This is a genomic window from Brevibacillus brevis (assembly GCF_900637055.1).
Classification (GTDB): Bacteria; Bacillota; Bacilli; order Brevibacillales; family Brevibacillaceae; genus Brevibacillus; species Brevibacillus brevis.
In genome coordinates this window covers 27,501-84,444 of sequence record NZ_LR134338.1, presented here as the reverse complement: position 1 = coordinate 84,444, position 56,944 = coordinate 27,501, and the positions used below count along the sequence as shown (strand labels likewise).

61 protein-coding genes, 2 tRNA genes, 1 pseudogene and 1 other annotated feature (2 of these 65 only partly in view) are annotated in these 56,944 nt (G+C 45.5%); of the genes and pseudogenes, 32 read left to right on the top strand and 32 right to left on the bottom strand.

All coding sequences use genetic code 11. The annotated features are described in order from the left end of the window. From EL268_RS00520 to EL268_RS00485, 8 genes and pseudogenes are all read left to right on the top strand, one after another. Positions 1-503 carry the 3' portion of a cadmium resistance transporter gene (locus EL268_RS00520; RefSeq protein ID WP_026557616.1) on the top strand. The gene continues 136 nt to the left of window position 1, outside the view, so only the last 503 of its 639 coding nucleotides appear in the window; its start codon lies beyond the left edge, outside the window; the stop codon is at positions 501-503. Positions 504-584: 81 nt separating this feature from the next. After that, a pseudogene (gene lpdA / locus EL268_RS00515) lies at positions 585-1,772 on the top strand (dihydrolipoyl dehydrogenase); the annotation flags it as partial. Positions 1,773-1,848: 76 nt separating this feature from the next. Beyond that, on the top strand, positions 1,849-2,217 hold the full coding sequence (locus EL268_RS00510; RefSeq protein WP_026557614.1) for an ArsR/SmtB family transcription factor: 369 nt from the start codon (positions 1,849-1,851) through the stop codon (positions 2,215-2,217). A gap of 13 nt (positions 2,218-2,230) precedes the next feature. Further along, the gene (locus EL268_RS00505; protein WP_035422964.1) at positions 2,231-4,366 is read left to right on the top strand and encodes a heavy metal translocating P-type ATPase; all 2,136 of its coding nucleotides are present in this window, start codon (positions 2,231-2,233) and stop codon (positions 4,364-4,366) included. Between the two features lie 264 nt (positions 4,367-4,630). Then, positions 4,631-5,089, top strand: coding sequence for a signal peptidase II (gene lspA, locus EL268_RS00500; protein WP_026557612.1), 459 nt, complete (start codon positions 4,631-4,633; stop codon positions 5,087-5,089). Between the two features lie 50 nt (positions 5,090-5,139). Further along, positions 5,140-5,643 carry a thiol-disulfide oxidoreductase ResA gene (gene resA, locus EL268_RS00495; RefSeq protein WP_026557611.1) on the top strand — a complete coding sequence of 168 codons (504 nt, stop codon included), beginning with the start codon at positions 5,140-5,142 and terminating at the stop codon, positions 5,641-5,643. A gap of 50 nt (positions 5,644-5,693) precedes the next feature. Continuing rightward, the gene (locus EL268_RS00490) at positions 5,694-5,987 is read left to right on the top strand and encodes a hypothetical protein (RefSeq protein WP_026557610.1); all 294 of its coding nucleotides are present in this window, start codon (positions 5,694-5,696) and stop codon (positions 5,985-5,987) included. Positions 5,988-6,020: 33 nt separating this feature from the next. Further along, complete coding sequence (locus tag EL268_RS00485; RefSeq protein WP_106656999.1) at positions 6,021-6,731, top strand: cytochrome c biogenesis CcdA family protein; 711 nt, start codon at positions 6,021-6,023, stop codon at positions 6,729-6,731. 45 nt (positions 6,732-6,776) lie between these two features. On the opposite strand, the gene EL268_RS00480 is transcribed toward EL268_RS00485, so the two are convergent. Next, positions 6,777-7,472, bottom strand: coding sequence for a sulfite exporter TauE/SafE family protein (locus EL268_RS00480; protein ID WP_051353915.1), 696 nt, complete (start codon positions 7,470-7,472; stop codon positions 6,777-6,779). Positions 7,473-7,605: 133 nt separating this feature from the next. On the opposite strand from EL268_RS00480, the gene EL268_RS00475 reads away from it, so the two are divergent. The 4 genes from EL268_RS00475 (at position 7,606) to EL268_RS00460 (ending at position 11,180) form a co-directional block, all read left to right on the top strand. Beyond that, positions 7,606-8,274 (top strand): class I SAM-dependent methyltransferase, encoded by a 669-nt coding sequence (locus EL268_RS00475; protein ID WP_026557609.1) that lies wholly within the window; start codon positions 7,606-7,608, stop codon positions 8,272-8,274. A 63-nt stretch (positions 8,275-8,337) separates the two neighbouring features. Continuing rightward, positions 8,338-9,315, top strand: a complete 978-nt coding sequence (locus EL268_RS00470; protein WP_106656998.1) for a C39 family peptidase — start codon at positions 8,338-8,340, stop codon at positions 9,313-9,315. 225 nt (positions 9,316-9,540) lie between these two features. After that, the gene (locus tag EL268_RS00465; protein WP_026557608.1) at positions 9,541-10,299 is read left to right on the top strand and encodes a ZIP family metal transporter; all 759 of its coding nucleotides are present in this window, start codon (positions 9,541-9,543) and stop codon (positions 10,297-10,299) included. 452 nt (positions 10,300-10,751) lie between these two features. Beyond that, positions 10,752-11,180: a DUF4275 family protein gene (locus EL268_RS00460; protein ID WP_106656997.1), complete on the top strand. Its 429-nt coding sequence runs from the start codon at positions 10,752-10,754 to the stop codon at positions 11,178-11,180. An 81-nt stretch (positions 11,181-11,261) separates the two neighbouring features. On the opposite strand, the gene EL268_RS00455 is transcribed toward EL268_RS00460, so the two are convergent. After that, positions 11,262-12,575, bottom strand: a complete 1,314-nt coding sequence (locus tag EL268_RS00455) for a penicillin-binding transpeptidase domain-containing protein (protein WP_106656996.1) — start codon at positions 12,573-12,575, stop codon at positions 11,262-11,264. Beyond that, positions 12,559-13,089 (bottom strand): RNA polymerase sigma factor, encoded by a 531-nt coding sequence (locus EL268_RS00450; protein ID WP_106656995.1) that lies wholly within the window; start codon positions 13,087-13,089, stop codon positions 12,559-12,561. The genes EL268_RS00455 and EL268_RS00450 overlap by 17 nt, the downstream gene beginning before the upstream one ends. A gap of 147 nt (positions 13,090-13,236) precedes the next feature. Between EL268_RS00450 and EL268_RS00445 the strand changes: the two genes are divergently transcribed. Continuing rightward, positions 13,237-13,680, top strand: a complete 444-nt coding sequence (locus EL268_RS00445) for a GNAT family N-acetyltransferase (RefSeq protein WP_106656994.1) — start codon at positions 13,237-13,239, stop codon at positions 13,678-13,680. A gap of 89 nt (positions 13,681-13,769) precedes the next feature. Here the strand turns inward: EL268_RS00445 and EL268_RS00440 are convergent. Further along, positions 13,770-13,858: transfer RNA gene (locus EL268_RS00440), tRNA-Ser, on the bottom strand. A 159-nt stretch (positions 13,859-14,017) separates the two neighbouring features. Here EL268_RS00440 and EL268_RS00435 point away from each other — a divergent pair. After that, positions 14,018-14,737 carry a pseudouridine synthase gene (locus EL268_RS00435; protein ID WP_106656993.1) on the top strand — a complete coding sequence of 240 codons (720 nt, stop codon included), beginning with the start codon at positions 14,018-14,020 and terminating at the stop codon, positions 14,735-14,737. 40 nt (positions 14,738-14,777) lie between these two features. On the opposite strand, the gene tadA is transcribed toward EL268_RS00435, so the two are convergent. Further along, positions 14,778-15,260, bottom strand: coding sequence for a tRNA adenosine(34) deaminase TadA (gene tadA / locus EL268_RS00430; RefSeq protein WP_106656992.1), 483 nt, complete (start codon positions 15,258-15,260; stop codon positions 14,778-14,780). 186 nt (positions 15,261-15,446) lie between these two features. Here tadA and EL268_RS00425 point away from each other — a divergent pair, with 186 nt between their 5' ends. The 6 genes from EL268_RS00425 to nagE all read left to right on the top strand — a co-directional run bounded on the left by EL268_RS00425 (position 15,447) and on the right by nagE (position 21,427). Beyond that, the gene (locus EL268_RS00425; protein WP_012683824.1) at positions 15,447-15,944 is read left to right on the top strand and encodes a ribonuclease H-like YkuK family protein; all 498 of its coding nucleotides are present in this window, start codon (positions 15,447-15,449) and stop codon (positions 15,942-15,944) included. A gap of 369 nt (positions 15,945-16,313) precedes the next feature. Continuing rightward, on the top strand, positions 16,314-17,171 hold the full coding sequence (gene glcT, locus EL268_RS00420; protein ID WP_106656991.1) for a glucose PTS transporter transcription antiterminator GlcT: 858 nt from the start codon (positions 16,314-16,316) through the stop codon (positions 17,169-17,171). 129 nt (positions 17,172-17,300) lie between these two features. Further along, complete coding sequence (locus tag EL268_RS00415; RefSeq protein ID WP_106656990.1) at positions 17,301-17,795, top strand: PTS sugar transporter subunit IIA; 495 nt, start codon at positions 17,301-17,303, stop codon at positions 17,793-17,795. 29 nt (positions 17,796-17,824) lie between these two features. Next, positions 17,825-18,091 (top strand): HPr family phosphocarrier protein, encoded by a 267-nt coding sequence (locus tag EL268_RS00410; RefSeq protein WP_012683821.1) that lies wholly within the window; start codon positions 17,825-17,827, stop codon positions 18,089-18,091. Between the two features lie 31 nt (positions 18,092-18,122). Beyond that, positions 18,123-19,835 (top strand): phosphoenolpyruvate--protein phosphotransferase, encoded by a 1,713-nt coding sequence (gene ptsP / locus EL268_RS00405; protein ID WP_106656989.1) that lies wholly within the window; start codon positions 18,123-18,125, stop codon positions 19,833-19,835. 152 nt (positions 19,836-19,987) lie between these two features. Beyond that, positions 19,988-21,427 (top strand): N-acetylglucosamine-specific PTS transporter subunit IIBC, encoded by a 1,440-nt coding sequence (gene nagE, locus EL268_RS00400; protein ID WP_106656988.1) that lies wholly within the window; start codon positions 19,988-19,990, stop codon positions 21,425-21,427. 288 nt (positions 21,428-21,715) lie between these two features. Here nagE and EL268_RS00390 read toward each other — a convergent pair whose 3' ends face one another. Next, positions 21,716-21,928, bottom strand: a complete 213-nt coding sequence (locus EL268_RS00390; protein ID WP_106656987.1) for a helix-turn-helix domain-containing protein — start codon at positions 21,926-21,928, stop codon at positions 21,716-21,718. A 166-nt stretch (positions 21,929-22,094) separates the two neighbouring features. Between EL268_RS00390 and EL268_RS00385 the strand changes: the two genes are divergently transcribed. Beyond that, positions 22,095-22,451 (top strand): helix-turn-helix domain-containing protein, encoded by a 357-nt coding sequence (locus EL268_RS00385; protein ID WP_164724416.1) that lies wholly within the window; start codon positions 22,095-22,097, stop codon positions 22,449-22,451. Positions 22,452-22,546: 95 nt separating this feature from the next. On the opposite strand, the gene EL268_RS00380 is transcribed toward EL268_RS00385, so the two are convergent. After that, a complete protein-coding gene (locus EL268_RS00380; protein ID WP_106656985.1) occupies positions 22,547-22,894 on the bottom strand; it encodes a winged helix-turn-helix transcriptional regulator in 348 nt (115 codons plus the stop codon). A 197-nt stretch (positions 22,895-23,091) separates the two neighbouring features. Between EL268_RS00380 and EL268_RS00375 the strand changes: the two genes are divergently transcribed. Then, positions 23,092-23,502, top strand: coding sequence for a DoxX family protein (locus tag EL268_RS00375; protein ID WP_056496063.1), 411 nt, complete (start codon positions 23,092-23,094; stop codon positions 23,500-23,502). Between the two features lie 72 nt (positions 23,503-23,574). Here the strand turns inward: EL268_RS00375 and EL268_RS00370 are convergent, their stop codons facing one another. Continuing rightward, on the bottom strand, positions 23,575-24,183 hold the full coding sequence (locus tag EL268_RS00370; protein WP_164724415.1) for a hypothetical protein: 609 nt from the start codon (positions 24,181-24,183) through the stop codon (positions 23,575-23,577). Between the two features lie 94 nt (positions 24,184-24,277). Between EL268_RS00370 and EL268_RS32590 the strand changes: the two genes are divergently transcribed. Continuing rightward, positions 24,278-24,454 carry a hypothetical protein gene (locus EL268_RS32590; protein WP_007719793.1) on the top strand — a complete coding sequence of 59 codons (177 nt, stop codon included), beginning with the start codon at positions 24,278-24,280 and terminating at the stop codon, positions 24,452-24,454. Positions 24,455-24,526: 72 nt separating this feature from the next. On the opposite strand, the gene EL268_RS00365 is transcribed toward EL268_RS32590, so the two are convergent. Both EL268_RS00365 and EL268_RS00360 read right to left on the bottom strand, forming a co-directional pair. Further along, positions 24,527-25,708: a NupC/NupG family nucleoside CNT transporter gene (locus EL268_RS00365; protein ID WP_106657064.1), complete on the bottom strand. Its 1,182-nt coding sequence runs from the start codon at positions 25,706-25,708 to the stop codon at positions 24,527-24,529. A gap of 103 nt (positions 25,709-25,811) precedes the next feature. After that, positions 25,812-26,219, bottom strand: coding sequence for a RidA family protein (locus EL268_RS00360; RefSeq protein ID WP_106656984.1), 408 nt, complete (start codon positions 26,217-26,219; stop codon positions 25,812-25,814). 103 nt (positions 26,220-26,322) lie between these two features. Here EL268_RS00360 and EL268_RS00355 point away from each other — a divergent pair, with 103 nt between their 5' ends. Next, complete coding sequence (locus EL268_RS00355; protein WP_106656983.1) at positions 26,323-26,901, top strand: hypothetical protein; 579 nt, start codon at positions 26,323-26,325, stop codon at positions 26,899-26,901. Positions 26,902-26,962: 61 nt separating this feature from the next. Here EL268_RS00355 and EL268_RS00350 read toward each other — a convergent pair whose 3' ends face one another. After that, positions 26,963-28,615, bottom strand: coding sequence for a hypothetical protein (locus EL268_RS00350; RefSeq protein ID WP_232030203.1), 1,653 nt, complete (start codon positions 28,613-28,615; stop codon positions 26,963-26,965). 188 nt (positions 28,616-28,803) lie between these two features. Here EL268_RS00350 and EL268_RS00340 point away from each other — a divergent pair, with 188 nt between their 5' ends. Next, a complete protein-coding gene (locus tag EL268_RS00340; protein ID WP_232030201.1) occupies positions 28,804-29,154 on the top strand; it encodes a DUF7832 domain-containing protein in 351 nt (116 codons plus the stop codon). 12 nt (positions 29,155-29,166) lie between these two features. Next, the gene (locus EL268_RS33160; RefSeq protein ID WP_232030494.1) at positions 29,167-29,280 is read left to right on the top strand and encodes a hypothetical protein; all 114 of its coding nucleotides are present in this window, start codon (positions 29,167-29,169) and stop codon (positions 29,278-29,280) included. Here the strand turns inward: EL268_RS33160 and EL268_RS00335 are convergent. Continuing rightward, positions 29,257-29,529, bottom strand: a complete 273-nt coding sequence (locus tag EL268_RS00335; protein ID WP_307724153.1) for a transposase — start codon at positions 29,527-29,529, stop codon at positions 29,257-29,259. The genes EL268_RS33160 and EL268_RS00335 overlap by 24 nt on opposite strands. A 312-nt stretch (positions 29,530-29,841) precedes the next feature. Between EL268_RS00335 and EL268_RS00330 the strand changes: the two genes are divergently transcribed. The 3 genes from EL268_RS00330 to EL268_RS00325 all read left to right on the top strand — a co-directional run bounded on the left by EL268_RS00330 (position 29,842) and on the right by EL268_RS00325 (position 31,426). Next, a complete protein-coding gene (locus EL268_RS00330; protein ID WP_106656982.1) occupies positions 29,842-30,630 on the top strand; it encodes a geobacillin-26 family protein in 789 nt (262 codons plus the stop codon). Positions 30,631-30,714: 84 nt separating this feature from the next. Further along, entirely contained in the window at positions 30,715-30,855 is a 141-nt protein-coding gene (locus tag EL268_RS32585) for a hypothetical protein (protein WP_164724414.1), read from the top strand. Between the two features lie 349 nt (positions 30,856-31,204). After that, positions 31,205-31,426 (top strand): hypothetical protein, encoded by a 222-nt coding sequence (locus EL268_RS00325; protein WP_106656981.1) that lies wholly within the window; start codon positions 31,205-31,207, stop codon positions 31,424-31,426. A gap of 38 nt (positions 31,427-31,464) precedes the next feature. On the opposite strand, the gene EL268_RS00320 is transcribed toward EL268_RS00325, so the two are convergent. Together EL268_RS00320 and EL268_RS00315 are read right to left on the bottom strand one after the other, a co-directional pair. After that, positions 31,465-31,974, bottom strand: a complete 510-nt coding sequence (locus tag EL268_RS00320) for a hypothetical protein (RefSeq protein WP_106657061.1) — start codon at positions 31,972-31,974, stop codon at positions 31,465-31,467. 162 nt (positions 31,975-32,136) lie between these two features. After that, positions 32,137-33,326 (bottom strand): IS3 family transposase gene (locus tag EL268_RS00315; protein ID WP_126435325.1). Its coding sequence is split into 2 segments (ribosomal slippage): positions 32,137-33,038 and positions 33,038-33,326, totalling 1,191 coding nucleotides; the frame shifts between segments, so codons are not numbered across the junction. Between the two features lie 494 nt (positions 33,327-33,820). Between EL268_RS00315 and EL268_RS00310 the strand changes: the two genes are divergently transcribed. After that, complete coding sequence (locus EL268_RS00310; protein WP_106657672.1) at positions 33,821-35,098, top strand: hypothetical protein; 1,278 nt, start codon at positions 33,821-33,823, stop codon at positions 35,096-35,098. Between the two features lie 340 nt (positions 35,099-35,438). Here EL268_RS00310 and EL268_RS00305 read toward each other — a convergent pair. The 17 genes from EL268_RS00305 to EL268_RS00220 form a co-directional block, all read right to left on the bottom strand. Next, positions 35,439-35,515: transfer RNA gene (locus EL268_RS00305), tRNA-Arg, on the bottom strand. Positions 35,516-35,629: 114 nt separating this feature from the next. Continuing rightward, positions 35,630-37,285 (bottom strand): YcdB/YcdC domain-containing protein, encoded by a 1,656-nt coding sequence (locus EL268_RS00300; RefSeq protein ID WP_106657671.1) that lies wholly within the window; start codon positions 37,283-37,285, stop codon positions 35,630-35,632. Then, positions 37,272-37,808 (bottom strand): RNA polymerase sigma factor, encoded by a 537-nt coding sequence (locus tag EL268_RS00295; protein WP_106657670.1) that lies wholly within the window; start codon positions 37,806-37,808, stop codon positions 37,272-37,274. Before EL268_RS00295 ends, EL268_RS00300 begins: the two co-directional genes overlap by 14 nt. Positions 37,809-37,859: 51 nt before the next feature. Continuing rightward, on the bottom strand, positions 37,860-39,380 hold the full coding sequence (locus EL268_RS00290) for a YcdB/YcdC domain-containing protein (RefSeq protein ID WP_106657669.1): 1,521 nt from the start codon (positions 39,378-39,380) through the stop codon (positions 37,860-37,862). 175 nt (positions 39,381-39,555) lie between these two features. Next, positions 39,556-40,560, bottom strand: coding sequence for a histidinol phosphate phosphatase domain-containing protein (locus EL268_RS00285; RefSeq protein ID WP_106657668.1), 1,005 nt, complete (start codon positions 40,558-40,560; stop codon positions 39,556-39,558). Then, positions 40,557-41,354, bottom strand: a complete 798-nt coding sequence (locus EL268_RS00280) for a DeoR/GlpR family DNA-binding transcription regulator (RefSeq protein WP_106657667.1) — start codon at positions 41,352-41,354, stop codon at positions 40,557-40,559. Before EL268_RS00280 ends, EL268_RS00285 begins: the two co-directional genes overlap by 4 nt. Beyond that, the gene (locus tag EL268_RS00275; protein ID WP_106657666.1) at positions 41,338-42,357 is read right to left on the bottom strand and encodes an ABC transporter ATP-binding protein; all 1,020 of its coding nucleotides are present in this window, start codon (positions 42,355-42,357) and stop codon (positions 41,338-41,340) included. Before EL268_RS00275 ends, EL268_RS00280 begins: the two co-directional genes overlap by 17 nt. After that, complete coding sequence (locus tag EL268_RS00270; RefSeq protein ID WP_106657665.1) at positions 42,357-43,145, bottom strand: ABC transporter permease; 789 nt, start codon at positions 43,143-43,145, stop codon at positions 42,357-42,359. Before EL268_RS00270 ends, EL268_RS00275 begins: the two co-directional genes overlap by 1 nt. After that, positions 43,142-43,987 (bottom strand): ABC transporter permease, encoded by an 846-nt coding sequence (locus EL268_RS00265; protein ID WP_106657664.1) that lies wholly within the window; start codon positions 43,985-43,987, stop codon positions 43,142-43,144. The genes EL268_RS00270 and EL268_RS00265 overlap by 4 nt, the downstream gene beginning before the upstream one ends. A 60-nt stretch (positions 43,988-44,047) precedes the next feature. After that, positions 44,048-44,857, bottom strand: coding sequence for an alkaline phosphatase family protein (locus EL268_RS00260; protein ID WP_106657663.1), 810 nt, complete (start codon positions 44,855-44,857; stop codon positions 44,048-44,050). After that, on the bottom strand, positions 44,847-45,944 hold the full coding sequence (locus tag EL268_RS00255) for an ABC transporter substrate-binding protein (RefSeq protein ID WP_106657662.1): 1,098 nt from the start codon (positions 45,942-45,944) through the stop codon (positions 44,847-44,849). Before EL268_RS00255 ends, EL268_RS00260 begins: the two co-directional genes overlap by 11 nt. A 192-nt stretch (positions 45,945-46,136) precedes the next feature. Continuing rightward, positions 46,137-47,426 (bottom strand): isocitrate lyase, encoded by a 1,290-nt coding sequence (gene aceA / locus EL268_RS00250; protein ID WP_106657661.1) that lies wholly within the window; start codon positions 47,424-47,426, stop codon positions 46,137-46,139. A gap of 26 nt (positions 47,427-47,452) precedes the next feature. Next, a complete protein-coding gene (gene aceB, locus EL268_RS00245; RefSeq protein WP_106657660.1) occupies positions 47,453-49,060 on the bottom strand; it encodes a malate synthase A in 1,608 nt (535 codons plus the stop codon). A 416-nt stretch (positions 49,061-49,476) separates the two neighbouring features. Continuing rightward, entirely contained in the window at positions 49,477-50,760 is a 1,284-nt protein-coding gene (serS, locus tag EL268_RS00235; protein ID WP_106657659.1) for a serine--tRNA ligase, read from the bottom strand. A gap of 53 nt (positions 50,761-50,813) precedes the next feature. Next, positions 50,814-51,039, bottom strand: a binding site (T-box leader). Positions 51,040-51,165: 126 nt separating this feature from the next. Beyond that, positions 51,166-51,741 (bottom strand): pyridoxal 5'-phosphate synthase glutaminase subunit PdxT, encoded by a 576-nt coding sequence (pdxT, locus tag EL268_RS00230; protein WP_106657658.1) that lies wholly within the window; start codon positions 51,739-51,741, stop codon positions 51,166-51,168. 10 nt (positions 51,742-51,751) lie between these two features. Further along, on the bottom strand, positions 51,752-52,636 hold the full coding sequence (gene pdxS, locus EL268_RS00225; protein WP_012683798.1) for a pyridoxal 5'-phosphate synthase lyase subunit PdxS: 885 nt from the start codon (positions 52,634-52,636) through the stop codon (positions 51,752-51,754). Between the two features lie 106 nt (positions 52,637-52,742). Next, positions 52,743-54,038, bottom strand: a complete 1,296-nt coding sequence (locus tag EL268_RS00220; protein ID WP_106657657.1) for a D-alanyl-D-alanine carboxypeptidase family protein — start codon at positions 54,036-54,038, stop codon at positions 52,743-52,745. Between the two features lie 270 nt (positions 54,039-54,308). On the opposite strand from EL268_RS00220, the gene EL268_RS00215 reads away from it, so the two are divergent. After that, entirely contained in the window at positions 54,309-54,749 is a 441-nt protein-coding gene (locus EL268_RS00215; protein WP_106657656.1) for a hypothetical protein, read from the top strand. Positions 54,750-54,837: 88 nt separating this feature from the next. Here the strand turns inward: EL268_RS00215 and guaB are convergent, their stop codons facing one another. Then, positions 54,838-56,298 carry an IMP dehydrogenase gene (guaB, locus tag EL268_RS00210; protein ID WP_106657655.1) on the bottom strand — a complete coding sequence of 487 codons (1,461 nt, stop codon included), beginning with the start codon at positions 56,296-56,298 and terminating at the stop codon, positions 54,838-54,840. 166 nt (positions 56,299-56,464) lie between these two features. Here guaB and EL268_RS00205 point away from each other — a divergent pair, with 166 nt between their 5' ends. After that, positions 56,465-56,944 carry the 5' portion of a YaaC family protein gene (locus EL268_RS00205; RefSeq protein WP_106657654.1) on the top strand. Its footprint extends 534 nt past the window's final position, so the window shows 480 of its 1,014 coding nt (coding positions 1-480); its start codon is at positions 56,465-56,467; its stop codon lies beyond the right edge, outside the window.

Genomic DNA, 56,944 nt, shown 5'->3' with positions numbered 1-56,944 from the left:
GATTTGGGATTCTGGTCATACTGAGCTTACTTGGAGCCTTCGGCTTTACGTTTCTGCCACCGGAGTGGGCCGGCTTCCTCGGGCTGATACCCATTTTTCTCGGTATTCGCATGTTCCTGAAAAAAGAGGAAGAAGATGAGGCGGAAGAGGCGCTTGAGAAATTGGGCGATGTAAAGGCTGAGCCCTCGAACAATCGTTTGTTTGGACCACTAACCGGTAAAGTGGCTGCGATTACCTTTGCAAACGGGGGGGATAACCTTGGGATTTACATTCCTTATTTTACGAGCCAGGGTAATGCCTCCCTGTTATACATCGCGATAGTCTTCCTTGTCATGGTCGCGGTCTGGTGTTTCCTGGGTTATCGCCTCGCAAGTTTTCCGACCATCTTAAAGATGTTGCAGAAATACGGAAGTGTCATCGTGCCGCTGGTTTTTATCGCCTTAGGCGTTTCGATTATGCTGCACGGTGATTCATTTGAATATCTGATGAGGCTGTTTGGGTAACAATCACATTTGAAAACACGAACTGGAGGGAAACACAATGGTAGTAGGGGATGCAATTCATCACACCCAGTTGGCATCTCCGGATTAATAGCAAATAATGTGGAGATTGACTTCGCTCAGATTCAGCATTGGAAGCAGTCGGATGTTGTAAACCGGCTTAAGATGGGTATCCATTCGCTGATGAAGAAACATAAGATCACGGTGTTCAAAGGAGAAGCAGTATTTATCAATGAGCGCGAAGCACGTGTTTATAACGAACAGGAAACGCTTCGTTACCGGTTTGATCACTGTATTGTCGCCGTTGGCTCCCGGCCGATCGAACTAAAACCATTCCCTTACGGCGGTCGTATCTTGTCATCGACCGAGGCGCTCAGTTTGACGGAGATTCCCCAGCGTCTAATTGTGATCGGCGGAGGATACATTGGCATCGAGCTTGGGCAAATGTACGCCAAGTTTGGATCGCAGGTGACGGTACTGGAAGGAACGCCGACCATACTGCCGGGATTCGAGAAAGACATTACCCGTATTATCAGCAAACATTTGGATGCACTTGGTACGATCGTTTACACGGAAGCTATGGCTCAGTCAGCCGCGCAAACGGATAAAGACATTACCGTTACATTTACCGTTAATAACGAGCAAAAACAAGTAACCGCAGATTATGTTTTGGTCACGGTTGGCCGTCGTCCAAATACGGACGGGGAGCTCGGTCTCGACAGGATCGGGGTAAAAATTGGTGACCGGGGGCTGGTTGAAGTTGATCAACAAGGGCGAACATCCATACCTCACATTCACGCGATTGGCGATATTATACCCGGACCTGCACTTGCGCATAAGGCATCCTATGAAGGAAAAGTTGTTGCCGAAGCAATTGCTGGGTTGCCAAGCGCCTTCGACTATAAAGTGATACCGGCGGTCGTCTTTTCCGATCCCGAGATCGCTTCTGTGGGCCTCAGCGAATCCGAGGCCAAGGAGCAAGGATTTGAAGTGATGGTTGGCAAGTTCCCGTTCGCGGCCAATGCGCGAGCACTATCCTTAACGGCGCCCGAGGGCTTTGTCAAGCTTGTTGGTGATAAGAAAACAGGGCTCATCCTTGGCGGGCAAATCGTCGGCACAAACGCATCTGATCTGATTCCGGAGATCGCCCTGGCAATCGAAATGGGAGCAACCATGGAAGATTTGGCCCTTACGATCCATGCGCATCCGACACTTGGGGAACTGTCAGCGGAAGCTGCAGAGGTGGCACTTGGCCATCCCATTCATATTTAAGGATTTTTCTTTTGACAAACGATCCGACGAGGTCTATGATAATAATCAAATAAGTATTTGATCGAGGTGATCCCGTGTGGAACGTGGAGATACTTGCGATATCTTTTGTTTTGATGAGCAAAAGGTAAGTCGGGTTAAGGAAAAGCTAAACAAACATTATTTTCAGGACATGGCCCAAATCTTTAAGGTGCTTGCAGACCATACGCGCCTAAAAGTGGCTTATGCGCTGTGCGATGAGGATGAACTGTGCGTGTGCGATGTAGCCAATATTATCGGCTCAACCGTGGCGACAGTGTCCCATCATTTACGGCTGTTGCGGAATATGGGTATTGCGAAGTACCGCAAGGAAGGAAAGCTTGTTTTTTATTCACTGGAAGACGAGCAGATTAAACAAATGCTTAGGCTCGCCATTGAGCATCAGAAGGAGGTTGTCGGCATTGAGTAAAGTGGCAGAACCCATGGACAGCAAAAATGTCTACCGCGTTGAAGGATTCACCTGCGCGAATTGCGCAGGGAAGTTTGAGAATAATGTGAAGCAGATTCCTGGCGTTCGGGATGCAAAAGTGAACTTTGGCGCTTCAAAAATCACCGTGTACGGTGATGCAACGATTGAAGAACTGGAGAAAGCCGGCGCATTTGAAAATCTGAAGGTAACGCCGGAAAAACCCGTACGGGCAGCGACGGTAGAAGTCAAAAAGGAAGTCAAGGAGCCATTCTATAAAAAGTACAGCACGTTACTGAATGCGACGTTATTGCTCGTATTCGGTTATCTTTCCCAGTATGTCAATGGCGAAGAAAACCTGATCACTTCCTTATTATTTGCGGCCTCTATTGTAATGGGGGGATTTTCACTATTTAAAGTTGGTTTCCAAAACTTGCTTCGGTTTGAATTTGACATGAAAACCTTGATGACAGTGGCCATTATTGGAGCCGCGATTATCGGAGAATGGGCAGAAGGCGCGATCGTCGTTATTTTGTTTGCCATTAGTGAAGCCTTGGAACGCTTCTCTATGGATCGTGCGAGACAATCGATTCGCTCCTTAATGGACATCGCTCCAAAAGAAGCTCTTGTAAGACGTAATGGACAAGAGATGATGATCCATGTCGATGATATCGCCGTCGGGGACATTATGATCGTGAAACCCGGTCAAAAGATCGCTATGGACGGTGTGGTTGTAAGTGGATACTCCGCCGTGAATCAAGCTGCTATTACCGGTGAGTCCGTGCCGGTAGAAAAGACGGTCAATGACGATGTCTTTGCCGGCACGTTAAATGAAGAAGGATTGCTTGAAGTTAAGGTAACAAAACTTGTGGATGATACAACCATTGCGAAGATTATTCATCTGGTTGAGGAAGCACAGGGTGAACGTGCTCCTTCACAAGCGTTTGTTGATAAATTTGCGAAATACTACACACCCATCATCATGATAGTTGCCGCTTTAGTTGCGGTTATTCCTCCGCTTTTCTTTGATGGAAGTTGGGCGGCATGGATTTATCAAGGCTTATCTGTACTCGTTGTAGGTTGTCCTTGCGCACTTGTGATATCGACTCCCATTTCCATCGTGTCGGCGATCGGAAATGCGGCCAAAAACGGTGTCCTGATCAAAGGCGGCGTGTATCTCGAAGAAATGGGAGCCTTGAAGGCTATTGCATTTGATAAAACCGGCACGCTCACAAAAGGAGTCCCGGTTGTAACGGATTTCAAGGTGTTTAACAATGAGACAAATGAATCGGAATTGTTTTCCGTCATTACTGCATTAGAGTACCGCTCTCAACATCCTCTCGCGTCAGCGATCATGAGAAAGGCCGAAGAGGAAAACATTTCGTACTCTGATGTCAGCGTTGAAGATTTTTCTTCGATTACAGGCAAAGGCATTAAAGGGATTGTCAACGGAACGACGTTTTACATTGGCAATCCAAAACTCTTCAAGGAACTGCCGACAGTTCATTTCAGCAGCGAGCAAGAGCAGTTGGTTACAACCCTTCAAAACCAGGGCAAGACGGCAATGGTTGTCGGAACTGACAGTGCAATTCTCGCGGTGATCGCCGTAGCGGACGAAGTTCGCGAGTCAAGTAAGGACGTTATTCAAAAGCTGCACCATCTGGGTATCAAAAAAACCATTATGCTTACCGGCGATAACAAGGGTACGGCAACTGCCGTCGGCGGACATGTCGGCGTATCGGATGTTCAGGCGGAACTGCTGCCGCAGGAAAAATTGGACTTTATTAAACAATTGAGATCCGATTACGGAAACGTAGCCATGGTCGGGGATGGCGTGAATGATGCCCCTGCACTGGCCGCTTCTACGGTTGGCATCGCCATGGGCGGAGCCGGCACTGACACCGCGCTGGAAACGGCAGATGTGGCTTTGATGGGTGACGATTTAAGGAAACTGCCATTCGCGATAAAACTAAGCCGAAATGCATTGAGCATCATCAAACAAAACATCACCTTTGCGCTCGCGATTAAATTGATTGCTTTGCTGCTCGTTATTCCAGGTTGGCTGACGCTGTGGATTGCCATCCTTTCCGATATGGGCGCAACACTCCTGGTTGCATTAAACGGATTGAGACTCATGCGTGTGAAAGAATAAATACTCTGGCGAGTTAGGGGTATTACGCCCCTGACTCTTTCTTTGAAAAGATGTGTGTATCTGGTTCGTTACTATATCGTCGCGATTTTCGCTTTTGCCGTTAACCAATAGATCAAATGGAGTGTAGCGACTTATATGGATCTCGGTCAGGTGGTTCAACTAATACAAACGGTACCGAATCGGCTAACCGTGCGTTTGAAAGTGACCGAGGGGTATCAAAGGGATCAAGGTTTTTAACCTGTACCAATGACAATGAGGTGTGAAATGGTCTATTTTTGGATGATAATCGCGGTATGTATTGATCAAGCAGCAAAGTTTGTAGTTAAAAATTATATGGAGCTAGGGGAAACGATTCCACTTATTCAAGGCATATTCCATCTAACATCCCATCGGAACCCTGGAGCTGCATGGGGGATTATGGCTGGGCAAAGATGGCTTCTTATAACGATTGCTATCGTTGTAGTCGCAGCAGGTTCCATCTATGCAAAAAAGATCACAAATCGAATGCAGCAGTTCGGGCTGGGATTGTTTCTGGGAGGAGCACTCGGAAATGTTGTTGACCGGGTTTTTTACGGAGAAGTCGTCGATTTTTTTGATATCCGTTTTATTAACTACCCGATCTTTAACACCGCGGATACCGCAATCGTTATCGGTGGGGTGATACTCGCAGTGACAAGCTGGAAAGAAGACAAGTTGAAACGGACGACGAGAGAAATCGAATAATAATCAAATTCTGTGAGGTTGGAGGAGCTTATGTCGAGAGGAGTCCGTTTATTCGTTCGTTCTGGAATTATGCTTTTGTTATATTTGCGCTAGGGTTTGCGATATACTCGAGTGCCTTTAAAGAAGAGGGACCGGAAGTGGGGAAAGAAGCACCTAACTTCAGCCTAAAGCAACTGGATGATGACACATTTAAAAAGCTCTCCGATTACCGTGGGAAAGCAGTTGTTCTAAATTTTTGGGGATCCTGGTGTATACCCTGCAAAACGGAAATGCCAGCGTTAGAGAAACAATATGAACGATTCAAGGAAAAAGGATTGGTTGTCATTGGCATTAATATTGGAGAATCGCCGATCGTTGTTAAACCATTTGTGCAATCCGTCGGCGCAACATTTCCGATTTGGTTGGATAGCGAACGAATCGTAACCCAGTTATATCGAATTAGCCCAATTCCACACACCTACTTTATTGATAAAGATGGCATCATCCGTGACCAGTTTATCGGAGAAATGACCGAGACAATCATGTTGAACAAAATTCAGAAGATTTTACCTTAAATACCAAGTTTATGTTGTAAACATGCGTTAGTTAAAGGGGGGAGAAGATCATGGATGTAAGATTATTTCATGTAACACTTGCTTTCGTTTTCTTTCTCTTACAATTATTTTCCCCGGAATCCGTGCAAGCTGATGCAATATCTGTACAAAGCAATCCGATGATAAACGGGACAATAGAGGGAGAAAGCCATATGTCCCCTGAAACAAAAAAGAATCAGGTGTCCTCCGAAAAGCCTAATCTTTCTCCATATCTCCTAGCATTTTTTGTTGCATTCCTTGTATTATTGCCAGTCATTAAATTGATATTTACAATCATAAAACACCTTACGAAAAAGAATGAATAAACAGTCGAAGTAATAATTATCGGAGGGTTCCAAGTGGATTCAAATGTTTCGTTGTTGCTTGCGTTTGGGGCGGGCTTACTGTCATTTATTTCCCCATGCTGTCTACCATTGTATCCATCTTTTTTATCGTACATCACAGGTATTACGGCTGAGGAGGTAAAAAAGGGGCCGCTGGTATTCAGACGTCAAGCTATGTTCCATACCCTGTTTTTTATCACAGGGTTCTCCATTGTATTTGTTGCGCTTGGTTTATCTACCTCGTTACTAGGAAGTCTGTTTTCGGACTATCAGGAATTAGTAAGACAAATTGGCGGCATTCTTTTAGTCTTGTTGGGTCTGATCATGGTGGGCTTTTTTAAAACGGAAATGCTGATGAAAAGTTGGAAGATTGAAGTAAAGAATCGGCCGTTGGGTTATTTTGGTTCCGTTATCGTTGGGGTAACCTATGCCGCAGGTTGGACACCGTGTGTGGGTCCTATCTTATCCTCGATCATTGTACTGGGGGTAACAAATCCAACAAACGCAATATACTATACCCTTGCTTATACACTCGGATTTGCCATTCCTTTTTTCTTGATGACGTTCTTCATCAGTAAAATAAATGCAATTGCAAAGTACTCAGAACGGTTTATGAAGATCGGAGGAGCCTTCATGATCTTATTTGGGATCCTGTTGTACACGAACAAAATGACGGATATCACAGTCTTTTTGATACGACTGTATGGGGGTTTTACAGGATTCTAAGGAGCGATCCTCTTTCAATTCGATTTCGATATTTCCAAATCCAATCTATATCCAATAGGTTACAATTTCACGAATCCCTAACAAGATTAAAATGACACCGGCAACACGGTGTATGATTGACCCCCATCGCTTGGAATGCCGATTGGCGGAGGGATGATTATGTAAACGGATCAATAACCATATTGAAATGAAAAGGGGAACTGCGGTCCCCAAGGCAAAAACAACGGGGAGTATGACGCCAAGGGAACTGGCAAACATAAGTGGAACTAATAAACCGAAAAATAACCAAAACATGGTTGGACAAAATCCTAAAGCCATAACTACTCCAACCGCAAAGGCCGCTTCACCACTATCTTGCCTGCTGGAGAGAGGATGGAGCATTCGAGTTACAAAGCCACGCCCTTTGAAAGGGAAGTGTATAACTCTGAGCAGAAATAGACCCACTAAGATAAATAATGGACCAAGTAATTTGTTAACCCAATCAAATAAGGGAGAAATTGTATCAGAGATGCTGTGACCAAAAGTTAAGATGCAAAAACCTAACACCCAGTAAGCTATTATTTTTCCAAAGACAAAAAAAAGGAACTCCCTTTTTGGTAGGTTTTCAATAGTGGCCCCCTTTTTTCCAATCAACAAAAAAGCTGCCGTGTTGTTCGAAAGTTGACAAGGTTCCATTGCCCCGATTATTCCAAGAATAATTGCACTTAGGACAGGAAAACTAGCTCCCCATTCGATGGACATAATAATCCCCCTTTAAAGGGTAGAATGACTAAAGTATTTATATGACTGGCTGTCCAAATATATGCTTTGATTTAAAGCAATCCGCTCACCAAAGTTGTCCCTGACGTAAAAACAAATTGAGAGGGGTTTTCGTATGAAAAAAGGGGAAGATAGGCGAAATGATTTTATCCCTGCTCTACGATTTCATTGGCTTACATCGATTTATGATCCGATTCTTCGCTGGACAATGCGGGAATCTTCCTTTAAAAACCGACTCATCCAACAAATTCAACTCAGATCTGGACAACGTGTACTTGATCTTGGATGTGGAACCGGTACGCTAACTCTACTCATAAAACAAGCGAATCCGAACACGGAAGTGTTCGGATTGGATGCTGATCCAAAAGTTCTCGAAATTGCCAGGGGAAAAAACGCCAGTGTGGGAATGGACATCATTTTTGATCAAGGAATGTCTTTTGAGCTACCGTATCCGGATCATTCATTTGATCGAGTTGTTTCATGCCTAATGTTTCACCATTTATCCCACGAAAGTAAAAAAGCAACACTAGATGAGATTTACCGTGTTTTAAAGCCAGATGGTGAACTTCATCTAGCGGATTGGGGAAAGCCTCACAATCAACTCATGCGTATAGCCTTCTTGTCCATTCAAATCCTTGATGGATTTACTACCACCAAAGATAACGTAGAGGGTTTATTGCCAAAACTTATCAAGCATTCAGGATTTAACGTCGTTAAAGAAACTTCTAGATTCATGACGATTTATGGAACCTTGTCCCTTTATCATGCCAAGAAGATCAAATAAGGACGTACAGGCAACGCATATATGAGATAACTACTCTTTCGAAAAAAGTAATCAGGTGATCCCATGGGCCTCGGTAGTAAATGGAAGAGGATAAGATACATCTTAGCGGTAATCACTTTATTTGAATTAAGTTTCTTCGGAATGTTTTATGCAAGAAAACAACATATCACCATCGATCAGCTTGTTGAGGTTATCAAGGGTTTACCCCAGGCTGAAGTGGCACAAAATAAATTAGGAACGAAAAAGAACGAAATAGATGATGTCCCTTATTTACTTTTCAAAGAAGGACAGTTTTTTCAAGGGTTTAAAAGCTTACCCGAAGCCATTCACTTTGCGAAATCATTGCCGTTTTCTGTAACAATAAGAACCAAAAATCAAGTGACCGTCTGGGGAAAACGACCCGGCGATATTTATAAAGACCATGTTGACGCCCCTTTTGTAAGTCAGCATCCAGAGTTACCACGTGGTTGCGAAGTTACGGCTTTAGCTATGTTATTGCAATACTACGGTTTTCAGGTAAATAAAATGGAGCTTGCCGCAGAAATCACGAAAGATAGAACCTCTTTAACATATGATCAGAGTGGTCAAATGTTTTGGGGGAATCCTTATAAGGGTTTTGTTGGCGATATGTATGATAGGAGCAAACCTGGGTTCGGAGTTTTTCATACTCCTATTGAAAAATTAGCTCAAAAGTACGCAGGAAGTCGAGTAGTCAATTATTCAGGTTTGTCATTTGATGATATTTTACACGTTGTGAAAAATGGAAAACCGATTTGGGTAATCGTTAATACCAAATATAAAAAAGTTGATACAAGGTTAGTCCAGTGGATGACGAAAGACGGACCTATTTCAACTACTTGGCATCAGCATTCCGTTCTTTTAACGGGTGTTGATCAAGAATATGTTTATTTTAACGATCCAAGTTTAACATCGGGTAAAAACATAAAAAAAAGAAAAGATGCGTTTGAACAGGCATGGATTCAAATGGGTAAGCAAGCAATAGGTATTGGCGATTTGGTAACAAGAGGAGATAGACACTAAAGAACAGTCGCATCATTCAAATTATCACAGCTCCCAACCAGGAGTTGAATTCGAAATTACTTCTAAGCATGGTGAGAACCGGTTTTTTTAGGTCCAGATCCCACCAACGGTGTAAATCCGCGTTTTGTTGGTGTTACCTAAAATAGCATGCGTTTCTGAGTTAAAAGTGAAGAAAGGGGGGGTTAATCCTCCGTTTTTCTGAGTACGAAATAAGGTGTGATCGTATTGAGCTGGAGTGTAGTCGGTTTTGTTCTCCTCGCCGCTGCTGCAAATGTAGTCGGTGGGTTATTCATCTTATTTAAAAAACACTGGTCAAAACGAGGCATCAATGGTTTGATGGCGCTGAGTGCAGGGTTACTCCTTTCAATTGCGATCATGGATTTAATCCCCGAGGCAATTGAAGTAATGCCAACAACGCCGGTTTTTGTTTTGGCAGGAATTATGGCATTGTTTTTCTTTCAGCAGTTTGTAGCGTCCCACTTCCATTTCGGTGAAGAAACGCATCATCATGGTAACGAGAAAAGTGCTGCCGTAGGAGCATTTTTTGGCATGATGATTCATACCTTCTTTGACGGGTTATCCATCGTTGCCAGTTTTGAAGTGGACGTTCGGTTAGGTGTAACAGTGTTAATTGCAATTCTGATGCATAAAATTCCTGATGGTTTAACCATTTCATCCATCGTTTTTGCTATGTCAAGAAAGCGGGGACAGGCAGTAGTTGCAGCGCTTCTGTTAGGTCTTTCAACCATTTTCGGTGCCGTCGTTGCGATGATGCTCTCGCACGTCGCTTTGCCGCATGAACAAATTACGGCAATCGCGATTGCTTTTACTGCGGGCATTTTTCTTTACGTAGCGGGAACAGATTTACTACCTGTTGTGAACGCAGCGGAAGATAGACCGATCGCTTCCTTGTTCTTTTTGGGGATATTCTTGTATTTTCTTCTTCAGTGGGGTTTTCATCTGTTAGCTCCAACGCTGCATTAGCGCAAGTAAGAAAGATGACAAGCGTGAATTCTATACGGAAAGTAATTCTCTTACTGTTATTGTTTTTACTCTTCCAGGTAGTGCCGGCACAGGCACACTCCGAACTGGAAAAAACGTATCCCCAATCCGGACAAGTTCTAGAGGAATTTCCAATCCAGATAGAGCTGTTGGCGATCACGATGCGTAGTTTGAGTATAACGAGGTAATCAATGAAATCCCAGTTTAACCCATACGTTTGCCGGTGATGTCAGCTGCATGGGAGCTACTCTAATTGTGACTTTAAATAGCTTGCGTTTATTAAGGGTAAAGGAGTAGGCTGTTAAGCTCTAGTTAAAAAGAAAGCCGGTTACACCTTAGCGTGGTGAAAACGGCTATTTTTGTGTCAGGACTCCATAGCGTTGTAAATTCGCGTTTTGCTGGCGGTACCCCTTGTACCAAAATGGAGGCGCCCAATGAAACTAGCTGACCGGATGAAGGAAAAGAACACGAAGACAACAGAGCTGTCTATTTGGGGACCATACTTGCGGGAAGAATGGGAGAAGCATTTTGCGAGCCATCTGACCGAAGAAGATAAAGACAGGATTTTTCTCAAAAATAAAGATGGCTACCAGGGGTATCTGTGGCATTTATTCAGCAATAAGCTGAGGGATTGTCTTGAACGCGAGGAAGCGGATGAAGCCTTTCAGCAAGTTGCCCATGAGTCGTACTATGTGTTTTACCAGCTTGAAAACGAAGTGTTGATCTTGGAAAATGCTGCGGAGTTTTCTGTCGCGGACTTGGAAAAAGAATACGATGTGTATGTAGTAGATAAGGATTTTACGTGGACGTATGTGAAGACCCATGAAACCCAGTGGTGTGGGCCTTATTTTTGCAGGAAGTAGAATGGGGAAAACAAAAAGAGGAAGCATACGGATACCTTTGGGGGTATGCCGCCATGCTTCCTTTTTTGATGGATGGCTTGATCATCGTTGCTGGAGATACTGCAAACTGTTTTCCATGATCTCTTTGAAAGGAGGAGCAACAATTTCTTGTCCCCATAATTTTACCCAGAGGTCTGTGTTCGGGTCATCAACAGCTATGTAAACCAATAGCTTTGGATCATCACTTGGTGCAAATCCGATAAAGGAATACGTATATTTTCCTTCGATGAAGTTTCCTTTCTGGTCGCGTTTCTCTACGATTCCTGTGCGCCCAGCGACTGTATGTTCTTTTATGGAAAAGGCTGTATCTGAGCCAGGTTTGTTTTTTACTAACACCTCTAAAATTTCTCGAACCTGTTTGGCTGTTTCTTCTGATATGACTCGACGCCCTTTGTCAATGTGATTCCTTGCCTCCCTCGTGACATGGGGTTTCATCAACTCCCCACCGTTGGCAATAGCCCCGACAGCAGCTACTTGTTGAATGGCAGAGGCAGAACCCGCAAGTCCATAAGCTGCCATTGCCTTATCATAGGGAGTATCCATGTTTGGTATCTTTCCAGGCTGTTCATTGATTTGTTCGGTACCAGTTTTCACTCCAAAACCGAACCGTTTAAAATATTGCTGCAACGAATCATTGGGTATCTGTTCACTGAGCTTGGCAAAAGCGACATTCGAAGAACGTTGGATACCTTCTAAATACGTAATCTGTCCCCAGCCCTTCCCAACATTATGGTCTTTTATAAACTTGCCTGGGGTAATCTCGTAGGTTCCGGACTCGTAAGTTTCGTAGTTCTTATACTTTTCCTCTTCAATAGCTGCCGCCAACGTCACGATCGGAAATGCGGCCACAGGATCTGGTTTCGCTTTTACTATGTCTGGAACCCGGTCATTGGCATCCTGTTTTTTCAGATTCCCCATCCCAAGAATTTCTCCAGTATTTGGATCGGTAACGATTACCGTCATGTTCTCGGGCTGATAGGCTTTGTCGGTCTTATGTATCGCTTCTTCTACATACTCCTGAATTTGTGAATCGAGGGTCAGAACCATATCGGCTTGGGATGAAGTTTCCGCGGCTTGTGCCTTTTGACTCTCCCCTGTATTCATCTGTTGTGCGCTTGGTACGGAAGGGGTTACCTCGGGAGGCATCCACTGATAAGCGATAAACAATAAAGCAAATGAAGCAGCTACGCCCCCGATGGCCTTGGCATACTTTTTTCGCCTTTTCATCTGTTTGAGCAGCTCCCTTTCTCGACGGATATGACTCGCGATTTCACGTCGTTTGTCCTCGTCCATCTGAAGCGACGGAAATGATTGAAGCATTGTGCTTATTTCTTTTTCTTCAAAAGATGGCGTCATGTAGATGGACCTCCCTGCCGTTATTGCCCATTTGTTTTTGCAATTCCTTGATGGCTCGATGGAGCGTCGTACTGACTTTTGCTTCACTCCAGCCCAAGATTTCCGCTGTCTCTACTGTAGATACTCCCTCGATCAACCGCAGGATCAGAACTTCTCGATATGTGCTTTTCAGGTGATTCATCGCTTCATAAACTTCGTGCAATTGTTCCTTTAACACCAATGCCTTCTCAGGTGTACGCTCTTTGGAAGTGAGGAGTCGAAGGACGTTTTCGGGGAACCAATCCATCATTTTTTGCTTTCGCCTATAATCAATCGCTGCATGGCGCGCGATGGTCAGAAGCCATGTTTTGGGCTGTGCTCTGCCTTCATAGCTTGATAAGGCTCTTAGCGCCTTCGTAAAAACCTCCTGGACTAAATCTTCCACATCTCTACGTCCGGTAAAATACGCGAGGTAATTGTAAATATCATGGCCGTATTGCTGGAACCATCGCTCTATTCGGTCATCGGAATCCATTCGTACGCTCCTTTATGAAGTTTGTATCTTATTAGACGCAAAAATGAAATTTGCTTACAGTTTTTGTGATAGAAAAAAGAAAATGCTGTCCCACCTGAGCCATTACCTAGGAGGACAGCACCATACAACGAATTGAGGCGTTCAAATATGGGACAAAAAAGTGTGAGAGAAATTAGGGTCACGGATTATCGTGATATTTATTTGTTAAACCTAGAATTTAACCCGAATCTGCATGTATTTACCGAAGATCAGGTAAAAGAGAAAATCGAAATCATCACAAAGAAAACAAATGATATGATCTTTGTTTGTGAGCAAAATAACGAAGTCATCGGATATATTCATGGAAGCCCTTATGAATTGCTTTTTTCCGACTCTCTTGTAAATGTCTTGGGATTTGTTGTGAAAGAAACGTATAGGAATCAAGGTGTAGGTAACATGTTGATTGAACAGCTGGAACAGTGGGGAAAGAACAATGGATTTTCCGGGATAAAGCTGTTATCCCACCCAATTCGCATACATGCTCACAGGTTCTATGAACGACGTGGCTATTTATTTACAAAGGATCAGAAAAATTTTATCAAAAGCTTCTAGCTGGAACTCCCGTTTTCTACAAAAATAAAGCATAAGCTCACCATAGCGGCAAACTTATGCTTCATTCTCTTCGATCCGAAAAATCTAAGCGGAGAGAGTGGGATTCGAACCCACGCACGCCTCACGACGCCTAACGCATTTCGAGTGCGTCCCCTTATGACCACTTGGGTATCTCTCCATATTTGGTTTGTCAGAAACATTATCTACTATAGCAAAATACAGTCAAAAATGCAAGACTCATTCCTCTGCATGCCCCTTGATTTGCGCGGCTCATTAGGCCAAACTAATAACAGCACACCCGATTGGTATCCGATCAGAAGAAAAGTGAGGAACATATATGAAACGTGAACGTTTGGACAAGGTGCTGGCCAATATGGCAATCGGCACGCGCAAGGAAGTGAAAGCATTAGTAAAGCAGCGACTGATCGTCGTAGACGGCGTTGTCGCAACAGACCCGGGGATGCACGTTATTCCCGAGGAACAGGAAATCCTTGTGGATGGAGAACCGCTTAACTTCAAGCGCTGGGTATACGTTTTACTAAACAAGCCGCCTGGAGTGGTTTCTGCTACAGAGGACAATGTCCATGAAACCGTAGTGGACTTGCTCCCGTACGAATGGGCAATCAAAGTGCATCCGGTAGGCCGACTGGATATTGATACAGAGGGTCTCTTGCTGTTGACCAATGACGGTCAGCTCTCCCATAGCCTCTTGTCCCCGAAAAAGAAAGTAGACAAGGAATACTTTGCCCGCATTGATGGCCGGGTCACGGAGCACCATGTACAGGAGTTTGCCAAGGGCGTGGAATTGGAGGACTTTACTACACTGCCAGCCAAGCTGGAGATTATCTCTTCGGGAGAAACATCAGAGATTCGCGTCACCATCATGGAGGGAAAGTTCCATCAGGTAAAGCGGATGTTTGCTGCTTTCGACCTGCAGGTCACCTATCTGCAACGGATTCGTATGGGCCCGCTTCACCTTGACCCGTCACTCGCCCCTGGTGAGTATCGCGAACTGACCGAAGAAGAGCTGAACATGCTGCAAAACGTAAACAAATAAAAAACCGCCTGCATGCAGACGGTTTGTCCAGACAGCCCGGTCATTCCTGTACCGGCTGTCTTTTTTTTCGCAATCCACGAAAGAAGTCCTTGAGCATCTGCCCGCATTCCTCCGCAAGAACACCCTCAATAACTGGCACCTGGTGATTAAAGCGCGGTTCTTCCAACAGGTTCATTATTGTCCCGGCACAGCCCGCCTTCGGATCGCGAGCGCCATACACGACTTGCTCAATGCGACTTTGAACGATTGCACCCGCACACATGGGACACGGCTCCAACGTCACGTACAGCGTACATCCGATCAAGCGCCATCCACCCAAGCGTTCACTTGCCTCCCGTATCGCGATCATTTCCGCGTGCAAGGTAGGGTCTTTTTGTGTTTCCCGCAAGTTGTAGCCGCGACCAACGATTTCCCCGTCGCGCACGATGACCGCACCGATCGGAACCTCGCCAATCGCAGCGGCTTTCTGGGCCTCTTCCATGGCTTGTTTCATATAATAATCATGTTCATTTGCTTGTATCACGTTTCCTAAAGCTCCTTCAAAAACAGTCTTTCGTCCCGAACAAACGGACCATGTTCCCTAAAAAAGTTGATTCAAGAAGTTTTTGTCCTAACCCATTCACATACTATCTGAGAGATTACATACATTAATGATGTAAGGGAACAGAAGTATGCAAATCATTGTTAGCCTCTTTCTGGAGGGATGTGAGTGGGCTTAACCTCTGCAAATACGTTATTTGATCGCTTTCACAGTCCGACTAGAGGTCTACTGGCAAAAGAAGAAGTGTTTTCCCACATCGAACATACCATCTCATCCATAGGTGGTCCATTTGAAATTATTGTGGGGGCCGACTCTCAATTAAAAAGCCGCGGGACTTTTTTTGCCCTAGTTATCACAGTGATTCGTCCCGGCCATGGGGGAACCTTCTTTTATCACAAATTTCAAGAACGCCGGTACTCATCTTTGCAACAGCGTATATTTCAGGAAGCGATGTACGCAGTCGGACTTGCCACAGAAGTACGCCAATATTTGCGGGACCGCCACTTAGATACTCCCATCCGCCTGCATTTTGATATCGGCACGAATGGTCCTACCCGTAAGTTTATCCAGTCTTTGTTGAGCTTAGCAGAAACCAATCACTTTCGTGCCGAGATCAAACCGAACTCCTTCTGTGCATCTACGATTGCCGACAAGTACACCAAGTAACAAAGCGGGCGGATTGCTAATGAGGCGTCCGCTTGGCTTTGTTTTGCCCCTATCTTTGTTGGTTCAAACAATTCGGGACAGGCTCCTGCTTCTCCTGCCCACTGTGTTTTTCCGGTTAATAGGGTGATTGACAATGTACGAGACGTGAGCTATTATAAGCTTTAATTGAAGCGTTTTCACAAGGCGTGTTACTGGTAATGCAGGCATGAGCCGAGAAGATCTTTTTCTTGTTAAAAAGGTTTTTTCGGCTCTTTTTTCTGATTAACGTCATGGTTCATCGGCGTTTTTCATTAAATTGGATGTGACCGCTTGCGGTAAGCAAATACGGTCATGGACCGTTTTTTGTCTATCAAAAGGTGGTGGAATGGATTGTCCCGTGAAAAGGAAAAAACGTACGCAATTACGCGTGTGTTGAACCATAACGTCGTACTCGTAGAAGAACCCGGATCCGGACAAGAAATTGTCCTGTTCGGAAAAGGAATCGGATTTGGCGCAAAACCCGGGAATACCATCCCCGCCCAAGACTCGCGTGTGGAAAAGCGCTTCATGCTCGAAAATGAAAATCATCAGAAGCAGTATCAGAACATCTTGAGCCAAGTAGATCCTGCTGTCGTAGGAATTGCGGAAGAAATTATCGCTCTCATTGCGAGTGAAATTACGCCAGAATTAAACGAACACGTCCATGTTGCCTTGCCTGACCATATCCAGTTTGCGATCTATCGGCTCAATAACGGCATGGAGATCGTGAATCCGTTTTTGTTCGAAATCCAGACGCTGTACACGAAAGAGTACGCACTGGCGAATCGGGCAGCGGATATGATCAAAAACGCATTCGACCTGGACATTCCCGATAGTGAAATCGGATTTCTGGCCTTGCACATTCACTCCGCGATCAGCTACGTCCCAGTAAAAAAGGCTGTCCAATTCACCAACATCATCACAGACTTGGTAAGCCTGATTGAAGAGCGAACAGCCATTACGATTGAACGCAGTACCATTGATTACGTTCGCCTCATTACCCATTTGCGCTTTGCCGTTGAGCGCATCCGTCAGCAAAAATTCATCAAGAACCCGCTTCTGGACCGAGTCAAAACCACCATGCCAGAAGCCTATCAATTGGCAACAGAGCTGGCTCAATACATCTCCACCCGTCTCGAGATTGCTGTACCAGAAGACGAGGTTGGTTACATGGCTCTGCACCTTTATCGCTTATTACAACAAAATTAAATCATAATCCTGCGTGTTACTAGCTCGACTAGGCATGAGCGGTGAGATCATACGGACATAGTAAGTATGTCGTCGTATGAATTCAACCGTCTCATGCCTTTTTTGGTTCAGACGCAAAAGGAGGATACTATGCTACGCAGTCTTTTTTCCCGGAAAAAACAACAAGAGGTAACCTTTCTTGCACCATTAACAGGTACCGTACTACCCCTGTCTGAAGTTCCTGATCCTGTATTCGCAGGCAAAGTCGTCGGTGATGGTGTAGCGATTTTACCAAGTGCAGACACTCTCGTCTCCCCTATCGATGGAAAGGTAACGCATCTTTTCCCTACTCACCATGCTATTGGGCTGTCGACTGAAAGCGGTCTCGAGATATTGATGCATATCGGTATTGATACCGTGAAATTAAACGGAAAAGGCTTTACCCCATTTGTCTCCGTTGGCGATCAAGTCAAAGCTGGCGACAAGCTCATCCAATTCGACAAGAGTGTACTGGAAGAAGCGGGCTGTCCGATCGTAACACCAATCGTTATTACGAACGGTGATCGGGTTGCTGAAAAAAATGTGGTGGCAAAAGCAACTGTGCAAGCAGGCCAAGAGCCACTGATGACTGTCGTCTTAAAATAAGCGAAGCGCATGGTTGAAGGAGGTACAACATGGTTCAATTTGAAGTAACCGTCAATGTAGAGGGTGGGCTCCACGCGAGACCAGCAGCTCTACTCGTGAATTGTTCGTCGCAATCTCAGTCAAAGATTACGCTGAGCAAAGGGACAAAACACGCAGATGGCAAAAGCATTCTCGGCATCATGACGTTGGGTGTCTCCCAAGGCGATACCCTGACCGTTCAGATCGACGGAGCGGATGAACAAAACGTAGCCACTGCGATTCAGCAGCTGTTGGAGCAATCCTCGTCAAACATATAGTGTAAACGACGGACAGGAAGGTGAAGGATGTATGTTAAAAGGAATCCCGGTTTCCGCTGGCATTTCGATTGCCCCTGTTTTACGCCTCACACACGAAACAGCCATCACGCAGGCAGAGTCCACCACTCCAGTGGATACAACTCAGGAGCTAGGACTACTGAGCAAGAGCGTCGAGCAAGCTCGCGAACAACTGGAAAAGCTAAAAGAACAGACAGAGGAACAACTAGGCTCGGAAAAAGCGGCCATCCTCTCTGCTCATATCGCCTTTTTGGATGACCCGGCATTTGTGGGGGAGATGAGTGCGCTCATTGAAAATCAACAACTGGCGGCATCTGCTGCCGTCTCGCAAGTAGCCGATCAGTTCATTGCTCTCTTTGAGAGTATGAACGATGCCTACATGAAAGAGCGCGCGGATGATATTCGTGATGTGAGCCGCCGTCTGATTCGAAATATTTCGGGCGGTGACACCGTCATCTCCTACCCGGAAGAGCCTTTTATCCTGGTTGCATGGGACGTCACCCCATCCGAGACGCTTCAGCTTCCGCTCCAGCATGTACGGGGAATTGTCACGGCAAAAGGCGGCGCTACCTCTCATGCAGCCATATTGGCACGCTCTCTCGGAATTCCCGCTGTCATGGGTGCAGGCGATACCTTGATGGAAAAAGTAGACTCCGGAAGTTTGTTGATCATCGATGGAACCTCTGGACAGCTCATTGTTTCGCCTGATGCGGATACACTGACGGCCTATCAGGAAAAAGCCGCACAGGAAGCAAAGGAACGCCAATGGTACGAAGCCATTAAAGATCTGCCTGCCGAAACAACCGATGGTCACCGCGTTCACCTGATGGCAAACATGGCTGTGCCAGAAGAATCTGATGCACTGATCGCATCTGGTGTAGAAGGAATCGGGTTGTTCCGCTCCGAGTTTTTGTTCATGGATCGCAGCACTCTTCCCGATGAGGCCGAACAATTTGCTGCATACAAGCACGTAGCCGCTGCTTTTGGCGACAAGCCGGTCATCATTCGCACCTTGGATGTTGGCGGTGACAAGCATTTGCCAGCCCTCGCGCTTCCACAGGAGGAAAACCCGTTCCTTGGTTTCCGCGCCATGCGCATCTCGTTAGCCAGACCGGAATTGTTCCTGGTGCAATTACGCGCTCTCTTGCGTGCCAGCGCATTTGGCCGCCTGCTGATCATGTTCCCGATGATTTCCCATTTGGAGCAGCTGCGTGAAGCCAAACGATTGCTGGAGCAAGCAAAAGCAGAGCTGCGGGCAGAAGGGATCGCTTTTGACGAGAAGATCGCAGTAGGCATGATGATGGAGATTCCGGGTGCTTGCCTGCAAGCAGATGCGTTTGCGAAAGAGGTAGACTTTTTCAGCATCGGCACGAATGATCTCGTTCAATATACCCTAGCAGTAGACCGGATGAATGCCAATATCGCCGAGCTGTACAGCTACTACCATCCAGCTGTTTTACGATTGATTTCCCAAGTCATCGAAGCTTCCCATCGGGCGGGCATTTGGACTGGGCTGTGTGGGGAAATGGCGGGAGATCCGTTGGCTACCAAGCTCTTGCTCGGATTGGGGCTCGATGAGTTCAGCGGTGCCGCTTCGGTAATGCCAAAAGTCAAAGAACGTATCCGCTCCACCAGCGTAGAGGAAGCGAAGCAATTGGCTGAGCACGTTCTTACACTCTCTACTGTAGACGAGGTCGTTCAATATCTGAAAGACAAAGCCTTATAAAAGGTTTTGTCGCCTGAGTAGTGTAAGCGCTTCCAATATATCGATCAGAATGGTCTCTCTCCGGCTTATTCCTTGTGCCCTCATCATTTTGCCATTCATCCGGAGAGCGGCTTCCCTGATAAATTCATCCCATTCCAAGGAGGTTTTATCCTATGCTCGCTTTTCTGCAAAAGATCGGAAGAGCCCTGATGCTCCCGGTCGCAACGTTGCCAGCCGCAGCGATTTTGCAAAGCTTTGGTCTTCTCAAATTCGAGAAGGACCTCAATCTCGGCGCCTTTGGCGCATTCATGGACTCGTACATCGCTCCGCTTTTGGCTGCTGGCGGTGCAGCCATTTTTGACAACCTGGCATTAATCTTTGCTGTCGGTGTTGCCATTGGCTTGGCTGGAGATGCTGTTGCTGCTTTGGCCGCTGTCATTGCCTACGTCGTATTGACGAAAGTACTTGCAGCTGTTCCTGCTGCCATGCCTTTCATCGCGGACGATTTAAAACTGAACATGGGTGTCATCGGCGGTATTATGGCGGGTGGTATTGCAGCGTTTTTCTATAACCGCTACCATTCGATCAAGCTGCCAGAATGGCTAGGCTTCTTTGGTGGAAAGCGTTTCGTACCGATTATCACTTCTCTTTCCATGGTTGTCATCGGTTTGATTTTCGGGATCATTTGGGGGCCGATCCAGATTGCCCTCGACTCATTGGGCTCTTGGATCGTAGGTCTCGGCGCAACAGGTTCTTTCTTGTTCGGATTCTTCAACCGATTGCTCGTTCCATTTGGTCTGCACCACGTACTCAATGCGATTGCCTGGTTCCAAATCGGTGACTTTACCGATGCCACAGGAAAAGTGGTACACGGCGACTTGCATCGCTTCTTTGCGGGAGACCCATCAGCAGGAATGTTTATGACTGGTTTCTATCCGATCATGATGTTCGCACTTCCTGGAGCGGCTTTCGCTATTATTCACTCAGCGCGTCCTGAAAAACGCAAAGTAGTTGCTTCTATGTTTATTGGTGCGGCTCTCGCTTCGTTCCTGACCGGGATTACCGAGGTAGTTGAGTTTGCGTTTATGTTCGCTGCTCCACTCCTGTATTTTGTCCACGCGATATTGACGGGTGTGTCCGGGTATATCGTGACCTCTCTGGGCATCAAGCACGGCTTTGGATTCTCAGCGGGTCTGATCGACTACGGCATCAACTTCCATCTCTCTACGAATGCTTGGATGATCATCCCGATTGGTCTGGCATTCGCCGTGGTCTACTACGTCCTGTTCCGTTTCATGATCGTAAAGCTGAACCTCAAGACGCCAGGGCGTGAAGATGACGAAGAAATGACAGCTACAGCTACGGGAAGGAACAATTCGATGCAGGATAAAGCGATCCAAGTGCTCACTCACATTGGTGGAAAAGAAAACGTCGTTAGCGTAGACGCTTGCATCACTCGTTTGCGTCTCGTCTTGAAGGACGACAAGAAGGTCAATGACAAAGCCTTGAAGGACCTCGGTGCAGCAGGTGTCATGCGACTGGGTCAAGGAAGCGTGCAAGTCGTCTTTGGAACCCATTCGGAGCTGCTAAAAGAAGAGATAAGCAAGCTGTAAAATATATCGAATGCCCGGTCACGGTGAAGTCCGTACCGGGCTTTTTTCTGTTTCCTGAATGGGTAACGGACGCGACCCGGCATCATTCCCATCATGTGTCGTACTATATGGGCATCGCGCGTTGTTTTCCAACTCCTTTTCAAACATGACCAAGCGCTCGAGAAATCCCTCACAAGCTGGCATACTCTGTGGCGCCATCATTTCAATTTCGTAAGCGACGGTCTTTCTCCATATTTCCAGCTGCCTTCTATTTGCCTCCCAAGCGTTCAATCCATCCCTTTTGCTAAATCAGCAAACCATCCTGATAAAAAGATCAAGCATGTTACATCGTAGCTTTTTAGCCAACACCGGCAAATGATTAGCCTTGAAGTCATAATCTCCCTTCTCGTACTTCAAGTATGTTGAAGCATTTCGAAACCCGAGTGCTTCCGCCATTTCTTGCAAGGTCAGCTTGCACTCATTACGTCGTTGCGCGATAAACGGGAGGTTGAGTCGTTCCACCAGTTATCTCCTCCTGATTTGCAAAAATGGCAAATATTTATAGTTACATCATATCCTTTCAATTTTAGCAAAGTCAATACAGATTTTGTCATATTAGCAATCTTGTTTTTTCCGTTTTGGAAAATTGTTAGAATGGAATTGCCAAAACGATAAAGGTGGTCTCACGATGTCCATAGTTGGTCAACGCATAAAATGGCTGCGCGAACAAAAACAATGGTCACAACTTCAATTAGCTGAAAAGCTGGGCATACATAATACGGTACTTTCGCGGATCGAGTCAGGCGAAAAGAAGGGCGTCGATTTTCATCTGATTTCCAAAGTCGCAGATTTATTTGAAGTATCCACCGATTTTCTCCACGGGCGCACGGAAGAACCATCTTGGCAACGCGGTTCTGTCCGGGAAACGCCGGCGACCTTTTTGGATGTCGATGTCCTGACCGAGAAAGACCTGGTTGAGGTCAAACGCCATATTGAATTTTTGAAGTGGAAGTCTTTGCAAGAAAAGAGCGAAGACCCTTCTTGAAGATTAACGGATAACAGAAAAACCCCTGTCTCCAGGGGTTTTCATCGTGGCAAGCGTCAGGCGTACTCTCCTGATGCTTTTTTATATAGGCTGTGTTATTCTTCGCTGTCGTTAGCCATTTCGTCTGCATTCAACTCGATCCAGCTCTGCGACCAAGACTCAATTCCTTTGAGAACCGGAGTCAGAGCTTTCCCCATCTCCGTTAAGGAATACTCTACGCGGACAGGAGCAGAATCAGTAAACACCTGCCGATGCACGAGTCCTTCCTTCTCCAAATCCTTCAAACGCTCAGAAAGTAGCCTTCCGCTTACTGGCAGGGCCCCTTCCAATGCACAGAATCGCTGTGGTCCCGACAACAACTGGTATAGGATTAGACCTGTCCATCGCTTCCCCAACAACTGCATACCTTTTTCGAACTTAGGACAGAGGGTAGACTGTTTCATAGGTATCACCTCATTCTCCTTCCAGTATAACGCTCTTTGTTCCATCCATCAAAACCAATGATGGGAATCAACCTTGAAAATTACACTTGCCAACTGTTGGGATTTTGTTAAATCACTTGACTCAAGAAATTATTATTGTATACTTACTAACGAAAAGTAACTTTGTTACGCATTTGAATTTTCGGAGGGATTCATACATGTCTAATCGTTTTGAATGGAGCGCACTTATTCTACGTGTGATTGCTGGTCTTACTTTTGCCATTCACGGAGTGGCTAAATTCCAAATGGGGCTGGAGAATGTCGCTGGTTTCTTCGGGACCATGGGACTCCCTGCATTCATTGCTTATCTCGTAGCCTTCTTGGAGGTCGTAGGCGGCATTGCCTTGATTCTGGGTCTGGGTACTCGCGTGTTCGCAGGTGCGTTGTCTGTTGTCATGCTTGGTGCGATCTTTAAAGCCAAGCTCGCTGCCGGCTTCCTGGGCGGTGAAGGTGGAGCTGGTTATGAGCTGGATTTGGCCTTGCTTGCGATGTTGGTTGCTCTTGGTATCAGCGGCAGCTCCAAGTTCGCGCTGGACGCTATCCTGTTTGGTAAAAGATCGGTTGAGTAATACCATTGTTAAAAATATAAAAGCCAAGCCTGAAGGTCACATTTGAGATCCTTCTGACTTGGCTTTTTCACTTTATTCTTTCTGCGGCGATTCCTCGATCATTTTTTTATTGATGATTCTTATTTTGTCTGCTGGAGATTTCTCGTCCTTTGCACTAATAAATACGGAGTTATCTCCCGCTTCAAAAAACATGACATAATCTTCATCGGCCATGCTCTTATCTTCACTGACGGGCGCTCCCAGATTTTTACGGATCGTGTCCAGATTCGTTTCATTTAGATGAAGACCGGCCAAATCAATCCCATATACGCGATCTTGCCCATCAAAATAAATGAGCGCACTTTCTAGCTTCTCAAAGACCTCATAGCGCCCGCCATCCCAATAATCTTGTTTTATTACCTTGCCATATAGCGCAGAAACCTCATCCCGCTTCATCCCGATGTGGATATCGAAGCCACTGATCTCGTTTTTGGCGAGCAGCTTCAAAAACTGCTCATCCAGAATAATTTGACGTACGTCAGCGGTTTGCTTCTCTTGCTTTTGGTCGCCACCGCTATTTCCCGCCTCTTGCTTCTGCTCTGCTACAGGCTGCTGTTTAGTATCTGTTGGTACGCTCGTGTCAGTTGAACAGCCTCCCACAATCAAGCCTGCCATTACGGTCATACACACCCATTTTCTCATCCGACTTCACTCCTTCATTTCCTCTTGAATGGTTTCATCGCAACTTCTTCACTGGTATAACGTATCTTTTAGTAAAAAGTGAGGTGTTGGTTGAATGCCACTCTGGTTACTCGTCGTACTTATTTTCGGAGGTCTCTTGCTGATTGGAGCCATCATCGATTGGATTGCCAAGCGCCGGAAGCAGAGAGTCCTCATAGAGCGTAACAACCGTGATTCCCATTCCTTTGATGAAGGATACGACCCGAGAAATAAAGACGAATATCTCAATTGATAGACGCTGCTTCCCATCATTTGGTTACGAAACGGTACCTAACAAAAAAAAGACCCCCGAAAGGGTCCCCCTTCACACCACAATGCTGATGATAATTCCTGACAAAATGCTGACGAGTGTTGCCCCATACAACAGCCTCAATCCAAACCGGGCGACGACATTCCCTTGCCTTTCATTCAAGCCTTTTACCGCGCCAACAATTGTCCCGATGGAGCCAAAGTTCGCAAACGAAATCAAAAACACTGACACGATGGCCACCGTTCTTTCGCTCAACTGACCTTGAATCTTCGTAAAGTCGAGGATGGCGACAAACTCGTTCGCCACTATTTTAGTCGCCATGATACTTCCTGCTTGTACAGCTTCATGCCAAGGAACCCCCATAAGAAAAGCGAGCGGAGCAAAGACATATCCTAACAACGCTTGGAACGAGATACCGAATACCGCAGTGAACAACCCGTTCACCATCGCAATGAGTGCAATAAATCCGAGCAACATCGCGGCAACAACCACGGCTACTTTAAATCCATCCAGAATGTACTCCCCGAGCATTTCAAAGAAAGCCTGTTTCTCTTCTTTTTCTTGATCGAGCAAGTCATCTTCCGGCTTCACTTCATACGGCGTAATAATGGAAGCAATGATAAAACCACCAAATAGGTTGAGTACCAACGCAGCTACTACATACTCCGGTTTGAGCATGGTCATGAAGGAACCCACGATCGACATAGACACGGTGGACATTGCAGAGGCGCACAGTGTGTACAGCCTGTTTTCCGGTATGGCGCCGAGCTGTTTTTTCACGGTAATAAACACTTCGGACTGCCCGACAATCGCCGAAGCAATCGCATTATACGACTCCAATTTTCCCATGCCATTCACTTTGCTCAATACGAATCCTACATAATGGATAAATAAAGGCAGGATCCTCGTGTACTGCAGAATGCCTATCAGTGCGGATACAAACACAATGGGCAGCAAAACTTGCAAGAAAAACGGCGACGCATCCGGATTCGCAATGCCACCGAAAACAAAATTGATCCCTTCGTAAGCATAGTCCAGGAGTACGGAAAAGCTGCTGGCAATGCCTGATATGAGAATGAGTCCAATATTGGTTCGCAACAGCAGCAAGCCAAACACGATCTGAATCAGAATCATGATGAGGATAGGGCGATACCGAATGTGCTTTTTATCGCTACTTGCCAGCCAAGCAAGCAAAAATACCGTAATCAAACCTATTCCTGCGATGATATAATTCATGCAACCAACTCCGATCCGCTTATCTCGCTCCATAATCTTCCCAAAAGAACATAAAAAAACCCTCCCGAACGATGAATAATCGAACAGAAGGGAGATGGGACAACTATATATCTGCTACGGCGATGGCCTCAATCTCAATCAACAACTCGTCTCTGATGAGCTTGCTCACTTCCACTGCTGAGCTCGCTGGCGGGGTTTCTGTATTCACGTACTGATCTCGAATCTCACGGACAATGTGCATTTTGGAAATGTCGGTCACGAAAAAAGTCAATTTCACTACATGATCAAAGCTGGTTCCTGCCGCTTCCAGAGCGAATCGGATATTTTCAAAGACTTGTTTTGTCTGTGCCGCTAAATCGCCTGTGCCGACCACTTGGCCGTCCTTGTTGAGAGCGACCTGACCCGATACATAAATCGTCCGTACGTTCCGAACCTCCACCGCATGGGTATAGCCAAACGTAGGTGGCATTGTTTCAGGGTTAATGAATTTGATTCGCTTATCATTCTGCATCCGACATGCTCCCTCCGATTCACATTTGTTGGTAAACCATTCTATCATACGCACAAAATTCTGACCATTCGTCGAATTATTTAAAGAAAGAGAGGGCAGTCTCATGATTATTACATGCGATGGTTATTGCAGCATGGGCTATATTTATTTGCAACCACCCGATAAGGAAATCATAGATTATCAAAAGGAGAAGGATAACCAGATTAGCCGTTATGTCGATCCTTCCTCGTTGCACATCCCGTTAGTCGTTGATTTCAACAGGGGAAAGCTGTTGCATGACATGCGATTATCCACGAAAACGTATAAGAAGGCGGTTGGCGATGAGATCGATGAAGAGTACCAGAACGATCTCGATGAGCAAGGCTACATGACAGGAATTGAACTGAATTTATCCAAAGACAAGCTGGTTCACTTGTTAGAAAATAAAGCGTTTGCGGTTTATCGCACAGAGTGGAAAGGCCAACCCTACCACCTGGCTACATTGGATATGGATCACAAAGTGTTTGATTCGAGCAATGTGATTTATCCTCTGAATGAGAAGCAGGATGCGTTCGTGGTCATTGAAGTAACGGCAGAGTATCAAATTGGGTTAGTGAAGGCGTTACTAACAAGGAGAGATGATTTATACCCCGTCGAGTATTTATTAGCTCCGCAGTTTATTTTAAGCGAGTATACGTTATAGAATGGAATGAATAACCCGTCTCCAGCTTGGCTGAGGACGGGCTTTGCTTTTTTAATGGTCTCTATTTGGAGGAATTAAATTGATCAAACAGCCCGCTTCCAGCGCTTTTCGGCTGTTCTTTTTTGTTTGCGGCTTCAAATTGCTGAAACAGTCCGCCGTCATACTTCTTTTTTTCTTCTACTCTTATTTCTTTCTTTTTGGGTAGGGGCTGTTGAATCGGTGTTCTTTCAGGCTTTACAGGCTTTACATTCTTTTTCTTTCTCGTACTTTTCGTAATGATCTTGTTAGGAGGTTGCTTCTTCTTCTTTCTTTTTCTATTCATAAACCAATAAGATAAAGGAAAAATGCCGAGCATAATCGCTCCGGCTGTAATCAAATACAGCTTCCAAATCGATTGCCTTTTCTCTTCCTCTTGTTTTTCTTCCCGCATCTTTTGGACAACCTGTTCAAAATCGCGAACTTTATAATTTGCTTGAACAGATGACAGGTTCTTTACAAACCCAACCGAACCGCTTCCATTATAGTTAAAATATCGCGGGGCATTGTTTACTGTCATCTGGTATATGTACCCTGTCGGCACACCTGAATCCTGGATTTTTTCTTTGATCTCTCCCATAAGATCAGAAGAAGTCGGCTCAATCATTTGGTCATATTCCAAAACTTCATAGTTCTTAAGTTCTTTTTTTCCTACTAATTGAACATTTTCTTCATTATTGAACAGAAAATACCTGGGAATCCTATTAATATTCTTCCGATAGACTTTGTTTTTCGGGAAATTATGCAAGGCCATTTCGTTGCTATGCACTTCCAGTGTCTGCTCTGACAGCAGTACCTCTTCTGCTTCTATGATGGGGAGGTTTTTCTCAAAGGCTTCATATTGAGGGAGCCATTGAATGGTACCATCCGGGCGTAAAAACAAGTAAATTTGCATATATTGAAAAGATGTCAGATAGATTTGATTGGTTGGTAGACTATGAAGATAAAACTGTTTTTCAAATGGTGTTGGATCGAAATTGTATGGGATGTTGAATACTGTTGCCCCATTTATCTCACTCTCATCTACCTCTTCTAACTGTCCGTTATCATGTACGGTAAAGTATAGAGAGCCATTATGAGTTGGGTCACCCCATATCGTCGTATGATAAAATTGATTCGGTTGTAAATGGTATGGTCCAATACCACTATCGATTTGTATTAAGAGTTCGTTCCGCTTGATTCTTTCCTCTTCCGCAGCGGCTTCTTCACTCGTCTCCTCTTCTTGGCTAGCCTCTTCTTCCTCGAATTGCTCTTCGTCATCGTCGTCATCGTCATGCTTTTTGATTTTAACCGGCTTGGATGATTTGAAGCCGCTTGACGGTTTTGCGCTTTTTATCGTGGAGCTTGAACTTTTGCTGGTTGAGCTTGAGCTTTTTCCTGAAGAATATGAGCTTCTGCTGGAGGAGGATGAGCCTGTACTCGATGATCCCGAGCTTCTGCCCGACGAATATGGGCTGGTACTCGACGATCCTGAACTTCTGCCGGACGAATATGAGCTTGTACTCGATGATCCTGAACTTTTGCCGGACGAATATGAGCTTGTACTCGACGATCCTGAGCTTCTGCCTGAACTACTGGAGCTAGATGAACTTGAGCCTCTAGATGACGCAGGCTCTACAGGAAGGATTACTAGACTAATCATTACAGCGCAAAGAAAATAGGCAAGCAATTTCCGCATGAAATATGACCCCTCTATGAACCAACCAATGGTTCTCTCCTATATAACAGTTAAATACTACCACTTGGCGTCATAGCAATGCTACAAAATTCCTATCCTTCCTTCTTCACCCTCTTTTGGCTTTTTACCCTTACATCTATCCTGTATAATTTTTTGAAAATGAGCAAATAGAAAGCGAGGATTCGCTAGTGACAACGGTATACGATAAAGCGAAATATCATTACGAAAACTTTGAAGAGGATCTTCCTCAAAAACAGGCATACGTACATACAGGCTTTTTCATTGGCTGGTTGATTGAACATGATATGGTTAGCGAGAATTTCAAAAAGAGTTTCGAAAACCTAATCGCTGATTTTAAACAAAGGAAGATGACTGGTCCTGAAGTTTATGAGAAGACGGGTGGGGTATTTGCCAAAGACATGCTGAATGAAGAAGGAAACCAGTTCGCGATGTTTTACTTCGATTTCGATACGGGGGAGTATCGGTATCATTATCTAGAAGCGTTTGATTGTAAAGGCATTTTTGAAGCGTACCATTAGTACGTTCCTGACATCGTTGAAAACCCTGACTACGTTGGCCAGAATCCGAAGGAACCAGGGATCGAATTGTATAAAAAAATCAACGATACCATATTGCTCCTTTCACATCTGCAAGAGCTTTTTTAACAATGCGTTTTCCGCTTCCAATCTCTTGATTTTAGTCTCAGGATCCTCCGAATTTATTCTGGGTCTACCTATACCAGGCCCTTTTGCTTTTCCTCGTTTCTCTTCAAGACCCGTCATTCCTTCCGCTTGATAATGTTCAACCCACCGACGCACTACAGAAGGCTCGATACCTAATTTTTTTGCTACGGTTTTATAACCCATTCCATCTCTCAAATAAATCCACTGCTTTTTTCTTAAAGGCAGCGTCAAAAGTTCTTCTGATTTTTCCCATGAGAAAATCCCCCCATAATAGACAGAGTAGGGTGCTTGCTTTTTTTCTGTCCACTATGAGGGGATCATTTCAAATAGGGGGTGCTTTTTTCATGTCGATCGGGGTTCTTGTATTGCTAGTATTTTATACATGTTTGCCCCACTGTCACGGACGCTGGTACTCTACCGTGGTGTTTTGAATCATGCTTTCTACTAATCACTCAATTCATCCAATTTTTGACATTTACTCGACGCATTTACCTATTATTAAGTAAATGTAATTTATTAACAATTTGAGAGGAGAAATCTAAAATGTTAGATTTGAGAAAGAATTTCATAAAGATTGCTTCAACTGCCGTGATTAGCACTTTTGCCTTTACTGCCATGCTCGCCCCTATAACCGCGGCTAAGGAAGCAAATCTCGAATATGTAAAGACAATGAATGAAGAACTCCAGAAACTGGACGAGTTTGCTAATGAAAATGTCCAAATTGAGTATATTAAAGAGGATGCGAATGTCAGGGAGACCAAAGTTACAACTGATAATGAAGAAGTAATCACTCGCCTGTACAAAGATACCAACGTGCTAGAGATCGAAACAAATGGCGAAATAACAAGCATTGATGTAGAGAATTACGACCAAAAGAAAAAGTCCGCGCAAGCATTGGCAATTGATCCAGATGATGAAAATAGTGTGGAGTCATACGAAGGTAGCTATGAAATTTACTACGATTATTATGACAACCAGAATTTTTGGGCTCTCCAATGGGAGGGTGAAACTAAGAATACCTTTGAAAATAATAACAATGAAGATGACCTGAGTGATTTTGCTGAATCGATTGATAGTTTAGCGAATCTTGAAGAAGATTTAGATACTGCTATTTCCTTCGGTGTACCAGGTGTTGGTTTTTCCGCAGTGATCGCAGCAATATGTGTGAATCCTCCTCTGGCACTTTCCGTTGGTATCTTAGCTGGAATTGCTGCTACTTATGCTTTGACAACTGTATGCTTAAATATCATGACTGACATGATGCCTCATCAGAAAAAAGCAGCCAGAGCCTTTTATGCTATCGATCCAGAAGGACCTGAGACTTTGTTGTAATTTTGGAAAAAATGAGCAATCCATTCTTTAGACGGATTGCTCATTTCACGTATACCTGATATTCTACTCAATGAGGTGAAGCTGATGACGGTTTTGGAAGTCTTCTATATGCCTTTAATCTTGGCTCTTTTGTTAGCTGCTGCATTTAATTTAAGAAGTATCGCCAAACAAAACGAAAAAATAATTAAGTTGCTAGAGGAAATCAAAAAAAATAGGGATTTGTAGTTAACCGCCCGAATGTTCGAATTCGGCGTTTTTTTCTAACTCTTCAAAGGACTGGCTTGGGTATATTGCACTATTGAACCCATTCTTGCTACTTTGCCCCTGGTGACAGCTACGCTGGTTCTGGGATTACTAGAGCCATTATGACGGCCATCATGCTGCTCACTAAAAAAGAAAAAACCGACCACGAATCGGATTCTTCTAACCGCAAATATTCGTAGATTGGTTTTTACTTCTACCGCCTAATCTACCTTACAACTCCGAGTCTACCGCCAGTCTCAGCAAACTGCAAGAACCGATCCGATCCGCTCGTTTTATTTGCCAAAGATACGTTCCCAAAAGCCTTTTTTCGATGACGTTCTGCCCTGGTCTCAGTGACCACTATTTCTATCTGCTCGCGCAACTCCTTGTTTTGATCGCTTACTTGTTGGGCGATGGCCTCGATCTCCGTAGCGATTTGTTGGCGAACCGCAGACCAAGTGTGTATCACGTGGAAGATACTTGGGAGAATTACGATCATATCAAAGAATGGATCGACAATGAGTACGAGTACTGGTGCGAGAAAAACGAATAAGACCGCGAGAGTACGCGGCCTACAGTTAAGTCGGTATCCTATTTCTTAAGGATGAAATCAGACATGACTGCCTTTTCCCATTGAACTCCTTTTGGACTCACATTGGTGTAAAGCGTTATGGAGTCCGCATCTTCAACTACGGCTTTCAAATGAAAGCTCATGTCCTTGGGCTGCAAATATTCATCATACAGCTGTTGGTAGTTGGGATCGTTCTTTTCTTTTGCCGCTTTGATGTAGTCCACGGTGTCAGGGTCCTTCTCAAAGTTTTTGTATTTCACTTGATATCCGAACATCGCTTCTACTTTTCCGTCAACGGTTTTCTCTTCATAATCCGACAGGGTAAACTCGAGCAGCTCGTAATAGGGGGAGAAAGCTTTCTTGCTTTCTTCTTCCATATAGCTCGTGATTTGGTTATAGCTTGAAGGGTTATCTACCGATTGTTTCGGTTCTGTGCCAGTGTTCGTTACTTCTTTTGCAGGCGGCGTGGTTGTCTGATTTTGTACGACCGCATCTGAGCTGCAACCGCTGAAGAAAATAGCCAAGAACATAGCCATACATCTTACAATCACTTTTTTCAAAAGAAATCCCCCCTTATTTCGTTCGTCATTTGATATACGTTATACATTTCAAGCATGCTACACGTCTCAACAAAAAAAGAAAAAACCTTGATATTGGTCTTACCCCTGTCAAGTAGACACAATTAAAAAAGCCTAAGCAGCCAGTGTGTTTCGGTATTCAACCGGGGCACACTGGTTTAATTTTTTCTGGAACCGTTCATGGTTATAAAACCAAATGTATTTTTCAATGGCTTGAAAGAGATCTTCTTCTGTCTTACACTCAGTAAAGTACAATGTCTCAGTTTTGAGGTGCGAGAAAAAGGATTCGATGCAGGCGTTATCAAGGCAGTTTCCTTTGCGAGAGTGGCTGCCACTTATGCCAAGTTCCTTTATTCGCTTATTGTACTGTCGAGACGTGTATTGGAAGCCCTGATCTGAATGTAGGGTTGCTTTCAGCACGTCTCTTTCTTCGTTTAGCTGCCCCACAGTGTCTAACACAAGTTGTAAATCATTTCGCTTGGAAACTTTCCAGGCAACAACTTCGTTGTTAAAAAGGTCCTGAATGACCGAAAGGTAATAGTAACGGTTATGAAGTGCAACATACGTAATATCTGTTACAAATACCTCATTGGGCTTGTCCGCTCTAAACTTACGGTTAAGTAAGTTGGGATATACAATCGAAGGTGCTTTACCAAAATAGCGGCGCTTCCTCCTGATGATGGATTGGAGGTTTAATTCTTTCATCAGGCGGTATATTCGCTTATGATTCGCATTCAATCCCTTCTTCTTTAATGCTACCTGCATTCGTGGATAACCATAGTATGGATGCTCCAAATGAATCGCCATCATATGCTTTTTCAGAATCTGATCTAACTCATTTCTTGCTGACGGCTTTCCTTTGGTGCTAAGCCATTTGTAAAAACCCGACCGTGACACTTGCGCAATTTCTACCAACCACGTTAGTGGATATTTTTTACGCAGCTCGTCTATGATCGTAAAGCGAGTTATTTTCCATACCTTCCCCCCAGATGCAGATTGGGATTGCGCTTTTTTAGGTATTCTACCTGCGCCTTTAGATAGTCCCTTTCTTCTTCCACAGTAGCAAACTTGGTTCTTGGACGACCAACAAATGGGGTGTCACTAGAACCATTCTTTCCTCTTTGATCCACAAAACCTTCGCCTTTATTCTTCTTCCGGACCCATTGTAGAACTTGTGTTTTACTAGGTATCCCTAATTCCTTAGCTATTGCTTTATAACCCATCTCTCCCTGTTGATACATGTTTACTGCCCTCAGCTTAAACTCCTCGGAATAACGCTTGAATGTTTGACCTTTTTTAGCCATGAAAAAATCCCCTCCAAGTAGAGTGTACCACCCACCGTTAGGTGAGCGGGCTTTTTACACTGTCTACTCAAAGGGGATAATATCATACTCCAAGGCTTTTTTCGATGGCGTCCCCGAGAGGGCCCCGCCTTTCTATAAGTAAAGTGGCGGCTGTAATCTATTATTGTTTCAAGTTATAACAATGGTAATTCTGGTCAATCCACTGACTATCCTTATAATAAAAGTTTAATTCTTCCGTCAACTTTAACTACCTCCTGCAATACTAATAAATTCAGCAATAGTTGCCAAGCGCTCAATGATCTTATCTATTCTGATTGCTACATATGCTGAACTGATCGCTATTGCCACGAAACAAACAGTAATTATCCAAGACTGTACATTATTAAACGACATAATGATCACACCTTTACTTTTTTGTGAAATTTCCATTCTTTGGTTGTTTATACTTATCCTACATGGTAAATTATATACCATAAAAAGGGAGGTATGTTAAAATGTCCAAAAAATATACTCTATCATCTGTTACTAGCTTCGTTTTGGCTGGTGTTTTAGTATCTGCTGTAATGTTACCAAATTTTTCAGTTCAGAGTGCATTTGCAAAGTCATCTAAAGAGTTGCTGTTTTCATCCGAAATGAATTCCGAAAATGCAGAAAAGGAATTAAATTTCAAGCACGACTCTATGAAAAGTGTCAAACAGACTCTGGAAGATAAAAAAATCCAAGTAAAATCGATAAATCCAGGGGATAAAGTGGATTTATCAGAGTACAATTCTATTGCATATAATTATAAAGATGTAGAAAAAAACAAAAAGCTACAGAAGGCATTACAAGAAGGACTTCAAAATGGTAAGAAAGTGTATTTATTTGGCGGACTTACTATAAAAGAATACTGCGATCTGCTAGGTATTGACAAATTGTATACTCAAACAAAAATTGAAAGTGGAGATTCCCAAGAATCAATCGAGCTTTCTTTCTTTAATAAAGAGGATGAGAAAAAAGAAAAGAAAAAGAAAGAAGGTACTGATAAGAATAAGGATTCCGAGAAACACGAAATTATAGGTTACACATTAGATGAAGATACTCCTTATAAAGTCTTTATTTCAGATATAAACAGCTATGATGATGAGGGTAAAATTGAAATTGAAGATGAAATTTATCTCTCAGAAATCTTGCAGCACGAAAATAAAATTATTGAAAAAAGTGACTCCGATATTTCTACTCGATCGAGCCGAATTGTAGATAGTGAATATGATATTATTGCCTCCGCTTACTATATAACAAAAAAAGCAGGACAAATTAATTCACAATGGAAACTGTACAAAGTTACCGATGAAGACGATACAAAATATGACTATTTCTATGTAAAAGATACAAGCACTATTGAAACATATGAATGGCTTTGGGATGCAGAAGAGTTTACTATCAGACATGATCTGGTATTTGATAGTGACGAGTTAGATGATGCTGAACCAAATGATACCTCCAGTAACCCGTATAAAGTTAGTTTAGGTTACCCTTATAGCATTGGTTTCGAATATGAAATTGACACAGAACCAGACATGGATCTCACATTGAATAAATCTAATGATTATGCAAAATGGAAGGTGACTGGAAGTCAATTAGAATCATCAGATGATTATGAATTCGTAACTGCATGGGCTGCTACAGGTAGCTACACTAAACTGGATATCAGCCATAAAGTTAATTTTTATGCAGGTATTGACGTTGAAACAGATGCAGACCATTCTATTCCTATTACTTACAATTACTAATATGCCTTAATTACTTTGTTGGTGTAGTTTCTTTTTACTATTTGACTCACATGTTATTGCCCTCCCCGGATTGTTCCGATGGAGGGCTTCAAACTTTTCGGCTATATATCCATCTAGGAAAATAGTTGTAATAATTACCATTTTTCACCTGATATGGAGCATTATTTTCATGTATTAACAAAAAAGTTGAATCCTAATTCTATTAGTAGAATTAATATTCTATGTTGAATATTCCTCATACTATAAATTATCTTTTTGCGAGAGCAAGTCACATCCTTCCAACAACACAACATCCATAAAAAGCAAAAAACCTCGATATATCAAGGTTTTTTGCTTTTTATGGCGTCCCCGAGAGGATTCGAACCTCCGACCTACAGTTTAGGAAACTGACGCTCTATCCTGCTGAGCTACGGAGACGTGCTATTTACCATGACATTTACATTCACTTCCATTATAGTGAGATTGCCCGCTTTTGGCAATCAAGGACCAGGGGTGAACATGTCCTGGTCCTCCTTCGTTTCTGTCCATTGATTACGGTGATTCCTGTACCGGTTCAACCATCGTTCCGGTTATCGCATCAATAGATGTCTCCATTCCTTTTTCCTTGTTCACTTGGTAGACAAGAAGCGCCTGCTTGTTTGATGTTCCGTTTTTATCTGTCCAAATATACGTAAGCTCCAGCGATTGGTTTTTTCTCAATGTTGCCACAGCAGCTTCCTTGGAAATCGCTTTGGTAGGATCGGGAAAGCTTGCTGTACCCTGTCCAAATGGACCTGACATACCTACCACTTCACCCGTAGCTGTATCGACAATCACCTCATAAGAGTGATCAATGACGGGGATACCCTGATACAGTTTGGTAAAAAGGAAGCGAATCTCTGATGCTTCCCGTTCAATACCAGTCAGCTCCAGCTCTTTGATCGTCTTGTCCAGGTAGCGTTGCAGATGCTCAATCGCAGGCTGCAAGAAGACTTCCGACGAAGCTGCCTGATTTTTGGTGGAGGAAGTCGTTGAATCTTCGCTTTTGTTCACCCGATAGGATAACAATTGCCCATTTTGATTTGTACGAGCCGACAATTCGCTGTCCTTCTCCACCCAATGATACTCCCGCGTTCCGTCACTTCCTGCAGCTGTCGTTCCTTGCCGATTATCCGTACGAAAAGGCATACCGAATTCCTGTATAAGCAAGGAAAGCGTCTCTTCCCATGTATTCGCTACTAACTGTCTCCCCTCAGCAGCTACTGGTATGATGCGTTTTCCCTCATCCCTCTGAATGGGAGCACCTTTTCCTGAGACTAATGCTCCTGTCTTGGCATCAATAAATCCGGAAAAGTCAGACTCGAAGTATAAGGAAGCAATGGCTCCTCCCTTTTCCCGGTAAACCAGTCGCAATGTCGATGCGATCGCTTCTTCCGCCTCTTCTTTTGATAAGACGTCTGTCGGTTTGGGAATCTGCGCTAGAGACCCGATTAGATCAGACTGCTGAGAGATTTGAAAATTCAATACTTGATCACCATTCATTTCGACTGTATAGCTTGCTTCATATACAGGAATGCCATGAACGACCCTACTAAACCCAATGGTTCCACGTTTTAGATCAGACTGTGAGGGATTGTAGCGATAATGCTTTCCTTGTTCCCCCAACATCTCCTGTACGTAGGTTTCTGCTTTTTTCACAGAGGGAGGCATTGGTGTTGCATCGGTTACCGTAACAGTCTGCTTTATCGGGGAGGTAGCAACTGGTGGCAAAGCCTTTTCTGGCTGTTGCTTCTGCTCTGTACCTACAGTAGTCGTCTCTGAATGATTCGTTTCCGCAGGACGCTTCTCTACTTTGTTCTCTTTTGTCATGTTTGCTGGAAGAGGGATAAACGGCGGCGGCTGTGCCGATTCGGGAGTGGGAGCAGGAACAATCGTTGCAGATGGTTGCTCATGCTTTATTGTATAACTCCATAGAGTTTGAAGGCTCTTCTGCCCACTGTCTGTGGATACCCATCCTCCCAACAAAACGATTGCTGCAACACCAGCCACTCGATTTGCCACACGTTGAAAATGCAAGCGACGCTTTAGTTGATTGGTTTGTAATTGTAAACGCCGCTCTGTCTCCCTGACATACTCCGGTCGAGGCGAAGATTCCGTTTCCTTTAGTCGTCTCAGTCGTTTTTTCAGCTCTTCTTCATGCCAGTTCATGCGGAATCCCCCCTTCCAGCGAATCCTTCAGGTAGTGCTGCAATTTTTTCAGAGCCCGATGATAAATGACCTTTACCTTTGCCTCTGAAATATCTAGTAGCTCCGCCGTCTCCCTGATGCTGTACCCTTCCACACTGCGCAGGATGACGACCATGCGATAAGATGGTTTCAGTCTTTGCAACGCCTCTTTGATCTCCCGTATTTCTTCCTTGGAATCCAGCTCTACTTCCGGTATCCCGTTTTTTGCTGTTAATCGCATCAGCCAGTTCTCTGAAACCAGTTCATACAGCTTCTGTTTGCGATAACGATCGATGGCAATATGCTTCGCGATCGAGAACAACCAAGTCTTGACAGCTACTCGTCCGTCGTAAGCCGGCAGAGCCTTTACTACACGGGTAAATACCTCTTGCGTCAAATCTTCCGTTTCATTCTGGTTGCCAGCGAAATGGAGCAAGAAGCAGTAAACAGCCAGGTAGTGCTGTTGATAGATGCTTCTCATATTTTCATTGAGGTCGTCATCCATGCGCGCCCTCCTTTCTTGTGTGTTTTCTATCCTTTGGTTAGATCAGTCGGCTTATTGATCCTTATCCTTCTGAACAATTTGCCCAGTTAACGCATCAATTTGATCCTTTACCCAAGGATAGGCTGTGGCCAGTTTGTATACCAAGAGAGCCTGATTCCCGTTATTTTCCGGATAAAAATACTCCAGTTCAAATTGCTTGAGGAATTCCTGCGCAGCCTGTTCCGCAGTTACCCCAGCCTTTAAATCAGGGAGCTGTTCGGTGAATTTCGTTTTGCTGGCGGTGTGCATTGTCATGACCTTTCCGTTAACGATGTAGACATAGAAGCTTCTGTCCCGTACGGGTATCCCCTGATGCACCTTGACGAACTCAAATTGGAATTTCCCTTTTTCTTCGCCATTGAGATGATTTGTACTACCGATCTCCATCATTTCTTTCATATCAATGGGTAGATATTTTTCCATTTCTTTGATAGCTCGCACGCGTGCTTCTTCCTTCGTCATGCTATTTTTCTTTATCTGAGTCACTTCTTTATAAAAGGATAGAATCTCTCCTGTTTCCTCCATTACACTTACTACGGTTTCATCGTTTGTATCTTCCTTCCATTTGAATACCTTGACCCCCGTTTCCGGAAAACTCTCTTCTTTCCATTCCTCTGCTTTTATATCTGGGTTATGTTCCTGTTTGACATAAGCGGATACTTCCTCTTTCGTTTTGGCTGCCGGTTTATTCGCTAGAGGCGTAACTTTAACGATTTCTCCGGGCAGGTTATACTGCTGTTGCGGGACGTACAAGGACTTCCCTGTCGTTGCATCCAGATACCCCGAAAACATGGGTTCATACGTAAGCAGCTTCTGATCGGCCCAATAGGACAACGTCATGTGGGAAGCCACTGTTTTTATCATTTGTTCTTTAGGCAATGCTTCATTTGGATCGGGGAAAGAGGTCTTTTCGAATGAAGGGATCTCATAAAAGAATCTGGAATCCGGTACATCAACAGTACGGCCGGAAACAATCTCACCTTTGGCATTCAACTCTATGCCTACACTTAAATTCGGATATAGCAAACCGTTTACGGATTTGGAAAAAACAACACCGCGTTTCGTAAAGGTCCGATTAAGCTGATAGCCATCCATCTTTGGACCGTACCACTCTTTCAGAAAAGCGGTTGCCTTTTCTTTGGACTCCTGCCACGTTGGTTTCTTGTCGCCTTCTGTTTTTTCTGCTGCCAGCCTGAAACTCATTAATTTCCCAGTATTCCGTTCAAATTCGATGTCTACCCTCGGCATTTCCTGGTCTTTATCTTTTTTCAGCTGAACGAAGATTGTATTCGGCTGCTCTTTATCAACCGTTACCGTCTTGAACGTATACTCCTTGAGATACGGCAATAGCTTCCCCGCTTTGACCAGTGCTTCGTCTACTGTTTTCATGACATCATCCGCTACACTTGCTTGATTTCCTGCTGCTAACGTTGCTCGCTGATACTCTCCTTGGGTAGCTAAAGCTACAGGTGTGGAGGCCAGGACACACAAGGCTCCCATCACACATACAGCCTGCGAAATTGTTTTCTTCATAGGTTACTCTCCTTTGTATTGGTTGCTTGGATGGTGCTTGCTCTTTGTGTACATTGACTTATTCGTAGAAACACCCAAAAGGTTACACTTTCCAGAAAAAACAAAAAAACCTTGGCATCCCAAGGTTTTTTGCATCTCAAATAATATTTTGCTCAAAACATGCAGCTTTTCACAGTTAAGCATAACGGATTGGCTTCATGATCCGTTGACGACCGGAAAAAGTGGCAATCTCCGTTACCCCCATTGAATGGAGGATCTCCAGATTCGCCGCCACGTATCTCCCAATATCGTCGGGAAAGTGGGCGTCGGACGAGAGGGTCAGTGGAACGCCATGCGCCACCAAAACGTCTAGGAAAGCGGGACTGGGGCACATTTCCTGAACGGGATAGCGGTAGTACAGGCCCGCATTGATTTCGGTCGCTGTATCCGTTTCTTTCAAAGCAGTTGCGATTCGATGGTAATAGGGAACAAGCTCCGATTCCTCTGGGCGATAGGAGAACACTTTCAGATTGTCCAGATGGGCAACAAAATCAAACAAGTTGCTCCTAATCATGGATTCAACTGTGTGGAAAAAGTCCGCGTATAGCTGTTTCAGGTCATGCTGCTCAAACAGATGGCGAGTCTCGGGATTGTCAAAGCCCCATCCTTGCAAAAAATGAACGGAGCCGATCACATAGTCCCATGAACCACCTGCCAGCAAGCTCTCCAATTCTGCTTCTCCATCGATAAAGTAATCCGCTTCGATCCCCAGCCGCAACTCCACGCCGCTTGCCGACCAACGCTGCTTTGCTGCCCCAATGGCGACACAAAAGTCACTGAGGCTCTCGGTGCATACTTGATCAAGCCATGTGCGCTGCAAGCGACCCAAATCGGTATCACTTAGATCCATATACCGTTCAAAGTAGGGACGAGCTTCACGAAAGCGGTATAAATGATCGACAATCCCCACTTCCTTCAAGCCTTTGTTTAACGCCTCACGCAAATACAGATCGATCCAGGATGGGTCATATGCCCCTAGAGACATCCGATTATTTAATCGTGCAAGACTGTCCAGCAGCCAGGCACGGGTATGTAGAGGTTCAGATAGCGGATAAAAGTGGTCGAGGGCGGCATTCGTACGGTCGAGCCAACGCAAAGAATAGGGCCCCTCTTCCAGATGAAGATGATAGTCGATCATCATGTGAAGTCTCTCCTTCCCGGATGTTCGCTTATCCAGGTAGTTTGAATGCCAGACGAAAGCCATTCATCCGGCATTGGCTGGTCACAAACGACCGCGCTGACATCCGGCCAGCCGCAAATGCGAAAAAATTGCGTTTGGCCGATCTTGGATGTGTCCCCCAATAAAAAGACTTGCTCCGCCCGCTGTACCATCATGGTCGAGCACAAAGTTTCTTCCATGTCATAGTCGGTGAAGCCATCAGCCGTAATTCCTCCACAGGAAATAAACGCTTTATCAAAATGAAAACGAGAGAGCAGCTCGCAGGTAAACGCCCCGGCAACTGATTGTTGAGCCGGATGGGTCAGTCCCCCCAGCATAATGACCTGACCGTTGAATTGATTGGCTTCCAACAGCTCGTTTAGTAAAGAAGCGGCGGGGAGCGAATTCGTGACAATCGTTAATTGGTTGAGGCCCTTTATAGCCCGTGCCAATTCCAGTGTTGTCGTCCCGACATCGAGCGCGATCGTGTCCCCGTCAGACAAAAGCTCTGCCGCGATTTGCCCGATTTTCGTTTTTGCCGTCTGTTGGATCGCCTGTTTCTTTTCAAAGTGCGGCTCACGTTTCACCAAATGATAAGGGATTGCTCCTCCGTACACTCGCTTTAACAAACGTTGCTGTTCCAAATGGTCCAGATCACGCCGGATTGTCTCCGGTGTTACTGCCAGGTTTTTTGCCAGACTCATCACCTGAATTTTACCGTGGCGGTTCAATTCGTCCAGAATCACTTGCTGTCGTTCTTCAGGCAATAGTGTCATAAAGCGGAATCACATCCTTGGGACTTACATACAATGTTTTTGTTGTGCCTATCTGCTCCTGCTCGAAGGACAGGTGAAGGGTGTCCACCAGTACAGGAACATCACCAATGTTCAGCTCGTAACGGGTAATGTTGCCGAGCATGGTTACCTGAGCGATATTCCCGGTCAAACAGATGTCCTCCCCACCCAGAGGCTGTTCGCGAAAAGTCTCAGGACGGATTGCGAAACGTTCAACTGCCGGATGAGACAGATTAGGCGTGATTCGGTTAAGCTGCTCGGCAGTCAGCACGTTGTAATTGCCAATGAAGCGAGCAACAAATTCAGAACGAGGTTGCGTGTAAATCTCTTGAGGACTGCCGTGCTGAACGATTCGTCCACCATTCATGATGTAGATGCGGTCACTGACAGCCATGGCTTCTTCCTGATCGTGAGTAACCAGCACAGTCGTCATGTTTAACTCACGTTGGATGGTGCGTAGCTGCTTTTGCAAATTTTTACGAATCTGGGCATCAAGCGCACTAAGCGGCTCATCCAGCAGAAGCACTTTTGGCCGGGTGACCAGAGAACGGGCGAGTGCCACACGCTGCTGCTGGCCGCCAGACAATTCACGTGGGTAAGCCTTCTCCTTTCCCACCAATCCCACCAGCTCAATCATTTCCTGGACACGCAGCCGAATCTCCGTTTTCGAGATTTTGTTCATTTCCAGACCAAAGGCAATGTTTTGACTGACCGTAAGATTGGGAAAGAGCGCATACGATTGGAACACCATGCCAATCTGCCTGTTTTTTGGCGACACGTCCGTCACATCTTTGCCGTCAATGTAGATCATGCCCGTATCGGGAGCCGTCAGACCACTAAGAATGCGTAACAGCGTACTTTTGCCACACCCGCTAGGGCCAAGCAAGGTAACCAGCTCGCCTTTTTCAATCGAAAGATCAAGTTGCTGCAGCACGTGTTGACCGTGAAAGGTTTTGGACAAGTGTTCGATTTGGACGTAACTCATCAGGGGACCTCCTTGCGTGCGAAGCTTCGGCGCGTGAATTTTACAACCAGGCCAGTGATAATAGCCATCAGGACAAAATAAGTGACGGTAATCGCGCTGGCGACATGTCCACTTGACGATAGCTTGGCGTATAGATACATCTGTAAGGTTTCGTATCTTCCTCCTACCAGGATGTTAATCAATACGAATTCACCAAACAAAATGGAGAAAGACAAGAGCGAGGACACGAAAATTCCAGACATGATATTCGGAACGATAATCCGTACGAACGCCTGCCAGTGGCTCGCACCCAATAGCTCGGCTGCCTCCATCAACGAACGTGCCTGCATGGCAAGCAGGCTGTTGCGCGTTCCCTGATAAAGATACGGAAGCAATCCGGCCAAATACGCCCCGGCGGTGATGATGACCATTGGAATTCCGTTTCCTGAATACGTACGGATCAATCCGACCGCCATAATGACACCCGGAACGGCATAGGTCAGCATCACCAAAATCTGAACCAGCCTCTCCATCCGGGGAGCGTAGACGATAATGGAGAAGACAGCAGGAACAATAATGACGACGGCAACGACAGTCGTCAGAAAGCTAAGCAGAAAAGAACGCCCGAATGCCTGCAAGAATCGGGGATCAGCATACAGCTCCGCGAACCATTTTCCTGTGAGTCCTTCCGGCAAAACCGTGCTGTTCCACTCGGTTGCCAGCGAGTAAAGGATGGTAGCAGCTACTGGCAAAAACAAATACAGCATGACCAACGCAAACGACAAGGATGACAAACTGATCCGCTTCAAGACAAATCCCTCCGAATCTTCCGCGTCAGCCACTCGTTCACGAGTAAGGCGCCGGCAAGCGTCAGTCCAAGCAATACTGCGAGTGCGCTACCCAGCTCGGGTCTTGCAAAAATGTCGCCAGATACTAGCGCACCAATCCGAATGGGCACCAGATTGTAGTTGCTCCCGGTGAGCGCGTAGGCAGAAGCATAGGCACCCATAGCGTTGGCAAACAGAATGCTGAATGTGCCGACGATGCCTGGAAGCAGTACGGGAAACCCGATTCTCAGCCAAAACTTCCAGGGACTTGCCCCAAGCAGTTCGGCCGCTTCCATCCATTGCTTCTGAATGGCGTTGTACAGGGGATACAAAAGCATTACCGCCAGGGGCAGTTGAAAATAAATATAAACAAGCGTCAAGCCGCTCCACGAATACAGAGTAAAGGACTGTCCAAAATCAATCCCCAGTTGCTTCGCGAGCAAAACAAACAATCCACTGTTTCCCAACAGGACAATGAAGGCAAAAGCGAGCGGAATCCCCGCAAAATTGGAGGTTAGATTGGTAATGACAAGTACTCGCTGTTGCAGAGACTGTGGAAAACGGGTAATCGCATAGGTGGCGAAAACAGCAACGACGATTCCAATGAGAGCAGACAGGAACGAGATGAGCACGCTGTTCTCAAAAGCCTGCAAGTAATACGGATTTGAAAAAATCTCCCGATAGTGACTGATTGTAAAACCGCCGCCCCCCTCGGCCTGAAAGCTCCCTCCGATCATGGAAAGCAATGGGACGAGGAGAAACAGAGCGATCATTGCAAAGAACGGAATCGTCGTGATCCAAAGCATACTGACAAATCGTTTCATCGCAAAAGCTCCTTTCTTAGAGGAAAAGACGCCCCCTCAGGGAGACGTCTTACTCAGCCCTCATACGTTCAATGGCTGCATCTCTTTCGAGGGGGAGATGCCGAGCAAATGGCAGGCAAGCGGAGCCACCTGCAATTGCGGAATTGCCTCCTCGCGAATACCCGGAGATATCAGGTTGCTGATGACAAACAAGGGAACGTCCCGGTCAGCGCTAGAAGTGCCACCATGATTTCCATCGGCTGTCATCCCGTGATCGGCTGTTACGATGATTTGATAACCCGCATCGATCCACGCAGGAAGCACATTTGCCAGTATCGAATCTGCCGCCAGAACGCGATTTCGATATCGCGCGGAATCGGCCGTATGCTTATGTCCGTCATCATCGATATTCATAGAGTGGACGTAAAGAAAATCCGGATTGTATCCATTCAACAAAAAGTTGGCGTCAGCAAACAAGTGTGTATCCGGATAGTGATCTTCCCAGTAGAACATCCCGTTTTGTATCGGCTTGTCGGTGTTCAATTGGATTCGGTCGTGAAACGGATTGAACGGGGCTTTGTTATAAAGTTCGCTTACCCAGCAATAAGCGGCAGCAGCGTTGGACATCCCGTTTTTCCGCGTCAGGTGAAAGAGACTCTCCTGATGTGAAAGCCGAACCGTCTGATTGCTGGAAATGCCGTTCTTCCAAACAGGGGTTCCCGTTAAAAGAACCTCGTACAAAGGGCGAGACAGACTTGGCAATTCCGATCGTACTTGAAAGCGGGCTGCAATGCCGTACTCGACCAGGTGATGTAGGTACCCCATGTGCGAGACGGCTGTGTCAAACCTCAATCCGTCGAGCACAATCATGGCGAGCTTGCTAGCGCACATGGATTAACACCTGCTCTTGCCATAGCTGCGGCAACTTTTTGGCCGTCTCTTCCCAAGCAGTCAAATCGCCCACCGGACGTGCGTTTTTATACATTTCATCGGGGAGCAGCATGGCTTTCGCGGATTCATCCAGCTTGGCGTTGGCGCGAATCGGTCTGGCATAGCCGCGTGCCAAATTGGACTGTCCAGCGTCGGAGAGAATGTATTCACGAGCCAGCATGGCAGCGTGCGGGTGTTTGGCGTACTTGTTGATAACCGTAGCGTACCCGCTGCTGACTGATGCTTCTTCCGGGATGAGGACATCAAAGCGGTTTTTATCGATTTTGTCCCGATACCCGAGCGCGTTGAAGTCCCACAAGATTGCGACTTCGATTTCACCCTTTTCTAGATTGGCAAGGCTCGGATCGCTCGTACTGAGCCGCTTGTTTTTTGCCAAGTCAGCGAAAAAGTCAATGCCAGGCTGAATATTTTTCTCATCTCCCCCATTAGCATAGGCGGCGGCCAGAACGGCAAACTGCGCCTGATTCGCTTTCATGACATCGCCGATCGCGATCTTGTAGCTTCCGTTTTTCAAATCTGCCCATGTCTTGGGAGGGTTTTGCACCTTTGTCTTGTCAGTGATAAAAGCTAGTGTTCCGGTATAGCCCAGCAACCAATGTCCTTCATCATCTTTTGCCCAGTCGGGGATGTCGTTCCAGTAAGAGGTTTTGTAAGGCAGCGTCAGCCCTTTTTGCTTGGCTAACGGTCCAAAAGCGATGCCTACGTCACCGATGTCTGCTGTGGCGTCTTCTTTTTCTGCTTCAAACTTCGCCAATTCTTCTGCGCTCGACATGTCAGTGTCCGTATGCTTCAAGCCATATTCCTTTCCGAGATTGCTCCAGGTCTCCCCCCAGTTTGCCCACGTGTCAGGCATACCCACGGAATTGACTTCTCCCTCCTGCTTCGCTTTTTCCACAATTTGATCCAGGGTCAATTGCGACGTATCCAGAGAAGTGCCTGATTTCGTCTCGGTGGCACATCCCGCAAGCAGAAAAACGGATGTCATGACAACAACGGTTCGTTTCCAGCTTAACTGGTTCCCTCTCATCTTTAAGGCCCCTTTTCGTTTTTGGTTTGTGTTTGATCTTTTGGTTTTTTCTAATCCAATCGTAAACAACCAAAATGAAACTGATATAAATGCGTTGTTAAAAAGCTATTAAGACTCTATGAAAAATAGAAGTGAACGCAAAAAGTGGCCCTCTGAATACCAGAGAACCACCTAGTCCTTCGTTTTTCCTCTTTAATTGTGAGCAAACTGCTCCTCTTCCGTCGACCCGCTGAGTGCAGTCGTAGAGGAATTACCGCCAGAGATAACTTGCGCAACCTCATCGAAATACCCGGTACCGACTTCACGCTGATGGCGAGTAGCCGTATAGCCATGTACTTCGCTGGAAAACTCCGCCTGCTGCAATTCAGAGTAGGCAGCCATTCCGCGATCACGATAACCACGCGCCAGTTCAAACATGCTGTAATTCAGGGAGTGGAAGCCAGCGAGCGTGACAAATTGGAACTTGTAGCCCATTTCGCCGATCTCTTCCTGGAAGCGAGCGATGGTCTTTTCATCCAGCTTCTTTTTCCAGTTGAAAGAAGGAGAGCAATTGTAGGCTAACAGCTTGCCCGGGTATTTAGCATGGATCGCTTCTGCAAAACGGCGTGCTTCCTCCAAATTCGGCTCAGAAGTCTCGCACCAGATCAGATCTGCATAAGGAGCGTACGCAAGACCACGTGCAATCGCCGCATCCAGTCCACCGCGTAGACGGAAGAATCCTTCTGCTGTTCGTTCACCTGTCAGGAATGGTTTATCCTGCTCGTCGATGTCGCTGGTGATCAGGAAAGCGCCATTGGCATCGGTACGTGCCACGATAATCGTCGGGACTCCCATCACATCTGCTGCAAAGCGGGCGGAAATCAGATTACGCACAGCTGCTTGCGTCGGAATGAGTACTTTTCCGCCCATATGGCCGCATTTTTTCTCCGAAGCCAGTTGGTCTTCAAAATGCACGCCTGCTGCACCTGCTTCAATCATACCCTTCATTAATTCAAAGACGTTCAGTGGCCCACCAAAGCCCGCTTCTGCGTCTGCTACAATCGGAGCAAACCAATGCGTGTCGGTACCGCCTTCTGATTGATCGATCTGATCAGCCCGTTGCAATGCCTGATTAATTCTTTTTACGACTTGGGGAACACTGTTTGCCGGGTAGAGGCTTTGATCAGGATACATCTGACCAGACAGATTGGCATCGGCCGCTACCTGCCAGCCACTCAAGTAAATCGCTTTTAATCCTGCCTTTACCTGCTGAATCGCTTGATTCCCGGTCAAAGCCCCCAACGCTTTGATATGGTGCTCGGTATGCAAGAGGTCCCACAGACGCTCTGCTCCTAGACGAGCCAGCGTATGTTCGATTTGTACGGAGCCGCGCAAACGAACGACATCTTCTGCCGTATACGGACGTGTAATCCCTTGAAAACGCTCCCCCTGCCAGCTTTGCTCCACCTGTTGAATCGCTTCTTGCTTGGTTACTTTCGTCATTTTCATTTCCCCCACTCTTTTTATTTTTACAAATAGCGATAACCCAGTACCGTAAGGAAGTCTTCGAAATCTTCTGTCGTTACCAATTGCAAGAACAGATCACCAGCAATCGGATACTTGCTGTTGTCGTATCTCTCTTGGCCGATTGCTTGCTTGATCGCTTGCAGCTCCTCACTCAGCCACTGCTTCACCAAGCCTTCCGTCACCTTTCTACCATCCTGCAAGACTCCGTGACGATGACGCATCCATTGCCAGACTTGTGCCCGCGAAATTTCTGCTGTAGCCGCATCCTCCATCAGATTATTGATCGGCACAGCCCCAGAGCCTCGCAACCAAGCCTCGATGTACTGCAAGCTGACACTTATGTTTGTACGGACACCCGCTTCTGTAATTGTGCCCTCTGGGACTGCCAGAAGATGCTTAGCAGATACGTCTACGTCTTCACGTTTGTACCAGATTTGGTTCGGCTCTCTCATCAAGCGATCGAACACTTCCATGGCTACTGGCACGAGCCCAGGGTGAGCTACCCAAGTCCCATCATGTCCATCGTACGCTTCCCGCTCTTTGTCAGCGCGCACTTTGGCGATGGCTTCTGCATTTTGTACCGGGTCATTTTTCACCGGAATTTGTGCAGCCATTCCGCCAATGCAAGGCGCCATCCGTTTATGGCAAGTCTTCACGGCCAACGTGGTGTATGCTTTCATGAACGGAACTGTCATGGTTACTTGCGCCCGATCCGGTGTAATCACATCAGGCTGATTCCGCAGCTTTTTGATATAGCTGAAAATGTAGTCCCAACGTCCGCAATTCAGTCCTGCACTATGCTCGCGCAGCTCGTACAGAATCTCATCCATTTCAAAAGCTGCGAGAATCGTTTCGATCAATACGGTCGCACGAATCGTGCCGCGTGGAATATTTAATTCATCCTGCGCGAAAAGGAAGACATCGTTCCAGAGGCGAGCCTCCAAATGGCTCTCCAGTTTCGGTAAGTAGAAATACGGTGCTGTCTGATTCGCGATAAGAGCATCTACGTTGTGGTAAAAGTAAAGTCCGAAGTCAAGCAGGCTGCCGGAGATCGGTTTTTGATCGAGGCGGATGTGTTTTTCATCAAGATGCCAGCCACGAGGACGCACGATCAATACCGCTGTCTTTTCATTGAGGCTGTATGATTTGCCTTCTGGACTGATGTAGGAGATCGTGCGGCGTACCGCATCCTTCATGTTGATTTGACCTTGTATCGTGTTCTCCCAGGTCGGCGAGTTCGCGTCCTCAAAGTCAGCCATGAAAAGCCGAGCACCGGAGTTCAGTGCATTGATGACCATTTTCCGGTCACCCGAAGGTCCCGTAATCTCCACCCGTCTGTCTTGCAAATCTTTAGGCAATGGAGCAACAGTCCAATCTCCTTTACGAATGTCCGCTGTTTCCTGTAAAAAATCGGGCAGTTGACCTGCATCGATCTGCAATTGACGCTCCACGCGTTTAGCCAGCAATTGCTGGCGTCTTTCGCCAAACCTTTGCTCCAGCTTCATTACAAATTGGATTGCTTCTGGTGTCAGGATATCTTGATAACCCGGGTGCATCTCACCGGAAATCTGAACCTCCAGCGGATATGGATTCGTTGGTACAGTAGTCAAAACAGCTCCTCCTCCCTTACTCCAAAGTTATTATGATACAGATCGATAAAATGATTTTTATTATATAACAGTAATAGCAAAAAAAATGCTCTTACTCCTGATACCCGCTGCCACTGCAATGGCTGCAGCTTACATGCCCATCTCCCAAACAATTGTGGCAAGCCGCTCCGTTGGCATCACGACCAACGCCTCCACATCTTGGGCAATTTTGTTCTCCGTTTCCTTCACACCGATAGCAGTCCATTCTCCATTCCTCCCTCTCTGTATTAAAACAATATTCTTAAAATTTGTTTTTATTATATAACAGAGATTGATACAGTGCAACACGTTTTTTAAAAATTCCACCTGTATTAGTACACAAAATAAAACAGCCCTTGAACCGTTATGGATCAAGAGCTGCTTTCCAAATCTCTCGCTTATTGCTTCGGTGCGATCTTGTCTACTCCGCCCATGTACGGACGAAGAACTTCTGGAATTACGATTGTTCCGTCTGCCTCTTGGTAGTTCTCCAAGATCGCTGCTACTGTACGTCCAATCGCCAAACCAGAACCATTCAATGTATGCACAAATTCCGGCTTCGATTTTGTATCGCGACGGAAACGGATATTGGCACGGCGCGCTTGGAAATCTTCAAAGTTCGAGCAAGACGAGATTTCACGGTATGTGCCGCCGCTTGGAATCCAAACCTCCAGGTCGAATTTCTTCGCAGCCGTAAATCCTAGATCGCCTGTGCACATGCTCAGGACACGGTATGGCAGTCCAAGCAGTTGAAGCACCTTTTCAGCGTTTTTCACCAGTTTGTCGAGTTCGTCATAAGACTCTTCTGGTTTCACGAATTTCACCAGCTCAACTTTGTTGAATTGATGCTGACGAATCAGCCCACGCGTATCACGGCCGGCAGAACCCGCTTCCGAACGGAAACATGCGCTGAAAGCAGTGTAGTAGCGAGGGAGATCCGCTCCATCCATGATTTCATCACGATGCATATTGGTGACCGGCACCTCGGCAGTTGGAATCAGGAAGTAATCTGGTCCGTCGATTTTGAATGCATCCTCTTCGAACTTAGGCAATTGACCCGTTCCCGTCATGCTCGTACGGTTGACGATATACGGCGGGATCACTTCTTCATAGCCATGCTCGTTCGAGTGCAAATCCATCATGAAGTTCATCAGTGCGCGCTCCAGACGTGCGCCCAAGCCTTTATAGAAAACAAAACGGCTTCCTGTTACTTTTGCCGCCGTTTCAAAATCGAGGATGCCTGCTTGGCTAGCCAGCTCCCAGTGAGGCTTAATCTCGAAGTCAAATGCACGTGGCTCTCCCCATGTCCAAGCAATCACGTTATCGTCTTCTGTCGTACCGATCGGCGTGCTTTCATGCGGTAGGTTCGGGAGGCTCAGCAAAATGAACTCCAGCTGTTCATCCAATTGGCGCAGCTCTTCATCCAAAGCCTTGATGCGCTCATTTACTTCTTTCATTTCAGCGATCAGATGGTCTGCATTTTCCTTATTGCGTTTCATAACGGCTACTTGCTCGGACACCGTGTTACGCTTATTTTTCAGCGCTTCTGCTTCTTGGATGACTTGGCGGCGCTTTTCATCTACTTCTACGAATTGATCCAACGCAGAAATATCTTCATTGCGGTAAGCCAAACGGCGTTTTACTTCTTCTAGATCCTGGCGTAATACTTTTACGTCCAACATGTGTAAATCCCTCCGAATCGTATTGAAAAAAAACAAAAAACACCCGTCCCCTGGTAAGGGACGAGTGTTGTATACCCGCGTTGCCACCCTCGTTGACACATGCAGCAATCCTTCATGCATATGCCCACTCTTCCGTCATAACGGGACGGTTCCGGGCAAAGTTGTTGTTCCTTTGCCACTCCGAGATGGATTCCTTCACATAACCGGATCGGTTCGCACCTACCACCGACTCTCTAGGCCTGGCTCTTGTGAAGTACTTGTTCTCATCATCGCATTCTCATTCATGAATACTATTATTGTTAACTGTACTACAGGTTCTATACGTCTGTAAAGAGCAGCCCACCTCGATCTTTACAGAAAAAAGAAGATCGGCACCTATTTACGGCCGATCTTCCGGTATAACAGCTAGCTTCTGTATTCCTTGACCATGTCGAGGAAGTATTTGTGCAGTCTTGTATCTTCGGTCAATTCTGGGTGAAAAGCTGCTGCCAAATAGTGACCGCTTCGGGCGACAACAATCTTGTCTTCGTGCTTGGCCAAGACATGACCGTTCTCTCCCACTTCCATGATATACGGTGCCCGGATGAACACAGCCGGGTAATCTGCCGCCACACCCGCAACAGGCATCAAGACTTCAAAGCTCTCCTTTTGGCGACCAAAAGCATTTCGCTCGACTTTGATATCCATCAAGCCTAAATGGCAATCGTCTTGTCCTTGAATCTGTTTTGCCAGAAGGATCGCTCCTGCGCAAGTCCCGAAGATCGGCTTGTTCGACTTACCGAACTCTTGAACCGCCTCCATAAATCCGTACTTATGCATCAGCTTGCTAATCGTGGTGCTTTCTCCGCCGGGAATGACCAGCCCGTCTAGGTCATCCAGATCTTCTACTTTTTTGACCGGGACAGCTGTGGCACCAACCTCTTCTAGCATTCGCACATGTTCTGCTACAGCTCCTTGTAGAGCGAGTACGCCGATTTTCATGCTACTCACCTTACCAGCCGCGCTCTTGCATGCGATCAGCTTCACGAATTTTGGAGATTTCGATTCCTGGCATTGCCGTTCCCAAGCCTTTGGATACGCGAGCAATCAGTTCGTAATCCGTGTAGTGGGTAGTCGCTTCCACAATCGCGCGAGCAAACTTCTCTGGATTCTCTGATTTAAAGATACCAGAGCCAACAAACACGCCATCGGAGCCCAATTGCATCATCAGGGCAGCATCTGCTGGTGTTGCTACTCCACCTGCTGCGAAGTTTACGACTGGCAGCTTGCCTGTTTTGTGTACCTCTTCAAGCAGTTCATATGGGGCACCCAGGTTTTTGGCTTCTGCCATCAGTTCATCGTAGGACATGGCTTGCACTTTGCGGATTTGGGACATCATCGTGCGCATATGGCGAACAGCCTCTACAATGTTTCCGGTTCCTGGCTCACCTTTCGTGCGGATCATGGATGCACCTTCCCCAATACGGCGGAGAGCTTCACCCAGATCACGGGCGCCACATACAAACGGTACAGTGAACTCTTTTTTATTGATATGGTACAAGTCATCTGCCGGAGTGAGTACTTCGCTCTCATCGAGATAATCTACACCCAGAGATTCGAGAACACGCGCTTCAACAAAATGACCGATACGAGCTTTAGCCATAACAGGGATCGAAACAGCATTCAGTACTTCCTCTACAATGCTAAGGTCCGCCATACGAGCAACTCCACCAGCTGCGCGAATGTCAGACGGTACACGCTCCAAAGCCATTACAGCAACAGCACCCGCTGCTTCTGCAATTTTCGCTTGTTCAGCATTCACGACGTCCATAATGACGCCGCCTTTTTGCATTTCAGCCATACCTCTTTTAACGCGGGACGTTCCTACTTGTACCATTACAAATACCCCCTACATCATGAGTCAGAACCGAAACTGTTATGCGGTGTTATGGTTCCTGTTACCGTCATTGTAAACGATAGATGTAGGGGAAAACAATAGTTATTTAATTTCCTGTTCCACTGCTAAACAGATTGCTGAAGAATTCGATGATACTGCGGAAGAACAGACGAATCCAGCTGGCTTCCTCTACTGCCTGTCCTGCTACGATATCCACGCCTGCCTTTGCTGCGTCTTCTGGCTGCAAGAAATCGGTTTCCTTCACACCTTCTTCTTTCAAAACGATCTTACCGACTACTTGTCCTTGCTGAATCGGTGCGGTTAGCTCCTGGAAGGTAACCGTTGGTGTGAATTTTGCTTCGGTACCGGTTTTTGTGATCATATTTACTTCACTGCCTGTAACAACTGGTACAGTTACCTCTACACCGTTTTTCACAGGAGCTGTTTCAAATCCTTTGATCGTTGCACCCTTGTCCAACTGTTTCGTTAGCTTATAGTTGCTGAATCCGTAGTCGAGCAGTTTTTTGGTTTCGCCGAAGCGTTTGGGTTCGCTTGACGCTCCCATAACTACACTAATCAAGCGCATACCGTCACGTGTAGCTGTACCTGTAAAGCAATAGCCTGCTGCATTCGTGTGTCCTGTCTTCAATCCGTCTACACCCGGGTAATATTGGATCAAGCCTGGAAGCATCCAGTTATAGTTCGGTTTTTCCGCACCCGGTCTAAACTCCAATCGCGGAATTTTCGATACTTCCAAAGCTTCCGGGAAGTCACGGATTAATGCACGTGCTAAGATCGCGGAGTCACGAGCGGACATCAAGTTTTCTTTTTGTTCCGACTGAACCGAATAGGGACCCAATTCATCAGCTGGCAGCCCGGTAGATGTCACGAATGACGAATTATTCATTCCAAACTCTTTTGCTTTTGTATTCATCATTGCAACAAAGTTTGCTTCGCTACCGGCAATTTTTTCAGCAAGAAGCACCGTTGCATCATTAGCAGAAACGACTGCCATTGCTTTATACAGTTCTCTCACCGTATGGGATTCCCCTAGGTTCAGGTAAACACCCGAAGAGTCTGCCATTTTTGCAATGTAAAAGGCGTACTCGCTTACTGGAACTTTTTCATCCCATTTGATTTTCTTTTGTTTAACTGCTTCATTGACCAGATACTCCGTCATCATTTTGGTCATGCTAGCGGATGCCAAAGGGGTATCCGGATTGCTACTGTACAACACCCTGCCTGTAGAGGCCTCAACGAGGATGGACGACTTTACTTCCAACTGCAGCTTTGCGGCAGATTCAGCATCTACTTTTGCCGCCATGCTTCCCATTGCTGTAACAAACACAGCGACAGAGAGGAATAGACTTGTCAGTCGCTTTGTCCATGTAGTTCGCTTCATAATTTCTTCTCACTCTCCAGTTCTATCATATGTCATACGGTTATTGAGCACCAAGTGTTAGTTTAACATATCATTATGATTGCATTGAAGTCCGATTAGCATCATCGGTAGGTAGTTTATTCCATGATACCTACGGCCAATCTATTCGTGTCCTTTATGATGGAAGAAAGTCTGGGTATTTGTTACTATTTTCAATTCATATAATTGAATACAAAAATAATTATGGTATATTTGGTAATATATTGAAGAAATCTCTGGGAGGTTTTTTGAATGAAAAAAGTTTTGTATACCTTCGCTTCACTCGGTCTTGCTTTGTCTGTTATGAATCCGGTTTCTGCTCATGCGAATGTAGAAACAAATGTTAATAATCATGCAGCTGGAAAAAACGTTAAAATCATGAGCATTGAACTCGATTGGACACCTTTCAGTGTAACACAGGGTGGTACTTATATTGGTCGTGACACTTTCCATCTCTTTGGAAAGGCTAACGCTGGATTAGTTGCTTCAGATAGTAATTGTGATGTTACAGTTTACATCGAAAAACTAAGTGAAAACGGAAAAGTAGTAAATACAATTAAACTGGGAAAATTAGTAGCCCCGAAAGGTAACACTGACTATACAGACCCAGTATCTGTGGAGCCAGGAAACTATCGGCTTAAGATAAAAGGTAATATCACATCTAGTGGAGAAATTGCTATCTATAGAAACTAACGTCCACATATACTTAAATTTATCCCCTTACAAAATCTGGTTAATTAAAATTACCCCCTTTCTTTTCAGAAAGGGGGTAATTTTATGCTTAAGAAATCGAGTAGTTCGGTGATTCTTTTGTAATTTGTACATCGTGTGGGTGGCTCTCACGCAAGCCAGCGCCGGTAATGCGAACGAACTGGGAATTTTGAATCAAATCTTCGATGGTCTTCGCTCCGCAGTATCCCATACCTGCACGCAGTCCACCAATCAACTGATACGTGACATCCGCCAATGGGCCTTTGTAAGGAACACGGCCTTCGATCCCTTCCGGAACGAGCTTTTGTGCGTTCTCTTGGAAGTAACGGTCCTTACTGCCGGCTTTCATCGCGCCAATCGATCCCATTCCGCGATATACCTTGAAACGACGACCTTGGAAAATCTCGAATTCGCCCGGGCTTTCCTCTGTACCGGCGAACAGACTGCCGATCATGATCACTGAAGCACCTGCACCAATTGCTTTTGGCAAATCACCGGAGTATTTAATGCCGCCATCGGCAATAATTGGAATATTGTACTCTCGCGCTACCTGTGCACAATCGTGGATCGCTGTAATTTGAGGAACACCAATACCTGCTACGACACGAGTTGTACAAATGGAACCAGGACCGATACCAACCTTCACCACAGATGCGCCAGCTTCGATCAGATCGCGAGTAGCTTGTCCAGTTGCAACGTTTCCTGCGACGATTGTGAGCGTTGGGTATTCTTTGCGAACGGCTTTTACCGTTTCAATTACGCCTTTGGAATGCCCATGAGCCGTATCGATCACCAAAACATCCACGCCAGCTTGTACAAGTGCTGCTGCACGCTCAAACGTGTCTGCAGATACCCCAACAGCAGCACCACACAGCAAGCGGCCTTGTAGATCTTTTGCTGCATTTGGGTATTGGATTGCTTTTTCAATATCTTTAATCGTAATGAGTCCGCGCAGGATGTTGTTCTCGTCTACCAGCGGGAGCTTTTCGATCTTATGTTGTTGCAAAATCAATTCTGCCTGTTGCAATGTAGTACCGACAGAAGCCGTCACCAGGTTTTCCTTGGTCATAACCTCTTTGATCTTGATGGAGAAGTCATGTACAAAGCGCAGATCGCGGTTGGTGAGAATTCCAATCAGTTTTTGATTCTCATCGACAATCGGAACACCGGAGATACGATATTTACCCATGAGAGCATTCGCTTCTTCGACGGTATGTTCTTGGGACAGAGAGAATGGATTGGTAATAACGCCACTTTCGGAGCGTTTTACACGATCTACTTCGCTTGCTTGTTGCTCAATGGACATGTTTTTATGGATAATCCCGATACCACCTTGGCGAGCCATGGCGATTGCAAGTCCAGACTCCGTTACGGTGTCCATCCCAGCACTGATCAGAGGAATATTCAGCTTCACATTCTCACTCAATTGTACTCGCAGATCAACATCCCTTGGCAAAACTTCAGATTTTGCTGGAATGAGCAATACATCGTCAAACGTTAAGCCCTCTTTAACAAATTTGTCTTCCCGCACAGTTGAAAGCTCCTCTCGGCGAATAGTTTAAGACAGTTTAACAAACGGCTTAATTTACTGTCAAGAAATGAGTATATCGTTCGGTTATAGAATCAATAAGACAGATAAATCAAAAAACAATTAGGGAAACTTAGCCATATTACGAAAATTGGTAAAGGTGGGTAACATGGATAACGCTTGGAAAACATTACGCTATTTTGAGACAGAACCAACTGCACGTAAATATTTGGCTGCCTGCTATCATGACAAGGGTCTTGAGCATGCCGAGCGACTAGCTTTTCAACAAAGCTCGCGTTTCTTGTATCTCTGGAGACAAGCCAGACACTTTTATTCCACTTCCGCTGTTGCCGACTTGTCCATCCAGCCATTGCTGCTGTTTTATGGCTGCTCTCACTTGTTGAAGGCGATGTTATTGACTCGTGATCCGTATTATCCCCAAAACAGTCGTGTTCTTCAACATGGTGTCACGACACGAAAGCTTAAACGAAACGCCTATATGCTAATGGAGGACGAGGTTCGTCCACAAAAGGAAGGGTTTTTTGCGCAATTAGCTCAAGCGTTCCAGCTTGTGCCGTTACAAGACCGCTATTCAGTCCATGACTTATTTTCATCCATCCCCAGCGTCAGCGAAAGTTACGGAATTGCT

What these genes read in the sequence shown, in the direction of transcription:
- nagE (WP_106656988.1), top strand. Translation starts at nt 19,988, where the DNA reads ATGCTCGCTTTTCTGCAAAAGATCGGAAGAGCCCTGATGCTCCCGGTC.
- EL268_RS00370 (WP_164724415.1), bottom strand. Translation starts at nt 24,183, where the DNA reads ATGAGAAAATGGGTGTGTATGACCGTAATGGCAGGCTTGATTGTGGGA.
- EL268_RS00480 (WP_051353915.1), bottom strand. Translation starts at nt 7,472, where the DNA reads ATGTCCATCGAATGGGGAGCTAGTTTTCCTGTCCTAAGTGCAATTATT.
- EL268_RS00255 (WP_106657662.1), bottom strand. Translation starts at nt 45,944, where the DNA reads ATGAGAGGGAACCAGTTAAGCTGGAAACGAACCGTTGTTGTCATGACA.
- EL268_RS00360 (WP_106656984.1), bottom strand. Translation starts at nt 26,219, where the DNA reads ATGCAGAATGATAAGCGAATCAAATTCATTAACCCTGAAACAATGCCA.
- EL268_RS00285 (WP_106657668.1), bottom strand. Translation starts at nt 40,560, where the DNA reads ATGATGATCGACTATCATCTTCATCTGGAAGAGGGGCCCTATTCTTTG.
- serS (WP_106657659.1), bottom strand. Translation starts at nt 50,760, where the DNA reads ATGTTGGACGTAAAAGTATTACGCCAGGATCTAGAAGAAGTAAAACGC.
- lspA (WP_026557612.1), top strand. Translation starts at nt 4,631, where the DNA reads ATGGTCTATTTTTGGATGATAATCGCGGTATGTATTGATCAAGCAGCA.
- EL268_RS00415 (WP_106656990.1), top strand. Translation starts at nt 17,301, where the DNA reads ATGCTACGCAGTCTTTTTTCCCGGAAAAAACAACAAGAGGTAACCTTT.
- EL268_RS00445 (WP_106656994.1), top strand. Translation starts at nt 13,237, where the DNA reads ATGGGACAAAAAAGTGTGAGAGAAATTAGGGTCACGGATTATCGTGAT.
- aceA (WP_106657661.1), bottom strand. Translation starts at nt 47,426, where the DNA reads ATGACGAAAGTAACCAAGCAAGAAGCGATTCAACAGGTGGAGCAAAGC.
- EL268_RS00435 (WP_106656993.1), top strand. Translation starts at nt 14,018, where the DNA reads ATGAAACGTGAACGTTTGGACAAGGTGCTGGCCAATATGGCAATCGGC.
- EL268_RS00220 (WP_106657657.1), bottom strand. Translation starts at nt 54,038, where the DNA reads ATGAAGCGAACTACATGGACAAAGCGACTGACAAGTCTATTCCTCTCT.
- EL268_RS00455 (WP_106656996.1), bottom strand. Translation starts at nt 12,575, where the DNA reads ATGACGCCATCTTTTGAAGAAAAAGAAATAAGCACAATGCTTCAATCA.
- EL268_RS00460 (WP_106656997.1), top strand. Translation starts at nt 10,752, where the DNA reads ATGAAACTAGCTGACCGGATGAAGGAAAAGAACACGAAGACAACAGAG.
- ptsP (WP_106656989.1), top strand. Translation starts at nt 18,123, where the DNA reads ATGTTAAAAGGAATCCCGGTTTCCGCTGGCATTTCGATTGCCCCTGTT.
- EL268_RS00350 (WP_232030203.1), bottom strand. Translation starts at nt 28,615, where the DNA reads ATGCGGAAATTGCTTGCCTATTTTCTTTGCGCTGTAATGATTAGTCTA.
- EL268_RS00320 (WP_106657061.1), bottom strand. Translation starts at nt 31,974, where the DNA reads ATGTTCTTGGCTATTTTCTTCAGCGGTTGCAGCTCAGATGCGGTCGTA.
- EL268_RS00330 (WP_106656982.1), top strand. Translation starts at nt 29,842, where the DNA reads ATGTTAGATTTGAGAAAGAATTTCATAAAGATTGCTTCAACTGCCGTG.
- EL268_RS00325 (WP_106656981.1), top strand. Translation starts at nt 31,205, where the DNA reads ATGACGTTCTGCCCTGGTCTCAGTGACCACTATTTCTATCTGCTCGCG.
- EL268_RS00505 (WP_035422964.1), top strand. Translation starts at nt 2,231, where the DNA reads ATGGACAGCAAAAATGTCTACCGCGTTGAAGGATTCACCTGCGCGAAT.
- EL268_RS00215 (WP_106657656.1), top strand. Translation starts at nt 54,309, where the DNA reads ATGAAAAAAGTTTTGTATACCTTCGCTTCACTCGGTCTTGCTTTGTCT.
- pdxT (WP_106657658.1), bottom strand. Translation starts at nt 51,741, where the DNA reads ATGAAAATCGGCGTACTCGCTCTACAAGGAGCTGTAGCAGAACATGTG.
- EL268_RS00355 (WP_106656983.1), top strand. Translation starts at nt 26,323, where the DNA reads ATGATTATTACATGCGATGGTTATTGCAGCATGGGCTATATTTATTTG.
- EL268_RS00410 (WP_012683821.1), top strand. Translation starts at nt 17,825, where the DNA reads ATGGTTCAATTTGAAGTAACCGTCAATGTAGAGGGTGGGCTCCACGCG.
- EL268_RS00450 (WP_106656995.1), bottom strand. Translation starts at nt 13,089, where the DNA reads ATGGATTCCGATGACCGAATAGAGCGATGGTTCCAGCAATACGGCCAT.
- EL268_RS00385 (WP_164724416.1), top strand. Translation starts at nt 22,095, where the DNA reads ATGTCCATAGTTGGTCAACGCATAAAATGGCTGCGCGAACAAAAACAA.
- EL268_RS00280 (WP_106657667.1), bottom strand. Translation starts at nt 41,354, where the DNA reads ATGACACTATTGCCTGAAGAACGACAGCAAGTGATTCTGGACGAATTG.
- EL268_RS00365 (WP_106657064.1), bottom strand. Translation starts at nt 25,708, where the DNA reads ATGAATTATATCATCGCAGGAATAGGTTTGATTACGGTATTTTTGCTT.
- EL268_RS00275 (WP_106657666.1), bottom strand. Translation starts at nt 42,357, where the DNA reads ATGAGTTACGTCCAAATCGAACACTTGTCCAAAACCTTTCACGGTCAA.
- EL268_RS00310 (WP_106657672.1), top strand. Translation starts at nt 33,821, where the DNA reads ATGTCCAAAAAATATACTCTATCATCTGTTACTAGCTTCGTTTTGGCT.
- EL268_RS00375 (WP_056496063.1), top strand. Translation starts at nt 23,092, where the DNA reads ATGTCTAATCGTTTTGAATGGAGCGCACTTATTCTACGTGTGATTGCT.
- EL268_RS00475 (WP_026557609.1), top strand. Translation starts at nt 7,606, where the DNA reads ATGAAAAAAGGGGAAGATAGGCGAAATGATTTTATCCCTGCTCTACGA.
- EL268_RS32585 (WP_164724414.1), top strand. Translation starts at nt 30,715, where the DNA reads ATGACGGTTTTGGAAGTCTTCTATATGCCTTTAATCTTGGCTCTTTTG.
- EL268_RS00470 (WP_106656998.1), top strand. Translation starts at nt 8,338, where the DNA reads ATGGGCCTCGGTAGTAAATGGAAGAGGATAAGATACATCTTAGCGGTA.
- EL268_RS00290 (WP_106657669.1), bottom strand. Translation starts at nt 39,380, where the DNA reads ATGAAGAAAACAATTTCGCAGGCTGTATGTGTGATGGGAGCCTTGTGT.
- EL268_RS32590 (WP_007719793.1), top strand. Translation starts at nt 24,278, where the DNA reads ATGCCACTCTGGTTACTCGTCGTACTTATTTTCGGAGGTCTCTTGCTG.
- EL268_RS00265 (WP_106657664.1), bottom strand. Translation starts at nt 43,987, where the DNA reads ATGAAACGATTTGTCAGTATGCTTTGGATCACGACGATTCCGTTCTTT.
- EL268_RS00490 (WP_026557610.1), top strand. Translation starts at nt 5,694, where the DNA reads ATGGATGTAAGATTATTTCATGTAACACTTGCTTTCGTTTTCTTTCTC.
- EL268_RS00380 (WP_106656985.1), bottom strand. Translation starts at nt 22,894, where the DNA reads ATGAAACAGTCTACCCTCTGTCCTAAGTTCGAAAAAGGTATGCAGTTG.
- EL268_RS00295 (WP_106657670.1), bottom strand. Translation starts at nt 37,808, where the DNA reads ATGGATGACGACCTCAATGAAAATATGAGAAGCATCTATCAACAGCAC.
- EL268_RS00300 (WP_106657671.1), bottom strand. Translation starts at nt 37,285, where the DNA reads ATGAACTGGCATGAAGAAGAGCTGAAAAAACGACTGAGACGACTAAAG.
- pdxS (WP_012683798.1), bottom strand. Translation starts at nt 52,636, where the DNA reads ATGGTACAAGTAGGAACGTCCCGCGTTAAAAGAGGTATGGCTGAAATG.
- EL268_RS00260 (WP_106657663.1), bottom strand. Translation starts at nt 44,857, where the DNA reads ATGTGCGCTAGCAAGCTCGCCATGATTGTGCTCGACGGATTGAGGTTT.